At 51.9% G+C, this 57,671-nt stretch carries 55 protein-coding genes, 2 rRNA genes and 1 riboswitch (2 of these 58 only partly in view); of the genes, 54 read left to right on the forward strand and 3 right to left on the reverse strand.

The window, feature by feature from the left end; translation table 11 throughout:
- The 3 genes from MHI43_RS00055 to MHI43_RS00065 all read left to right on the forward strand — a co-directional run.
- Positions 1-1,569 (forward strand): 23S ribosomal RNA (locus MHI43_RS00055); it begins 1,359 nt to the left of the window's first position.
- Positions 1,570-1,635: 66 nt separating this feature from the next.
- Positions 1,636-1,752 (forward strand): 5S ribosomal RNA (gene rrf / locus MHI43_RS00060).
- Positions 1,753-2,095: 343 nt separating this feature from the next.
- Entirely contained in the window at positions 2,096-2,533 is a 438-nt protein-coding gene (locus tag MHI43_RS00065; RefSeq protein ID WP_012818298.1) for a hypothetical protein, read from the forward strand.
- A 98-nt stretch (positions 2,534-2,631) separates the two neighbouring features.
- Here the strand turns inward: MHI43_RS00065 and MHI43_RS00070 are convergent, their stop codons facing one another.
- Positions 2,632-3,153, reverse strand: coding sequence for a hypothetical protein (locus MHI43_RS00070; RefSeq protein ID WP_036661720.1), 522 nt, complete (start codon positions 3,151-3,153; stop codon positions 2,632-2,634).
- 232 nt (positions 3,154-3,385) lie between these two features.
- Between MHI43_RS00070 and MHI43_RS00075 the strand changes: the two genes are divergently transcribed.
- The 10 genes from MHI43_RS00075 (at position 3,386) to rsmI (ending at position 11,466) form a co-directional block, all read left to right on the forward strand.
- On the forward strand, positions 3,386-3,571 hold the full coding sequence (locus MHI43_RS00075; RefSeq protein WP_006207397.1) for a sigma factor G inhibitor Gin: 186 nt from the start codon (positions 3,386-3,388) through the stop codon (positions 3,569-3,571).
- A 139-nt stretch (positions 3,572-3,710) separates the two neighbouring features.
- A complete protein-coding gene (locus MHI43_RS00080) occupies positions 3,711-5,378 on the forward strand; it encodes an aminotransferase class I/II-fold pyridoxal phosphate-dependent enzyme (RefSeq protein WP_036661718.1) in 1,668 nt (555 codons plus the stop codon).
- Between the two features lie 77 nt (positions 5,379-5,455).
- Complete coding sequence (tmk, locus tag MHI43_RS00085; RefSeq protein ID WP_036661716.1) at positions 5,456-6,100, forward strand: dTMP kinase; 645 nt, start codon at positions 5,456-5,458, stop codon at positions 6,098-6,100.
- Positions 6,101-6,165: 65 nt separating this feature from the next.
- Positions 6,166-6,495, forward strand: a complete 330-nt coding sequence (locus MHI43_RS00090) for a cyclic-di-AMP receptor (protein WP_006207400.1) — start codon at positions 6,166-6,168, stop codon at positions 6,493-6,495.
- A 338-nt stretch (positions 6,496-6,833) separates the two neighbouring features.
- Positions 6,834-7,277 carry a YaaR family protein gene (locus MHI43_RS00095; RefSeq protein ID WP_009591907.1) on the forward strand — a complete coding sequence of 148 codons (444 nt, stop codon included), beginning with the start codon at positions 6,834-6,836 and terminating at the stop codon, positions 7,275-7,277.
- Positions 7,278-7,360: 83 nt separating this feature from the next.
- Positions 7,361-8,347: a DNA polymerase III subunit delta' gene (gene holB / locus MHI43_RS00100; protein ID WP_036661714.1), complete on the forward strand. Its 987-nt coding sequence runs from the start codon at positions 7,361-7,363 to the stop codon at positions 8,345-8,347.
- A gap of 56 nt (positions 8,348-8,403) precedes the next feature.
- Positions 8,404-9,204: a stage 0 sporulation family protein gene (locus tag MHI43_RS00105; RefSeq protein ID WP_009591910.1), complete on the forward strand. Its 801-nt coding sequence runs from the start codon at positions 8,404-8,406 to the stop codon at positions 9,202-9,204.
- Between the two features lie 32 nt (positions 9,205-9,236).
- On the forward strand, positions 9,237-9,605 hold the full coding sequence (yabA, locus tag MHI43_RS00110) for a DNA replication initiation control protein YabA (protein ID WP_012818303.1): 369 nt from the start codon (positions 9,237-9,239) through the stop codon (positions 9,603-9,605).
- A 203-nt stretch (positions 9,606-9,808) separates the two neighbouring features.
- Positions 9,809-10,576: a tRNA1(Val) (adenine(37)-N6)-methyltransferase gene (locus MHI43_RS00115; RefSeq protein WP_012818304.1), complete on the forward strand. Its 768-nt coding sequence runs from the start codon at positions 9,809-9,811 to the stop codon at positions 10,574-10,576.
- Positions 10,573-11,466 (forward strand): 16S rRNA (cytidine(1402)-2'-O)-methyltransferase, encoded by an 894-nt coding sequence (rsmI, locus tag MHI43_RS00120; RefSeq protein ID WP_012818305.1) that lies wholly within the window; start codon positions 10,573-10,575, stop codon positions 11,464-11,466. The genes MHI43_RS00115 and rsmI overlap by 4 nt, the downstream gene beginning before the upstream one ends.
- Before the next feature lie 265 nt (positions 11,467-11,731).
- Here rsmI and MHI43_RS00125 read toward each other — a convergent pair whose 3' ends face one another.
- Complete coding sequence (locus tag MHI43_RS00125) at positions 11,732-11,986, reverse strand: AbrB/MazE/SpoVT family DNA-binding domain-containing protein (protein WP_006207408.1); 255 nt, start codon at positions 11,984-11,986, stop codon at positions 11,732-11,734.
- A 323-nt stretch (positions 11,987-12,309) separates the two neighbouring features.
- Here MHI43_RS00125 and MHI43_RS00130 point away from each other — a divergent pair, with 323 nt between their 5' ends.
- From MHI43_RS00130 to MHI43_RS00190, 13 genes are all read left to right on the forward strand, one after another.
- On the forward strand, positions 12,310-13,599 hold the full coding sequence (locus tag MHI43_RS00130; RefSeq protein ID WP_012818306.1) for an HD domain-containing protein: 1,290 nt from the start codon (positions 12,310-12,312) through the stop codon (positions 13,597-13,599).
- A 96-nt stretch (positions 13,600-13,695) separates the two neighbouring features.
- Positions 13,696-14,460 carry a TatD family hydrolase gene (locus tag MHI43_RS00135; RefSeq protein ID WP_012818307.1) on the forward strand — a complete coding sequence of 255 codons (765 nt, stop codon included), beginning with the start codon at positions 13,696-13,698 and terminating at the stop codon, positions 14,458-14,460.
- 205 nt (positions 14,461-14,665) lie between these two features.
- Positions 14,666-14,880, forward strand: a riboswitch (cyclic di-AMP (ydaO/yuaA leader).
- A 269-nt stretch (positions 14,881-15,149) separates the two neighbouring features.
- A complete protein-coding gene (locus MHI43_RS00140) occupies positions 15,150-16,337 on the forward strand; it encodes a 3D domain-containing protein (protein WP_012818308.1) in 1,188 nt (395 codons plus the stop codon).
- A gap of 186 nt (positions 16,338-16,523) precedes the next feature.
- Entirely contained in the window at positions 16,524-17,069 is a 546-nt protein-coding gene (gene rnmV, locus MHI43_RS00145) for a ribonuclease M5 (RefSeq protein WP_036661712.1), read from the forward strand.
- Between the two features lie 3 nt (positions 17,070-17,072).
- Positions 17,073-17,957, forward strand: a complete 885-nt coding sequence (gene rsmA, locus MHI43_RS00150) for a 16S rRNA (adenine(1518)-N(6)/adenine(1519)-N(6))-dimethyltransferase RsmA (RefSeq protein ID WP_012818310.1) — start codon at positions 17,073-17,075, stop codon at positions 17,955-17,957.
- A 115-nt stretch (positions 17,958-18,072) separates the two neighbouring features.
- Positions 18,073-18,975: a sporulation peptidase YabG gene (yabG, locus tag MHI43_RS00155; RefSeq protein ID WP_012818311.1), complete on the forward strand. Its 903-nt coding sequence runs from the start codon at positions 18,073-18,075 to the stop codon at positions 18,973-18,975.
- Between the two features lie 290 nt (positions 18,976-19,265).
- Positions 19,266-19,541: a Veg family protein gene (locus MHI43_RS00160; RefSeq protein ID WP_006207415.1), complete on the forward strand. Its 276-nt coding sequence runs from the start codon at positions 19,266-19,268 to the stop codon at positions 19,539-19,541.
- Between the two features lie 233 nt (positions 19,542-19,774).
- Positions 19,775-19,957: a small, acid-soluble spore protein, alpha/beta type gene (locus tag MHI43_RS00165; RefSeq protein ID WP_009591920.1), complete on the forward strand. Its 183-nt coding sequence runs from the start codon at positions 19,775-19,777 to the stop codon at positions 19,955-19,957.
- A 258-nt stretch (positions 19,958-20,215) separates the two neighbouring features.
- Positions 20,216-21,070 (forward strand): 4-(cytidine 5'-diphospho)-2-C-methyl-D-erythritol kinase, encoded by an 855-nt coding sequence (gene ispE, locus MHI43_RS00170; protein WP_036661707.1) that lies wholly within the window; start codon positions 20,216-20,218, stop codon positions 21,068-21,070.
- A 109-nt stretch (positions 21,071-21,179) separates the two neighbouring features.
- Positions 21,180-22,007, forward strand: coding sequence for a pur operon repressor (gene purR / locus MHI43_RS00175; protein ID WP_012818313.1), 828 nt, complete (start codon positions 21,180-21,182; stop codon positions 22,005-22,007).
- Between the two features lie 183 nt (positions 22,008-22,190).
- Positions 22,191-22,475 (forward strand): septation regulator SpoVG, encoded by a 285-nt coding sequence (spoVG, locus tag MHI43_RS00180; RefSeq protein ID WP_006207419.1) that lies wholly within the window; start codon positions 22,191-22,193, stop codon positions 22,473-22,475.
- A gap of 110 nt (positions 22,476-22,585) precedes the next feature.
- Entirely contained in the window at positions 22,586-23,980 is a 1,395-nt protein-coding gene (gene glmU, locus MHI43_RS00185) for a bifunctional UDP-N-acetylglucosamine diphosphorylase/glucosamine-1-phosphate N-acetyltransferase GlmU (protein ID WP_009591944.1), read from the forward strand.
- A gap of 83 nt (positions 23,981-24,063) precedes the next feature.
- On the forward strand, positions 24,064-25,017 hold the full coding sequence (locus MHI43_RS00190) for a ribose-phosphate diphosphokinase (protein WP_006207421.1): 954 nt from the start codon (positions 24,064-24,066) through the stop codon (positions 25,015-25,017).
- A gap of 161 nt (positions 25,018-25,178) precedes the next feature.
- Here the strand turns inward: MHI43_RS00190 and MHI43_RS00195 are convergent, their stop codons facing one another.
- Positions 25,179-25,379: a hypothetical protein gene (locus tag MHI43_RS00195; RefSeq protein ID WP_006207422.1), complete on the reverse strand. Its 201-nt coding sequence runs from the start codon at positions 25,377-25,379 to the stop codon at positions 25,179-25,181.
- Between the two features lie 107 nt (positions 25,380-25,486).
- Here MHI43_RS00195 and pth point away from each other — a divergent pair, with 107 nt between their 5' ends.
- The 28 genes from pth to pabA form a co-directional block, all read left to right on the forward strand.
- Positions 25,487-26,050, forward strand: a complete 564-nt coding sequence (gene pth, locus MHI43_RS00200; protein ID WP_012818314.1) for an aminoacyl-tRNA hydrolase — start codon at positions 25,487-25,489, stop codon at positions 26,048-26,050.
- Between the two features lie 148 nt (positions 26,051-26,198).
- Positions 26,199-26,429, forward strand: a complete 231-nt coding sequence (locus MHI43_RS00205) for an anti-sigma-F factor Fin family protein (protein WP_009591947.1) — start codon at positions 26,199-26,201, stop codon at positions 26,427-26,429.
- Between the two features lie 185 nt (positions 26,430-26,614).
- Positions 26,615-30,142: a transcription-repair coupling factor gene (mfd, locus tag MHI43_RS00210; RefSeq protein ID WP_009591945.1), complete on the forward strand. Its 3,528-nt coding sequence runs from the start codon at positions 26,615-26,617 to the stop codon at positions 30,140-30,142.
- Positions 30,126-31,211, forward strand: coding sequence for a peptidylprolyl isomerase (locus MHI43_RS00215; RefSeq protein WP_009591915.1), 1,086 nt, complete (start codon positions 30,126-30,128; stop codon positions 31,209-31,211). Before mfd ends, MHI43_RS00215 begins: the two co-directional genes overlap by 17 nt.
- 334 nt (positions 31,212-31,545) lie before the next feature.
- On the forward strand, positions 31,546-32,088 hold the full coding sequence (gene spoVT, locus MHI43_RS00220) for a stage V sporulation protein T (RefSeq protein WP_009591908.1): 543 nt from the start codon (positions 31,546-31,548) through the stop codon (positions 32,086-32,088).
- 199 nt (positions 32,089-32,287) lie between these two features.
- Positions 32,288-33,967, forward strand: a complete 1,680-nt coding sequence (locus MHI43_RS00225; protein ID WP_036661722.1) for a polysaccharide biosynthesis protein — start codon at positions 32,288-32,290, stop codon at positions 33,965-33,967.
- Between the two features lie 93 nt (positions 33,968-34,060).
- A complete protein-coding gene (gene mazG, locus MHI43_RS00230; RefSeq protein WP_012818318.1) occupies positions 34,061-35,578 on the forward strand; it encodes a nucleoside triphosphate pyrophosphohydrolase in 1,518 nt (505 codons plus the stop codon).
- Between the two features lie 166 nt (positions 35,579-35,744).
- A complete protein-coding gene (locus MHI43_RS00235; protein ID WP_009591918.1) occupies positions 35,745-36,017 on the forward strand; it encodes an HU family DNA-binding protein in 273 nt (90 codons plus the stop codon).
- Positions 36,017-36,295 carry an RNA-binding S4 domain-containing protein gene (locus MHI43_RS00240; RefSeq protein ID WP_009591909.1) on the forward strand — a complete coding sequence of 93 codons (279 nt, stop codon included), beginning with the start codon at positions 36,017-36,019 and terminating at the stop codon, positions 36,293-36,295. Before MHI43_RS00235 ends, MHI43_RS00240 begins: the two co-directional genes overlap by 1 nt.
- 219 nt (positions 36,296-36,514) lie before the next feature.
- Positions 36,515-36,796 carry a sporulation protein YabP gene (gene yabP / locus MHI43_RS00245; protein WP_009591926.1) on the forward strand — a complete coding sequence of 94 codons (282 nt, stop codon included), beginning with the start codon at positions 36,515-36,517 and terminating at the stop codon, positions 36,794-36,796.
- Positions 36,793-37,362, forward strand: coding sequence for a spore cortex biosynthesis protein YabQ (gene yabQ, locus MHI43_RS00250; protein WP_009591929.1), 570 nt, complete (start codon positions 36,793-36,795; stop codon positions 37,360-37,362). Before yabP ends, yabQ begins: the two co-directional genes overlap by 4 nt.
- Before the next feature lie 11 nt (positions 37,363-37,373).
- Positions 37,374-37,724 carry a septum formation initiator family protein gene (locus tag MHI43_RS00255; RefSeq protein ID WP_009591911.1) on the forward strand — a complete coding sequence of 117 codons (351 nt, stop codon included), beginning with the start codon at positions 37,374-37,376 and terminating at the stop codon, positions 37,722-37,724.
- 114 nt (positions 37,725-37,838) lie between these two features.
- Positions 37,839-38,327, forward strand: coding sequence for a S1 domain-containing RNA-binding protein (locus MHI43_RS00260; protein ID WP_009591896.1), 489 nt, complete (start codon positions 37,839-37,841; stop codon positions 38,325-38,327).
- A 345-nt stretch (positions 38,328-38,672) separates the two neighbouring features.
- Complete coding sequence (spoIIE, locus tag MHI43_RS00265; RefSeq protein ID WP_036661701.1) at positions 38,673-41,183, forward strand: stage II sporulation protein E; 2,511 nt, start codon at positions 38,673-38,675, stop codon at positions 41,181-41,183.
- Positions 41,184-41,347: 164 nt separating this feature from the next.
- Entirely contained in the window at positions 41,348-42,088 is a 741-nt protein-coding gene (locus MHI43_RS00270; protein ID WP_009591933.1) for a VWA domain-containing protein, read from the forward strand.
- The gene (locus tag MHI43_RS00275; protein WP_012818321.1) at positions 42,072-42,992 is read left to right on the forward strand and encodes a serine/threonine protein kinase; all 921 of its coding nucleotides are present in this window, start codon (positions 42,072-42,074) and stop codon (positions 42,990-42,992) included. The genes MHI43_RS00270 and MHI43_RS00275 overlap by 17 nt, the downstream gene beginning before the upstream one ends.
- Before the next feature lie 419 nt (positions 42,993-43,411).
- The gene (gene tilS, locus MHI43_RS00280) at positions 43,412-44,842 is read left to right on the forward strand and encodes a tRNA lysidine(34) synthetase TilS (RefSeq protein WP_036661699.1); all 1,431 of its coding nucleotides are present in this window, start codon (positions 43,412-43,414) and stop codon (positions 44,840-44,842) included.
- 68 nt (positions 44,843-44,910) lie between these two features.
- Positions 44,911-45,450: a hypoxanthine phosphoribosyltransferase gene (gene hpt, locus MHI43_RS00285; RefSeq protein WP_012818323.1), complete on the forward strand. Its 540-nt coding sequence runs from the start codon at positions 44,911-44,913 to the stop codon at positions 45,448-45,450.
- A gap of 99 nt (positions 45,451-45,549) precedes the next feature.
- Entirely contained in the window at positions 45,550-47,619 is a 2,070-nt protein-coding gene (gene ftsH / locus MHI43_RS00290; protein ID WP_009591914.1) for an ATP-dependent zinc metalloprotease FtsH, read from the forward strand.
- A gap of 229 nt (positions 47,620-47,848) precedes the next feature.
- Positions 47,849-48,787, forward strand: coding sequence for a quinolinate synthase NadA (gene nadA / locus MHI43_RS00295; RefSeq protein ID WP_012818324.1), 939 nt, complete (start codon positions 47,849-47,851; stop codon positions 48,785-48,787).
- A 38-nt stretch (positions 48,788-48,825) separates the two neighbouring features.
- Complete coding sequence (nadB, locus tag MHI43_RS00300; RefSeq protein ID WP_036661692.1) at positions 48,826-50,442, forward strand: L-aspartate oxidase; 1,617 nt, start codon at positions 48,826-48,828, stop codon at positions 50,440-50,442.
- Positions 50,432-51,307, forward strand: coding sequence for a carboxylating nicotinate-nucleotide diphosphorylase (gene nadC / locus MHI43_RS00305; protein ID WP_036661689.1), 876 nt, complete (start codon positions 50,432-50,434; stop codon positions 51,305-51,307). Before nadB ends, nadC begins: the two co-directional genes overlap by 11 nt.
- Positions 51,304-52,068, forward strand: a complete 765-nt coding sequence (locus MHI43_RS00310) for a type III pantothenate kinase (protein WP_009591942.1) — start codon at positions 51,304-51,306, stop codon at positions 52,066-52,068. Before nadC ends, MHI43_RS00310 begins: the two co-directional genes overlap by 4 nt.
- 57 nt (positions 52,069-52,125) lie before the next feature.
- Positions 52,126-53,010 carry an Hsp33 family molecular chaperone HslO gene (gene hslO, locus MHI43_RS00315; RefSeq protein ID WP_012818327.1) on the forward strand — a complete coding sequence of 295 codons (885 nt, stop codon included), beginning with the start codon at positions 52,126-52,128 and terminating at the stop codon, positions 53,008-53,010.
- 20 nt (positions 53,011-53,030) lie between these two features.
- Positions 53,031-53,966, forward strand: coding sequence for a peptidyl-prolyl cis-trans isomerase (locus tag MHI43_RS00320; protein WP_012818328.1), 936 nt, complete (start codon positions 53,031-53,033; stop codon positions 53,964-53,966).
- 424 nt (positions 53,967-54,390) lie between these two features.
- Positions 54,391-55,326, forward strand: a complete 936-nt coding sequence (gene cysK / locus MHI43_RS00325) for a cysteine synthase A (protein WP_012818329.1) — start codon at positions 54,391-54,393, stop codon at positions 55,324-55,326.
- Positions 55,327-55,587: 261 nt separating this feature from the next.
- On the forward strand, positions 55,588-57,252 hold the full coding sequence (locus MHI43_RS00330) for an anthranilate synthase component I family protein (protein ID WP_036661686.1): 1,665 nt from the start codon (positions 55,588-55,590) through the stop codon (positions 57,250-57,252).
- Between the two features lies 1 nt (position 57,253).
- Positions 57,254-57,671 carry the 5' portion of an aminodeoxychorismate/anthranilate synthase component II gene (gene pabA, locus MHI43_RS00335; protein WP_009591892.1) on the forward strand. Its footprint extends 164 nt past the window's final position, so the window shows 418 of its 582 coding nt (coding positions 1-418); it begins with the start codon at positions 57,254-57,256; its stop codon lies off the right edge, out of view.

A 57,671-nucleotide genomic window follows, 5' to 3' on the forward strand; every position in this document is an offset into this window, starting at 1 on the left:
CTGAGGAAGGCTCGTCCGCTCAGGGTAAGTCGGGACCTAAGGTGAGGCCGAAAGGCGTAATCGAAGGACAACAGGTTGAAATTCCTGTACCACCGTAAACCGTTATGAACGATGGGGTGACGCAGGAGGGTAGTGACGCGGACTGATGGATGTCCGTCCAAGCAGTGAGGCTGATGTGTAGGCAAATCCGCACATCGATAAGGCTGGGCTGTGATGGGGAGTGAAAATTACAGTAGCGAAGGTCATGATCTCACACTGCCAAGAAAAGCCTCTAGTCAGGTGAAGGTGCCCGTACCGCAAACCGACACAGGTAGGCGAGAAGAGAATTCTAAGGCGCGCGGAAGAACTCTCGTTAAGGAACTCGGCAAAATGACCCCGTAACTTCGGGAGAAGGGGTGCCTCGGTAGGGTGAATAGCCCGAGGGGGCCGCAGTGAAAAGGCCCAAGCGACTGTTTAGCAAAAACACAGGTCTGTGCGAAGCCGTAAGGCGAAGTATACGGGCTGACGCCTGCCCGGTGCTGGAAGGTTAAGGGGAGCGGTTAGGAGCAATCCGAAGCTGTGAACCGAAGCCCCAGTAAACGGCGGCCGTAACTATAACGGTCCTAAGGTAGCGAAATTCCTTGTCAGGTAAATTCTGACCCGCACGAATGGCGTAACGACTTGGGCGCTGTCTCAACGAGAGATCCGGTGAAATTTTAATACCTGTGAAGATGCAGGTTACCCGCGACAAGACGGAAAGACCCCATGGAGCTTTACTGCAGCTTGATATTGGATTTGGGTACGATCTGTACAGGATAGGTGGGAGCCTTAGAAGCATGAGCGCCAGCTTGTGTGGAGGCGACGTTGGGATACCACCCTGATCGTATCTAGGTTCTAACCTGGTACCGTGATCCGGTACGGGGACAGTGTCAGGCGGGCAGTTTGACTGGGGCGGTCGCCTCCTAAAGAGTAACGGAGGCGCCCCAAGGTTCCCTCAGAATGGTTGGAAATCATTCGAAGAGTGCAAAGGCATAAGGGAGCTTGACTGCGAGACCTACAAGTCGAGCAGGGACGAAAGTCGGGCTTAGTGATCCGGTGGTACCGCATGGAAGGGCCATCGCTCAACGGATAAAAGCTACCCTGGGGATAACAGGCTTATCTCCCCCAAGAGTCCACATCGACGGGGAGGTTTGGCACCTCGATGTCGGCTCATCGCATCCTGGGGCTGAAGTAGGTCCCAAGGGTTGGGCTGTTCGCCCATTAAAGCGGTACGCGAGCTGGGTTCAGAACGTCGTGAGACAGTTCGGTCCCTATCTGTCGTGGGCGTAGGAAATTTGAGAGGAGCTGTCCTTAGTACGAGAGGACCGGGATGGACGTACCGCTGGTGCACCAGTTGTTCCGCCAGGAGCATGGCTGGGTAGCTACGTACGGACGGGATAAGCGCTGAAAGCATCTAAGCGTGAAGCCCCCCTCAAGATGAGATTTCCCAGTATGTAAGACCCCTTGAAGACGACGAGGTAGATAGGTTGGAGGTGGAAGTGCAGCAATGCATGGAGCTGACCAATACTAATCGGTCGAGGGCTTATCCAAAATATATTTCAATGTGCTGCAAATTCGTTTCGTATCTAGTTTTCAGGTGATCAAGCATCTGAACCGTTTGGTGGCGATGGCGGAAGGGTTCCACGCGTTCCCATACCGAACACGACCGTTAAGCCTTCCAGCGCCGATGGTACTTGGACCGAAGGGTCCCGGGAGAGTAGGACGTCGCCAAGCGAAAAACCACTGTCGATGTAATCGATGGTGGTTTTTATTTGTTTATGGGACTTTTGATGCTTTGCCGTATTAAGAGGTCCAACGCTTAAAATAGCACCAAACGTAAGTGCTAGCGGCTTTTCTGTTATATAACATGATCATAAAATTGACGTAAACAGATGAAGATTTTGTTACCGATACCACACCGAAAATCAGTATAATAGAATTAGGCATAATCGGGTAAGTGTTTACCGATTTACGCAGGCTATAGGAATGAAGGCCTGATTGGAAGGTTCTCCATTAACCAACCAACTATGAATACTCATCTGGAGACCGGTTATTGTGGGGGAAGGAGGACAATGACATGTTGCGTAAAAGTGGTCTGCATGTGGCAGGAATGATCTGTGCGGGTACGATACTGTTAATCGGATCCGGATGCGGGGCATCCACGGAACCAAGCTGGAAATCCTTTGACGGGGCAGCGAATGTGAAATCATTCCCGGTTCCGAAGGAAGCGAATAAAACGGAGCAGACGACAGGCAATAGTGACTTGGATTATGTACGCTATGCGCTTCCAGGCTTGAAGGAAGACGACAGTATTCCTGAGCCTTACTTGGATGAAATCGAGTCCTGGGGATGGAAGCAGAAGGAAGTTGAAGACAACGGGTCTTCGTTAGTGTTTGAAAAAGGTAAAAGTATCGTCCACCTGTCGGTGCAAGACGATTTTCTCATAATCACGGTTCCTACTCAGCTTAAGAAACAAGTCATACAAGGATTGGAAAGCAATAAAGCGAATGAATAAAGACCTCTTCCGGCTTCGGAATGAGGTCTTTATTTCATGTACAAGAGAATATGGTTACAACGCTATGTAGTAAATTCAAACACGAAAAATCCTTTACTTTATTGCTGGTAGTATGAGATATCCTGCTCATTCATTTTTAACATCCCGTCTTTGCGCTGACCACTCAGGCGCAGCATGGTATAACCTCGCGGAAGAAGCAGCCATAGATGCCAGAACACAATCGCAATGGCAAACGGCAGCGATGACCAGAAGGCCATGATAGCGCTTAAGACTATCCCTACCCAACAGGTATAGAACTGCACCAACATGAATACGCGACGGCTGACATGTTGATCTGGGATATAACCAAGCCAAGGCAGCCTCAGCCTGAAGCGCCAGCGCTTCCGATAGCCTGTTCCCAGGAGGACAAGCACGGTATGACCGATAACGTACTGGATCCATAACATAAGCGGAAAAGCGATGAGCATATAGAGCAGAATGTACGGAGACACCCATAGGGTCCCTGCAGCTGCAGCAAGCCAAGGCAGACTTAAGTAGAGGATGAGCAAGCTTTTGGAAAACTGGATTTTCTTGATTAAGCGGTAGTGATAAAAGGTGGCTTGACCGTGTGGATCTGCCATTGGGCTATGCCGTCCCCCTTTAAATAGAAGATAAATTTCGATAGACGAGAAGTTTTAGTCTTTTATGTTTTTATCGGACAAAATCATATTTTTATTAAGCTGAAAAAAAGGTACAGACACAAGGCCATCAAGGGGTACATATAAATAAAGCGTAGAAAGATATCCTATGAAAAGGTTTAAAATAATAGAAACTGTGTCATACTAATAGGAAAAGGATCAAGGTGGGATGGTTATGGAAGAATTGACCGAACACGTGTGTATCATATGCAATCAGTCGAAGACCGATGGAATCACCATTGTATCGCAATTCGTATGCGAGGAATGTGAATCGGAAATCGTCCATACCAGTGCGGAAGATGCCAAATATCATTTTTTTATCCGTCAATTAAAACAGATTGCGATGCCGAAGAATGCATAGGCGCGGGTACGCGTGTTAAATGGGCCTGAAGTAAGGGCCTTTTTTTGTTTAGAGAGGATTTTCAGGGCATGGAAACGTAGGCGTAGGTTTCAATTTGCGTTAAAATAGGTTAGAGAATGTAATCCGAAGGGATATGTCGATGACTACACATAGAGAGCGTGCCCCACTTACTGAAGCTTTAAGGTTATACCGGGAACGCGGGGCTTCATCTTTTCATGTACCTGGCCATAAGAACGGCAGGGTATACGGGGCAGAAGGTGGCGCAGCGGAGATGCTGCGAGAAGCGATGCGCATCGATGTGACGGAAATTACCGGAACCGATGATTTATTTCATCCGGAAGGCGTGATTCAGGAAGCGCAGGAGCTGGCTGCCGATTGTTTTGGCGCCGAAGAAAGCTTTTTTCTGGTGGGAGGAAGCACGGTCGGCAATCTGGCGCTGATCCTGACGGTATGCCGTGAGCCGGGCGATCTCGTGCTGGTGCAGCGGAACGTACATAAGTCCGTGTTGAACGGATTGATGCTGGCCGGTGCAAGGGCGGTGTTTCTTCAGCCGGAGCTGGACAAGCAGAGCGGTTTAGCCGTTGCCCCATCAGAAGCTACGCTGACAGCGGCTCTTGAGGCCTTCCCTGAGGCCAAGGGAGCGATCATCACGATGCCGAACTATTACGGGATGGGGAGCGACTTAAGGCCGCTGGCGGAGGCCTGCCATAAGTGCGGAGTGCCGCTGCTGGTGGACGAAGCGCACGGAGCGCATTACGGGCAGCATCCACAGCTGCCGATGAATGCTTTGTCATGCGGCGCGGACGGCGTGGTCCAATCCACGCACAAGATGTTAGCCGCAATGACGATGGGAGCCATGCTGCATGTACAGGGCGGGCTGCTCGACCGGAGCCTGCTGCGCCAGCGGCTGGCGATGGTGCAAAGCTCCAGCCCCTCGTACCCGCTCATGGCTTCGCTGGATCTGGCACGGCGCCTGCTGCACACGCAGGGCGCAGGCGCCTTCACGGCTGGCCTGGCCGCCGTGGATGCCTTCCGGCGCGGCCTCGCGAAGCTGCCGCGCTTCGGGCTGCTACAGCCGCCGCAGCCCGAGGATAGCGCCGCGGGCACAGCCGCCGCGGCGTATACCCGCCAGGACCCGTTCAAGGCGGTCATTTATGACCGCACCGGGGCCCTTAGCGGGTATGCACTCCAGCGCGCACTGGAGGCGCGCGGCTGTGTGCCGGAGATGAGCGACGAGCTGCGCGTCGTCTTATTGTTTACATTGGGATCGACCCGCGAAGATGCGAATCACGTCTTATGGGCTCTTGTGCATATTGTAGAGCAGGGGGAGAAGACAGATGAGACCGGAATGGAACCAGGCACTGCTGCGGAAGATACGGAATTACTGATCCGGAAATTGCGGGAACAGGGGGATTTCGCGAAGTACGAGCGGCCGGGGATCCACTTGAATGAGGGCTCTTCTCACTTCAATGTCGATGCTAACTTGTTAACTGAAGAAAGTTCGGTCTCCGATGTTTCCACGTGGAACAATTTGCTGCGACAGGCTCCATATTCAGCTCCAGTCCCTTTCTCGCTCAAGCCGATTGACAAGGAGCGATTGGAATCGGTGCCGTTAGCAAAGAGCGCCGGGCGAAAGGCGGCCGAGATGGTTATTCCGTATCCGCCAGGCATTCCGATATTATACCCCGGCGAAGACATAACAGCAGAAATGGAACAGAGAATGCTGGCATTGAGGATGGCCGGGGCCAAGTGTCAAGGAATAACCGATCCCACGCTGCAAACCATTGTCGTTTACAAGGAAACGTAAAGGATGGAAACCTCCGTTATGCGCCGGTACGTAAAACTTGGGCATATGATCAACAAATGATGAAAGCAGGATACGCTATGAATAATCGCAGACCACTATTTATTACCCTAGAAGGAGGAGAAGGTTCCGGTAAGACGACCATGATGGGCAGACTCGCCGCCTTTATGCAGAATCATTCGATCCCGTATCTGATTACCCGCGAGCCCGGAGGCATAGACATCGCTGAGAAGATCCGCTCCATTATTCTGGATCCGGAGCACACCGCGATGGATGCACGCACAGAAGCATTGTTATACGCGGCAGCCCGCCGCCAGCATCTTGTGGAGAAGGTGGAGCCGGCATTAAGGCAGGGATTGACCGTCCTATGCGACCGATTCGTGGACAGCAGCCTGGTTTACCAGGGCTATGCGCGCGGATTGGGCATGGAAGAGGTATGGAGCATCAATCAGTTCGCCATTGATACCCGGATGCCGGATCTGACGCTGTTATTCGATATCGAGCCGAGGATCGGCCTGTCAAGGATCGTGGCGAATGCAGAACGGGAATGGAATCGACTGGATATGGAGAACCTGACATTTCACGAGAAAGTTAGGGAAGGCTATCTATTGGTAGCAGAGCGTAATCCGGATCGAATTCGCATCGTGGATGCTTCCAAGACACCCGCGCAGGTCGAAAGGGAAATGAATCGTCACTTGGAAGACGCGATATTAAAGGATTTTTGAGGTTGTTTGTCAAATAAGTAGTGTTAAGGGCATATGATGCCCAAAATAAACAAGGAGGGTTTACCATGAAATTGATTGTTGCGATTGTCCAGGATAAAGATAGCAACCGTCTCTCCGCCGCATTGGTCAAAGCTAACTTTCGGGCGACAAAGCTTGCAAGTACGGGCGGCTTTCTGAAGGCGGGGAACACCACCTTTATGATTGGGGTAGACGATTCACAGGTTGAAAGTGTGCTCAGCGTCATTCGCACAAGCTGTAAGGTCCGCGAACAGCTGGTCACTCCGGTAACCCCTATGAGCGGTACAACCGATTCCTATTTGCCGCTTCCGGTTGAAGTGCAGGTTGGCGGCGCAACGGTATTTGTACTCCCTGTAGAACGTTTCGAGCATTTCTAAATTCATTCTCTAGATCTGCGATAGATACGTAACGGATGTTTTTATTGGGATATTTGACGGCTGTGTTCTCCTGTATTGAAAGTCTTCTGAACCACTTCTGTATCATAATAAAAATAGTTACCGTAGATCGCTGCAATCGGGAGATGATCTTTCATAAATGGATATTGTAGATGGACTCCGGATAAAGCACCCTGTATTTCGATCAATGTCGGCGAATCGCTTGACAAGATAACCATTTCAAGGTACGTTCACGTGAGGCATAGGTTGTTCGATATGAACGTACCAGATGCCTCCGTTTTATTAGATGCAACAAATAACGCAATAGGCGGTGGATTCAGGTGAAGATCAATCCGGGCTTTCGGCCCATGAAAAGCGAAATCACGGTGCCGGATGGCAACGCCAGACCGATTCAGAAGCGATCGTTCTCGGATATGATGCAGCAGCAGGGAGAACGTGCGACCCATGAAGAGCTGAGTCGTCAAATGCGTGAAATTGCAATGCAAGGGGATCGTTTGGCCAAAGCGATGACCGTTCGAGAGCTAAAGGCATATAAATTGATGGTTCGCCGATTCTTGGAGGAAACAGTTCGTCGCGGGGTAAAAATGAAGGAAACACGAGGCTGGGACCGCCGGGGGCGCGGCAAGCGCTATAACGTAATCGATGAGGTCGATTCGGCGCTGCTCGAGATGGCGGATGAGCTGCTGGATACAGAGCAGGGGAGAATTGATCTGCTGAACAAGGTAGGGGAAATCCGAGGCATGTTGATCAATCTTGTATTCTAGCCGCAAGCAGTAAGGAAGTTACTTGAAATGATGGAGTGTTCCGTAATAGAGGATCATGAAGGATTGGTAGAAGGTGAGGACATATGTCTTTTAACGATATCGTAGGTCAAGAGACTGCGAAGCAACTGCTGCAAAATGCCTTGCGCCGTAATGCTGTCAGTCATGCCTATCTGTTTAGCGGCCCGAACGGTGCCGGACAGATGCAGACGGCGCTTACGTTTGCCAAGGCATTGTTTTGTACGGAACGGGAAGACGATGCTTGCGGGCAATGTTTGGAATGCCGCAAGGTGGAGCACGGCAACCATCCGGATCTGACGATGGTCGAGCCGGATGGGGCCAGCATCAAGATCGATCAGATCCGCGATCTTCAGCGGATATTCTCCTATCGATCGGAGAACCGGAATCCCAAGGTATATATTATTGACCGTGCGGAGAAGATGACCACGCAGGCAGCCAACAGCCTGCTGAAATTTCTTGAGGAGCCGCAGGCGCCTGCCGTCGCCATACTGATTGCCGAGAATGGACAAGCCCTTCTGCCCACCATTCAATCACGATCACAGCTAGTCCCGTTCCGGGCCCTTGATCCGCAGATGATGGAAAAGGTCCTTGTAGGTGAGGGCTATCCTGCCGCGCTTGTACGCTGCGCTGTTCATCTGGCGTCCGGACTTGACGAGTGCAGGAAAATATTGAATGAGAATTGGTTTGCAGAAATTAGAAACGTAGTGTTACAATTAGGGAAGGAGTCTTTGACCCGCAGTGGCTCTGCGATGATCACCGCGAGTCAAAAAGTGTTCAAAACCGAACTCTCCGATCATCTGGACTTATTGTTCAGTATGTTTCATTTATGGTTTAAGGACATGATCCATGTCCAGTATGGAAGGAAAGAGTCTCTCGTTTTCATAGATCAGGCAGAGTATATCTCTGGTCATGCATCAGCCCGCAGCACAGCACAGTGGGTGTCATACATGGATTTGGCCGCAGAGTGTCAGAAGAAGTTACGCTATAATGTCAATGGACAGCTCAGTTTAGAGCAGTTATTGATGGGTTTGGGCGGTAACACTCCGGCGTGAGCACACCCCCAGGCCCGAAGAATGGCCAATATGTACAGGCACAAGGGGGTTTATTTTTGTACAGTGTAGTAGGTGTCCGCTTTAAGAAAGCGGGCAAAATATATTACTTTGATCCGCTCGACCTCCCCGTGGAGAAGGAACAATCCGTAATTGTGGAAACCGCGAGAGGGATCGAGTATGGTCAAGTTGTGATAGGAAAGAAGGAGGTAGGTGAATCCGACGTTGTCCTTCCCCTCAAGAAGGTCATTCGTATCGCTGGTGACTCCGATGCCCGTGTGGTTGAAGAGAACAAACAAGCGGCGAAGGATGCATTCACCACCTGTTTAAATAAAATTCGGGATCACGAACTGAAAATGAAGCTGGTCGATGTGGAATTTACCTTTGACCGAAACAAAATCATTTTCTACTTCACGGCGGAAGGCCGTGTGGATTTCCGTGAACTGGTTAAGGATCTGGCCAGCATATTCCGAACAAGAATCGAACTTCGCCAGATTGGAGTTCGCGATGAAGCCAAAATGCTCGGCGGTCTTGGACCTTGTGGACGCGTACTGTGCTGTTCCTCATGGCTTGGTGATTTTGAGCCGGTATCGATCAAGATGGCAAAGGATCAAAGCCTATCGCTCAATCCGACTAAAATTTCCGGGCTATGCGGAAGATTGATGTGCTGCCTGAAGTTTGAGCATGATAATTATGAAAGCGTGAAAGAAGAGCTTCCATCCGCTGGGAAACTGGTCGTTACTTCGCTTGGAGAAGGCAAAGTAGTCGGGCTCAATGCGGATAAGCGGACGGTTCATGTTCAGCTGTTTGAAATTGGAAAGGTCAAGGAACTTCCAATGGATGACGTTGTCATCAAATAGTCCAATAGAATGTTTATTTTCGGGGTGTAGACTTGGAGAAGAAAAACATTTTTGTGCTCATTCAAGAGTTGGAAACACAGATGGGACATATACACAGTGAACTGGGTGGACTTAAGCTGGTCATCAAGGAACTGCTGGAAGAGAACCATCGCCTCAGTCTTGAAAATGAACAGCTCCGGAAAATTTTAAAGAGGGAAGTCAATCCGGCAGAATTGGAAAGCCCAGTTGCTTTACAACCTCAGCCTCATGTGAAGGATGAGGAACATGAAGATGTGGTCGGTGAGGGGTATGATAACCTGGCACGGCTGTATCATGAAGGCTTCCATATTTGCAATGTCTATTATGGACATCTGCGGACGGAAGGGGATTGCCTGTTCTGCTTGTCTTTTCTGAATAAATAAGAAGCCGTAGGGGAAACTGCCTACGGTTTTTTTCTAGAATCGAAAGGTTATACTGTAAGGATCGCGAGTGAAACATATGGCTGCTTGTCATGCAATGTGAAGAGCAGCTTTTTACGTATTTCATATCATCAGGCAAGGGTGGAAAGAGTTACACACCAAAGTAGCGGGGATATAACGAATTATAGAGATAAAGGGTTGAAACCATGAAATTGAAAGAAGTGTTATTGCAACCATCCGAGCGGATCGATGATCTGCTCACCCATGAGCTCGGCATCATTCAAAGCGAAGAGGTATTCAGCTTCTCCATGGACGCGGTCCTGCTTGCCAGGTTTGCCAGCATACCGCGCAGGGGCCGGATTCTGGATATGTGCACGGGTAACGGGGTAATTCCCATTCTGCTGTCGACACGTACAGGCGCGCCGATCGAGGGGATTGAAATTCAGCCCAGACTTGCGGATATGGCCAGACGGAGCGTAGTGATGAATGACCTTCAGGACCAGATCACGATCCATGAAGGCGATCTGCGGGAACTGTACAAGGAAAAGGGATATGGAGCGTATGACCTGATTACGGTCAACCCGCCTTATATGCCGATGAATGGCAGCGACTTGAAGCTGAATGAGCATCAGGCGATTGCGAGGCATGAAATTCACTGTACGCTTGAAGAAGTCATTGAGTCCTGTGCAAGGCTGCTCAAACAAGGCGGGAAGATGAGCATGGTTCACAAGCCTCTGCGGCTGGCGGAGATTATCACCCTGATGAGCAAATACCGGATTGAGCCCAAGGTCATCCGATTTGTGCATCCGCGCGTGAAGATGGAAGCCAACATGGTCCTGATCGAGGGCATTCGGGACGGAAAGCCCGAGGTTCGGCTAAAGCCACCGCTGATTGTGTATGATGAGCAGGGGAATTACGGACCGGATTTTATGGAAATTTACTATGGAACACATGAGGATGAGACAAAAGAATGAGAAATCTTGTGCAACAGAGTTATGCCGACCGGGGAGCGGGAAGTCCGGGTTCGCTGTATTTGGTGGCAACGCCGATCGGGAATTTAGAGGATATAACGTACCGCGCCGTACGCATCCTACAGGAATGCGATATTATCGCGGCAGAGGATACGAGGCAGTCACGCAAGTTGCTGACCCATTTCGAAATTCCGGCTAAACCGCTGTTTAGTTATCACGAGCATAACAAGGCGGCAAGCGGTCCTGAAATCATACGTTATATAATAGAAGGAAAAAATGTGGCACTTGTCAGCGATGCCGGTCTGCCGGCGATTTCAGACCCTGGCAGTGATCTGGTTTCGCTTGCGATTGAGGCAGGAATTTCGGTCATTCCGATCCCGGGAGCCAATGCGGCGTTATCCGCCTTAATCGTGTCGGGTTTGCCGACCGAACGGTTTACGTTTATCGGCTTTTTGCCGCGGGAGCGCAAAGATATCGTCCAACAGCTGCAAGCTTTGCAATCGGCGCAGGGAACGTTATTATTTTATGAATCTCCGCATCGCGTGAAGAAGACGCTGGAGATCCTGCAGGAGGTACTGGGAAATCGGAAGGTGACCTTGGCACGGGAGCTCACCAAGCGCTACGAGGAATTTGTGCGAGGCAGCATTTCCGAATGCCTGGACTGGCTCACGGAGCATCCGCCGCTGGGAGAATATTGTTTGGTGGTGGAGGCCGGCAGTGCAGAAGAGGAGCAGAAAGAGAAAAATGCCTGGTGGCAGGAGCTCTCGCTGGAGGAGCATGTGGGGCACTATGAGCGGGAAGGACTAAGCCGCAAGGATGCCATGAAAAAAACCGCGGGTGATCGCGGCGTATCGAAAAGGGACATCTATAACGCACTCCTGACGGAGTCGTGAATATGGCTTGCCTGGCCCAAGGGGGATAAACAAAAAGCCCCACAAAGTGGACCCAAGCTTCGATGCTTATTCCAAATACTTTACGGGGACCCCAAAACATATAAATGGGATTAAAGAAAGGATACGCTTCACTGAAAACGTATAATTCTTTAATCCCAAAAAAAGACCCTCCTGCGGCCGGGTTCATAGCCGAGGAAGGCACCAAGGAGATATGAAAAAGGTTAGAATTAACAAAATGTAATAATGCTATTATATACTAAAAATCTTAATTTGTCACAGGTGTAGGGATTTCCGAGATACATTCATGGCAAACAATTTTACCTTTGAAGTAAGTGACGTTCTCAGCGTTACCACAGAAGATGCAGGCAGGCTCATATTTCTTAAGCATGATGCGTTCGCCGTCTACATAAATCTCCAATGCATCTTTCTCACCAATTCCGAGCGTGCGGCGCAACTCAATCGGAATGACGACCCGTCCAAGCTCATCGACTTTCCTTACAATTCCTGTTGATTTCATCATAACTTATAAATGCCCCTCTCGCCATAATTTAAAAAAGTCATAATTCGACATAGTTCTAGTTTTTATGTTATTTATAGTACCAACGATTCCCAAAACAGTCAACCTATATTTTTGAAAAATCGGAACCTGTTTACGAAAGTATAGTGAACAAAAGCCTTATATAGCAACGGAATTACCATAATCGAACCAATTTTTGCGGCGATTTTGGATTTGTCGATTTGGAAAGCGTGATTTTACGTTATTCGACACAGTTCGACATTAGATGTCAAAAGAAGTGTTTATCGGCTAAAACTAAAGAGTTAACGAGAAGGAGTTGAGATGAAATGCATTCACCCATTTCGGAAGAAAAAGTGTTTAAGGACCCCGTCCACAATTATATTCATGTGCAGGACGATATTATCTGGCGGTTAATCGATACCCCGGAATTTCAGCGGCTTCGCCGGGTCAGGCAGCTCGGCACTTCTTTCCTGACCTTTCATGGAGCAGAGCACAGCCGATTCTCCCATTCTCTTGGAGTCTATGAAATTACGAGAAGAATCATCTCTCAATTCGAACGGAGAGGGTATTCCGATTGGCCTGCCGAGGAACGGCAAGTTGCGCTCTGCGCGGCGCTGCTGCATGATGTAGGGCACGGGCCTTTTTCCCATTCCATAGAAGAAGCTTTTCATATGAACCACGAGGATTGGACATGCCGGATCCTGCTCGGAGATACTTGCGTCAATCGGGTACTGCAGGAGCTCGGTGCCGATTTTCCCGAGAAGGTCGCCTCCGTTATTAACAAAACCTACGATAAGCCAATTGTCATGAATCTGGTCACTAGTCCGCTGGATGCAGACCGGATGGATTATTTGCTAAGGGATGCTTACTATACGGGAGTCAATTATGGAACGATTGATATCGACCGAATCTTGCGGATGCTGCGGCCGTACCGCGATCGGGTCGTCGTGAAGGAATCGGGCATGCACGCGGTGGAGGATTATCTCATGTCGCGGTATCAGATGTACTGGCAGGTGTATTTTCATCCCGTCACCCGAAGCTCCGAAATCATCCTGCGCCAAATCTTTCGCCGGGCCAAGGAGCTGCATGACCGTGGATATGCTTTCCGTTTCATGATCGAACCGCTGCCTGCGTTGTTTTCGGGGAACATTGGCGTACACCAATACTTGCGTCTTGATGAAGCCTTGATTCAAACGGCCTTTCTGCAATGGACGGAGGAGGAAGACCCGCTTCTTAGCGAATTATGCGGCCGTTTCATGCACCGAAAGCTCTACAAATATGTAGAAATCGACAACATCGATCTGGAAACCATCGACGGGATCCGCCAAGCGTTCCGCGCCGTGGGGCTGCATCCGGAATATGACCTGGAGATTGATTTTCCAACGGATCTTCCTTATGATAAGGTTCATTCCGATATGCCGCTTAACGAGAAACAGATTCTCCTTCTGGACCGGCATGACGAGCTGAGGGAAATCTCGGAGGTATCCGATATCGTACGCTCGATCAGCGGCATTCATAAAGGGCGGTACCATCTTTATTATCCGGAGGAGAAGGTGGACCCGCTCCTGGGTCAAATGCCGGAGACGATAGCCGACGTTTTCAAACAACAGCATTAAATCAAGCAAAACAGGACAACCGTTAATCCCCTTGCATTCAACCAACTAATGGAAAATAGACGACATAGAAACGACAGGAAGGAGAGTGTGGATAGTATGCTGTTCGACACGCACACTCATATGGACGCTCCCCAATTCGACGAAGACCGGGAAGCTGCAATTCATCGGGCGCTTGAAGCCGGCGTTACGCGGATGATCAATATCGGATTTAACCGGGAGACGATCCCGACCACGATGAAGCTGGCTGAGACTTATGATTTTATATATGCAGCGGTAGGATGGCATCCTGTAGATGCGATCACCATGGAGGATCAGGACCTGGATTGGATCGCCTCTTTATGCAGTCACGATAAAGTGGTGGCAATCGGGGAGATCGGCTTGGACTATCATTGGGATACGTCCCCCAGGGAAGTGCAGCACCGCGTGCTTCGGCGCCAGATCGGGCTTGCCCGGGAATTGAACATGCCCATTGTCATTCATAACCGGGATGCGCATGAAGATATCGTTAACATTTTGCGTGAGGAAAAAGCCTCTGAGGTCGGCGGTGTCATGCATTCCTTCTCCGGAAGCTGGGAAACGGCCAAAATGTGCCTGGATATGGGATTCCATATCTCGTTTGGGGGGCCGATAACGTTCAAGAATGCGAAGCAGCCCAAAGAGGTTTTGGCAAAGGTTCCGCTTGATCGATTATTGATCGAAACGGACGCGCCTTACCTGACACCTCATCCCTTCCGCGGGAAACGAAATGAGACCGCATATGTAAAATTGGTGGCGGAGGCGGCGGCCGAAATTAGAGGGTTGTCCTATGAGGAATTGGCCCAAATTACCACCAAAAATGCACTGGAACGATTTGGTATTTAACGAAAACAAGAGAAAAAGCCATGAAAAAGGGAGCATTTTCGATTAATTAAAGTTTTTTAATCAGAAAAGGCGTTGATATTACAATATTTTAACCTTTTACTTGAGAAAATGTGGTTGAATGTCGCTTTACAACCTGCATACAAACAGGATATCATCTTTTCAGTGATAAGAAGCTGCGATGTGCAGATCGCAGCCGAATATTTCATGAACCGTCTCGCTTAATCTCCGAAATTCTGGAGAACGGGGGAACCGATACTGCGGTGCATACTGGTCTGGATGCACGAAGCTGTATTTGATTTCTTTTTCGGGTCTTTGGGGTGAATTTGAAGGATCTCGCCATGAGCGGGCATCCGGATATAGGGCGTCTCTCTTACGTCCGAACCCGACAGCTAACTCCGTAAGCGAAATAAGAGGGGAAATCTCGTGCATACCATTTCCATGATTTCATTCATCAGGAAGCCACGTTAGAGCCTCTAGTACTCTTTCAATGGCTTCTTTTATTTTTGAATAATGGAGACGGGTCCATCATACTCTTGGTAAACAGGAGGTGATGGCAGATGGACGGAAGACGGGAATTGACGCAGGGTGTAGATAGATAGCAGGGCGCCCTGTGAGAAAAATTGCTATAGTCACGTCAAATGCATTCATGCGTTTACCTAGACGGCGGGACTATGAAGGAGGATGGAATAGTGGGCATTTTTCAACCTGAAGAAACCCATGAATCACAATCATCCAGCATGTCTTACGCATTGAGATGGAAGCATGACAATTTGCGTCAACTGATGTTGCTCGGCGCCATGGGTGCCGTTACGGTATCACTTCTCATATCGTTGGTTGTACATGACCAGGCAGGCAAGGAAGTTCAGCTTGTCGTCGACGGCCGGGTCACTACGGTGGAAACACGTGGATCGTTGCTGCAGGAATTGCTGGATGAGCAAGCGATCACGTTGAGTCCCCAAGATCAAATTTCGATGCCCCTGAACGGCGCAATCCGGGACGGAGACCGAATTATTATTGACAGAGCTATTCCAGTCAACGTTACGGTAGGCAGCAAAACCAAAACCATATTTACATCCCAGGATACAGTTGATCATGTACTCAAAGAGGCTGGCGTTACGATCCAGGGTGAAGATATAGTACAACCGTCGCAAGACACGAAGCTGACCAGCAATATGAATATCAATGTCGTTCGCGTCACGAAGCAAAAAGTTAAGGAAACGGAAGACCGCGAGTTCCGCGTGATCAAGACGGCCGATCCATCGCTTGAAAAGGGCGATAACCGCGTCATTCAGCGGGGCGAGTCTGGTCTTATGGTGAACCATTACGAGAAGGTCTACCACAATGGCAAGCTGGTTTCCAAGACGAAGGTCTCCCAACAAATCGAACGCAGAACGAAGGATAAAATCATTGCCGTAGGCACGAAAAAAGTGGAGAAGCCTGTTATCGTCCAGGCGGCAGCCACCGATGTAAAAGCTACACCGGCTAAATTGTCCGGCACGAAAAAAGTAACGACCGCCAAGGCTGTGGAGAACAACGTGGTTTCCCGCGCAGGCGTTGATTTTAAATACAAGAAGGTATTGAACAACGTGTCGATGACCGCGTATTCCGCCGAACAGCAAGGAATCGGTACGCGTACCGCATCCGGCACACGCGTTACGGAAGGTCGCACCATCGCCGTTGATCCTAATATCATCCCGATCGGATGGTGGGTCTACATCGAAGGCATCGGTTTCCGCCGTGCTGAAGATACGGGAGGCGCCATTAAAGGCAACAAAATCGATGTCTATTACGATTCGTTGAAATCGGCCATGAATTTCGGCCGGAAGAGCGGCCGCACCGTTTACGTGATCGGTCCGGTTAAACCTGAATTGAACTAGACGCATGAATTCCAATTTACTTTGCCATTCTAATGCTATACTATTTAGCTTATAATATATGATGATCAAGAAGAGGGAATATTTCCTCTTCTTTTGTTTTGTTAAGACCGCAGTAATCAAGGCTAAACGGGTTGAGCCTTAACGTTGTACAGGCCTGCTCTGCTTGGGAAGGAAGAGAACGAACGCATGATTAAAGAAGTGATTGTCGTGGAAGGCAGGGACGATACCGTTGCCATTAAACGGGCCGTAGAAGCCGACACGATCGAAACCGGCGGTTCAGCGATCAACAAACAAATCCTGAAGCGCATAGCGCTTGCCCAGGAGCGCAGAGGCGTTATCATATTGACGGATCCTGACCATGCGGGTGAACGAATCCGCAAAATCGTGGATCAGGGCGTACCCGGCTGCAAGCACGCCTTCATTCCGGAAGCGGATGCTACCCGGAAAGGGGATATCGGCGTGGAGAATGCCTCGCCAGAGGCGATACGGCGCGCGCTGGAGCGGGTTCACACGTCTTTTGAGGGTGGAGAGAGCCTGATCAGTTTGGAGGATATGCTGGAGGCAGGATTATCGGCTCACCCGGAGGCTGCGGCAAGACGAATGGCGATGGGTAATCTGCTGGGCATCGGATACTGCAACAGCAAGCAGTTCCATAAACGATTGGCCATGTTTCAAATATCGCGGGAAGAATTTCTGGCAGCACTTGCACAGCTGGAAGAAGGGGGCGTTTAGCTAATGAATCGGATCGAGGATATATCAACACCAAGACGGACGAAGGAGATCATCTCGCGCCATGGATTCTCCTTCAAGAAGAGTCTGGGCCAGAACTTTCTCATCGATCAGAATATTTTGTATAAAATCGTGGAAGCTGCAGGACTGGATGAAGATAAGGGCGCGCTCGAGATCGGGCCTGGCATCGGTGCACTGACGGAGAAGCTGGCGCAGACGGCAGGAACCGTCACCGCGGTCGAAATCGATCAGCGCCTGATTCCCATCCTAAGGGAAGTCCTGGAGCCCTACGGGAACGTGAGGGTTCATCATGGGGATGTGCTGAAGGTGGATCTTCATGAGCTGTTCCGTCAAGATTTCGCGGACGTATCGAAGGTAAGCGTGGTTGCCAATCTGCCGTATTACGTGACGACGCCGATTCTCATGAAGCTGCTGGAGGAGAAGCTGCCGCTGGAGAACATCGTGGTGATGATTCAGAAGGAAGTGGCCGAACGGATGGCCGCTGCACCGGGAAGCAAGGATTACGGAAGTCTCAGCATCGCCGTTCAATACTACAGCGAGCCTAAGCTGGTCTGCATCGTGCCGCACACGGTGTTCATTCCGCAGCCGAACGTCGAGTCGGCCGTGATTCGCCTGGCGGTCCGGGAACAGCCGCCGGTCCGCGTGGAAGATGAACGATTCTTCTTCGAGGTGGTCCAGGCTTCATTTGCACAGCGACGGAAGACGATTGCCAACAATCTGAAGAGCCGGTTCTTCCCGGGTGAGGGACGTGAACGGCTGGAGCAGCTGCTGCAGGAAGCAGGGATCGAGCCTTCACGGCGCGGAGAGACGCTTAGCATTGAGGAGTATGCGCGGCTTAGCAACGTGCTGTTCGGCGCCAATATCCGTTGACGCAGCCGTTCAGGGAGTCTCTGGAGCTTACTCATGGCCTCCGCGCGATAAATTGGCGCTGAACAAGAACCAATAGTCACAGTAGCCCATACCATAGGGTAGGGGTGATGTTGTGATGAACTTGGGAGACTTGGTCGTTCGTAAATCCTACGGCGGCGATGTAACGTTCCGGGTAGAAGGCATGCGGCAAAATAACAATATCGTCATCAAAGGGACGGAATTCCGGTTACTGGCCGATGCTCCCGTTGATGATCTGGTTACGGTCCCGCATCCCACCTTAAGCGAACGAACAAAGCAGGCGCAGATCAAAGCCAATGAATCGCTGGACCGCCTGCAGAAGCAAAGACAGGAGCAGAGCGAGCGTCAACTGGCCAGCCTGCGGCATACTGAAGGCGGCCAGCTTGCGGATAAAGGATACTTTGACGTGCCGGGCAAGGTGCTGCATTTGGATGGAGATCCCCAATATCTGAAGAAGAGCATGACCTTGTACAACCAGCTTCGGGTCCCAGCGGAAGGCCATTATATCAATGAGTCGGGGATGGCCGATTCATTATATCGTCTTCTTCCGCGGGTAAGACCTGATATCGTTGTGATCACGGGACATGATGGGGTTCTGAAGAGACGTCAGCCATACGATTTATATAGCCTGGACAGCTATAAGAATTCCCACAACTTCGTCACGGCGATTCAGGTGGCGCGTCAATATGAGCGGAACCTGGATTCCCTGGTCATCGTGGCCGGAGCGTGCCAATCGCATTTTGAGGCGCTGCTGCAGGCTGGAGCCAATTTTGCCAGCTCGCCGGGGCGAATCCTCATCCATGCGCTGGATCCCGTCTACGTCGCCGCTAAAGCGGCCTATACGTCGGTCCGGGATACCGTGAACATCCATGACGTGGTCCATCATACGATCAGCGGCAGCCAGGGCGTAGGCGGAATTGAGACGAGAGGCAGCTACCGGATCGGTCTGCCCAAGCTGCAGGATTTGTCTACGTTGAAGGTTACGCCTTCAGTCAGCTAGGCGCCTAATCCGTGCGATCAGAGGTCCAATAACCGCTGGAGAATGAACCAAGAAGAACCCCACTCGCTGGGGTTTTTTTATTTTTCGTTTCCATTCGTTAAGAAAGTTGTCAAAAAAAATACATAAAGCTTGTCAATTTAGCACATATTAAAGCAAATGAGCGCGAGAATGGCAGGGTCAAAAAAAATACATTGACAATATATTTTTGATGCTGATATAATTAATGTTTTTGAATTGACAAATGATGTAATCTTCGGTATAATGGACAAGGAAAGAGGTGGTCGTCGACAATGGCTAAAAATGCGCTGTTGGAAATCAAACGCAGTCTCGATGCCCATTTAGGGCAAAAAATTACGCTTCGGGCAAACGGTGGCCGTCGGAAGACCGTCGAGCGTACTGGTGTTTTGGAAGAAACGTACCCTTCTGTTTTCATTGTGAAGCTGGACCAAGACCAGCAAACTTTTAAACGTGTGTCTTACAGTTATGCGGATATTTTGACCGAAACCGTGGAGATCATGGTCACCGGTGACGACAACGAGATGCGAATCACCTATATCAAGTCATAACGATACGTCATGAGAGCAGTCTCCGCTTACAGGGAGGCTGTTTTTTGTTGCCATCCTTCCGGAGGGATGACAAGGACGGGTTGAACGCATACTAAAGCTGCGTGAAGCTTATCCCAGCCGTTCTATACGCGGTGACGGAGACTTAAGCATGCGTAAGGCCCATGGAAGGCCGCTGCGTCGCGCAGGATGCTGTTCATGCCATACTCAATACATTTTCCAAGGAGGCGGGATTGATGAGCAGAAGAAGACGAAGCATCATGTCCGATCAATTGAAGACCGAATTGGCTAAAGAATTGGGATTCTACGACACCGTGGAAAAAGAGGGCTGGGGAGGCATTAAGGCCAAGGATGCCGGCAACATGGTAAAACGGGCGATTGAGCTCGCCGAGCGGGCAGCCCGCAAATCCGACCTGTAAGAGTATGGCCGCATCGCAGCAGGGTCTTCCGATTAAGCGGAAGGCCCTGTTTGTTTCATCTTTAGCTTCCTGACTCGCAGGAAAAGCTTACGTTATGCGCGTCGATAGGCGTTTTTCTTAAAGCCGGTGCATCGTAAACGTCATCAAACGGTCCCATGACTTCAAAGCCTGAGTTTGTTAATATAGAGGCATTAGATGTTTTTCCTCGAATATGTTAAGTTCAAGCATATGGGAAAAGCTAAGGATAGGTGAACGTTCTTGAAAATATACGAAAAAGCACCGGCCAAAATCAATTTGATGCTGGATGTACTCCATAAACGTCCTGACGGCTTTCATGAGGTAGAGATGGTCATGACGATGATCGACCTCGCCGATCGGCTCGAAATGTCCGAACAAAAGCGGGACACCATCATCATCACCTCGCAGGCAGGATACATACCGCTGGACGAGAAGAATTTGGCCTTTCAGGCAGCAAGACTAATCAAAGAGCGCTACGACGTGAGGAAGGGTGTACATATCCACCTGGACAAAAAAATTCCCGTTGCCGCGGGACTCGCAGGAGGCAGCAGCGATGCGGCGGCCACGCTGCGCGGCTTGAACCGCCTCTGGGGGCTCGGCATCCCCCAGCAGGAGCTGCTCGCGCTCGGTGCCGAGCTCGGCTCCGATGTGCCGTTCTGCGTGACCGGCGGCACGGCATTGGCTACGGGGCGCGGCGAAGTGCTCACGCCGATCCAGAATCCGCCGCAATGCTGGGTGATCGTGGCGAAGCCGCCGATCAATGTGTCGACGGCGGAGGTGTATGGCCGCTTGCGCAGCGAGCAAATTCAGTCCCACCCATCGGCTGAGCGGATGGTGGACGCGCTGGCGCAGGGCAGCTTCCAGCAAATGTGCCAGTCGCTGGGCAACGTGCTGGAAGAAGTGACTTTGAAGATGCACCCGGAAGTTCAGCAGCTGAAGGAAGGTATGCTGAAATTGGGCGCTGACGGCGCGCTGATGTCCGGCAGCGGTCCTACCGTCTTCGGACTGGTCTCCAAGGAATCCAAGGTGGCCCGGATTTACAATGGCCTTCGGGGCTTCTGCAAGGAAGTGTATGCCGTTCGCCTGCTCACTTAGAAACGGTTGGAATTGACAATTCGGGGGCGAATTGCAATCAAAGTTGTATAAATACGTACAAAAGTGTTATATTTAACATATAATATTCGGATTTAGCGAGGAACCCTAGGTGAAAAAATTAAAACGAAGCGAACGATTGGTCGATATGACCCAATATTTACTATCCAAACCGCATACGCTGATTCCGCTGACAACGTTCGCCGAGCGATATGGAGCAGCCAAGTCGTCCATTAGCGAGGATTTGGCGATCATTAAGGACGTATTTGAGAGCGAGGGGCTCGGAGAGCTTCAGACGCTGGCCGGAGCGGCCGGAGGGGTAAGGTACATTCCGAAGCTGCGCAGAGACCATGCCCTGCGCTTTGCGGAGGAGCTGTGCCAGCAGCTTCAGCAATCGGATCGGATTCTGCCGGGCGGCTACCTGTACATGTCCGATCTGCTCGGACAACCTACGCTCATGAACGAAGCGGGCAAGATCATTGCGACGGCATTCTCCGACCGGGAGATCGATGTGGTCATGACCGTGGAGACCAAAGGAATTCCGTTGGCCTATGCGACGGCGGCGCAATTGAACCTGCCGGTCGTACTAGTTCGCCGGGACCATCAAGTGACGGAGGGGTCGGCCGTAAGCATCAATTATGTGTCGGGCTCGCACAAGAGCATCCATACGATGTCTTTATCCCGCCGGGCGCTCAAGGAACGCTCCCGGGTGCTGATCGTGGACGATTTCATGAAGGCAGGAGGCACCATTCAGGGGATGGTCGATCTGCTGGGTGAATTTAATGCCGAAGTCGCAGGCGTCGGGGTCCTCGTGGAATCGGGATCGGTAGAAACCGAGGAAAGACTCCTGGAGGACTATATTTCACTCGCGGTTTTGAGCGACGTAGACTCCAAAACCAAGAGAATTACCGTCAAACCTGGTAATTATTTCGAAAACTAGGCACGCGGTTTTTGTCGATATAATAGCGTTTTCATTCGAATCGGCACGAAGTCTGTCGAAAATATCACATTCTAAAAAAAATTCCTGTTTTTAGGACATTTTGTAGTAGAAAAAAGAAGGATTTCGGGTTTGCTGTGTGGAATTATACACCAAGTCTCTGATGGAAAAAGGTGGTGAACACATATGCAAATTACGGATGTCAGACTCCGCCGTGTTAACTCTGAGGGGAGAATGAAGGCAATCGCATCCATTACCATCGATAATGAATTTGTCGTTCACGACATTCGCGTCATCGACGGAAACAATGGAATGTTTGTTGCAATGCCGAGCAAACGCACTCCTGACGGAGAGTTCCGCGACATTGCCCATCCCATTTCTTCCGGTACCCGCGAGAAGATTCAATCGGCTGTATTGGCCGAGTATGAGCGAGCGGCTACTGAAGAAGAAGTGATTGAAGAAGGCGCTTAAGTTTTATAATTGGGGTTCAAGGAAAAGAGAGCCATACCTATGGCTCTCTTTTCTTTTTTTGTAGAATGATATATATTCAGTAGTGAGTTCAAGAGGAGGAGGCATGGCCCTTGAAAAGATTTGCTATTGTGCTCGCCGCTGGGCAGGGCAAACGTATGAAATCCAAACTATATAAAGTGCTGCATCCTGTTTGTGGCAAGCCGATGGTCGGACATGTGGTCCAAACGGTACAGCAGGTGAACTGCGAACGCAGTGTTGTGGTCGTTGGCCACGGCGCGGAAGCGGTTCGCACCTATCTGCAAGACGCAGCCGAGTATGTTCTGCAGGAGCAGCAGCTCGGAACGGGTCACGCCGTGAAGCAAGCCAAGGAACTGCTTGGCGGTGAAGAGGGATCCACGATCGTCATTTGCGGGGACACTCCGCTGGTGACGTCTGAGACGCTGGAGAATCTTCTGAAGCTTCATGAAAGCAGCAACGCGGCCGCCACGGTGCTCACCGCGCATATGGATAACCCGAAAGGCTACGGCCGGGTCATTCGAGGCGAGGATGGAAGCGCGCTTCGGATCGTCGAACAGAAAGATTGCAGTCCGGAAGAGGACGCCGTCACTGAAATTAATACCGGTACCTATTGCTTTGACAATAAAAAGCTATTTGCTGCACTGGATAACGTAACCAACCAGAATGCGCAGCAGGAATATTACTTGACCGATTGCATCGGCATCCTGAAACAAGCCGGCGAGACCGTGCTTGCTTATCAGACGGATGACTACGCCGAATCGATTGGCGTCAACGACCGTCTGGCGTTGTCGGAAGCCGAAGGCTTCATGAGAGAGCGCATCAACCGCTCGCACATGTTGAACGGTGTTACCATCATTGACCCGGCTTCTACGTATATCGGAGCCGACGTTCAGATTGGTTCGGATACCGTGCTTTATCCCGGCACCGTTCTGAAAGGGAACACGGTGATCGGCGAAGACTGCGTCATCGGGCCGGATACCGATATCGAGGACTCCGTTATCGCGGATGGTGCCAGCGTCAAACATTCGGTGCTCAGCAGCGCTGAAGTCGGCTCTCGGACCTCGGTAGGGCCTTTTGCTTATCTCCGTCCGGGGGCAAAACTCGGAGCTGACGTGAAGGTGGGCGACTTCGTCGAAGTGAAGAACGCGACGATTGACGACGGTTCTAAAGTATCCCATCTCAGTTATGTTGGCGATGCCAAAGTCGGCAAAAACGTCAATATCGGCTGCGGTGCGATTACAGTCAACTATGATGGTTATAATAAGTCCATTACCGAAATAGAAGACGATGCATTTATCGGCAGCAACGTGAATTTGATTGCGCCGGTGAAGGTGGGCAAGGGCGCATTCGTTGTTGCAGGCTCGACCATTACGCATTCCGTCTCGGACAATGATCTGGCCATCGCTAGGCAGCGTCAGGAGAACAAGCCAGGGTACGCAGAGAAGATCCGGGCACGCGCCATCGCCAAGAAGAACAAGAAATCGTAATTATCCCTGCTTCTCATTTCCAAGATAAGAAGCGGTGATCGGATAGCCTAATTCAACGAACCAGCACGGAGGGTTTTTATTCTATGACTTATCTTGATTCTAAATTAAAAATATTCACGTGTAATTCCAATCCTAAACTTGCCCATCAAATCGCTGATTACATCGGCATTCCGATGGGAGAGTCGCATACAACCAGCTTCAGTGACGGCGAGATTCAAGTTAAGCTCTCCGAGAGCGTACGGGGTTGTCATGTCTATATTGTGCAGTCCACTTGCTTGCCGGTGAATGATAACCTGATGGAGCTGCTGGTTATGGTGGATGCGCTCAAGCGGGCATCCGCGAAGAGCATCAACGTGGTTATTCCGTATTACGGATATGCCCGTCAAGACCGTAAAGCGCGTTCGCGGGATCCGATCACCGCTAAGCTGGTTGCCAACCTGATCGAAAAGGCAGGGGCTCATCGCGTCATTACGATGGACCTGCATGCGATGCAGATTCAAGGATTTTTCGATATTCCGGTGGATCATTTGCTTGGCGTGCCGATCCTCGCCCAATATTTCCGTTCGAAGCAGATCGAGAACCCGGTCGTTGTATCTCCGGATCACGGCGGCGTGGTTCGCGCGAGAAAGCTTGCTGATTTCCTGAATGCCCCGCTGGCGATTATCGATAAACGCCGGCCGGAGCCGAATGTCAGTGAAGTCATGAACATTATCGGGAATATCGAAGGCAAGACCGCCATTCTGATCGATGACATTATCGATACCGCCGGAACGATTGTGCTGGGTGCCAATGCGTTGATGGAAGGCGGCGTGAAGGAAGTCTATGCGTGCTGTACGCATCCGGTTCTCTCGGGCCCTGCCCATGAGCGTCTGGAAAACTCCCCGCTGAAGGAAGTTGTCGTAACGGATACCATTCCGATCACCAATCCGAACCCTAGCAGCAAACTGACGGTACTGTCGGTTGCTCCGTTGATGGGTGAAGCCATCATCCGGGTTCACGAGGAATTGTCGATCAGCAAGTTGTTTGAAATAGAATAATAAACCGTGTAAAAGGCAGGGTTACATCTCCTCATGAGGGAAATGTAGCCCTTGTCGGCTATGACGGCATTACGGCCCTTTAGCAGATGCAGATGGACAGCCATCAAGAAAACGTTTTCAAAATCATGACCTGCCAATGTCAGGGCGGCGTCCATCCCTTGTCAGTATCCGGGCCTGGAGATGAAAGTGAACGTACTCCGGTTGTACAGCGTTCCCTCAAGCTCGACAAAATAGGCGTCGACCGCAGTGATCAGACCCACGTCGATGTGACAACCGAGTTCATAGACCTGAACAGGGATGCCATGCTTCATATGGTATTGAAAATGGCTGTGATGCGTTAATTTCTGTTCGAAAGCTTTCAATGCCGATTCACCTTCTTATGAGGGCATAACGCCAATAGGTTTTGTTCATATTGTACTCAGAAATGCGCAAAGAAGAAAGTATAAATCGTGAAAGGAATCAACCTGTGATGAAATGGATTGTCGGACTGGGCAACCCCGGTCCCAATTATGAGAAGACACGCCACAATGTTGGATTCATGGCATTGGATGCCCTCGCAGAGCGCCATGGCCTGAAGTTCAATCAGAATAAATGCAAATCGGTCATCGCCGAAGGAATGATTGGCGGCACCAAAACCGTCCTGATCAAACCGATGACGTTCATGAATCTCTCGGGCGAGGCTGTGCGTGCTTATATGGATTATTATAAGGTGAGCCTGGAAGACATGATTGTGGTTTATGATGATTTGGATACCGTCGTCGGTAAAATCCGCCTGCGGTATCAGGGCAGCGCCGGAGGACATAACGGCATCAAGTCCATCATTCAGCATACCGGAACCCAGAGCTTCAACCGGGTCCGAATGGGCATTTCGAGACCCGAGCCGGGTTATGCGATTGTCGACTACGTGCTCGGGACGTTCCCGAAGAAGGAGCGCGAACAGCTGCAGCACATGGTGGAAGAGACCTGTGACGCACTGGAATTCAGTTTGGGTCATACCTTTGAGCAGACTATGGCGAAGTTTAACAAGTCGTAGAAGAGCAACATAGGTGAGGAACAGAGGAACAAAGATGAAGTATCCCCGTAAGATGACTCCGAGGTATTCGATAATGGGGACATCCGGGTCTTAAACAAGGGAAATCCGGGCATACTGAAGGTAATATACGACCTTCAGGAGGCATATGATGGCGATAACCTATGTTTGCAGACATTGTCGAGCGTTCCAGGGCCGCATCGATTCCCATGATGTATCCGAAGCCCGTCTCGGATTTGATTCCTTGACCCCTGAGGAACGCAGGGATATAATAGCGTATGATTTTAACGGAGAAGTGATGGTTCGGGTAACCTGCGATCATTGCAGGGAAGCGCTCGAGGCCCATCCGGAACTCAGCCTTTTGGCAAACCCCCTGCAATGAGAGTATAATGGGGTACACGACGTTTTTTCGTAGATGACATACAGCGGCAGAGCCTGCCGCTGCTTTAGCCTTGGCAGTTTTGCTCAAGGCTTCTTTTCGGTTATAATTTTTCGGCAATCGTCTAAAATTCCATGAGAAATAGAGTCTAGGAAATTCATTTCTTTTGCATAAGAGAGGTGCCCCTTTTGTTACAAGCACTTATTGATGTATTTTCGAAGGATTCGGACTTCAAATCCATAACGTCTGGCGTTCATGCCGGCATGAGGGAGCAATTGATCTCCGGTCTTTCCGGGTCGTCCAGACAGATCTTAATGGCTGCCCTGCACCAGGACCAGCAGCGCCCGCTGCTCGTGGTCACTCATAATATGTTTTCAGCCCAGAAAATCGCAGATGATTTACAGGAAGCGCTGTCATCGGATCAAGTGCTGTTATACCCTGCGAATGAACTGGTGGCGGCCGAGTCGGCCGTTTCAAGCCCCGAGACTCTGGCGCAGCGGATCGATGTGCTCGTCCGTTGTGCAAGAGGCTTCCGGGGTATTGTCGTTGCGCCATTTTCCGGCGTGCGCCGCCTTCTCCCCGCTCCCGAGGTGATGTCCGATGCCCGAATCGTGCTTCACGACGGCGGGACCCTCGTGTTGGACGCCTTCCTCAACCGGATGATCGAGATGGGGTACGAACGCGTGGAACGGGTAGAGCGCCGCGGCGAGATGAGCGTCCGCGGGGGGATCATCGACTTCTACCCAATGACAACAGCCATGGCGTACCGCGTCGAGCTGTTTGATGAGGATATCGACTCGATCCGAACCTTTGATCCGACGGATCAGCGCTCCATCGATAAGGTCCGGGAGGTCATGATCACACCGTGCAAGGAAATCATTGCGGATGCGGAGCGGCTCAGCCGCACGGCGGATACGGTGGTCCGCCTGCTGGAGGCGCAGCTTGAACGCATGAGCGACCGTCAGGCCAAGCTCCGACTGCGGGATGAAATACACCGGGAAGTCGAAATGCTGCGCGAGCGGATCTACTTCCCTGAAATCTATAAATATATCTCCTTGTTGTATCCGGAGAAGACCAATCTGTACGATTACATGCCGAAGGATACGATTCTGATCATGGATGAGCCTGCCCGTCTGCTGGAAACAGCCAAGCAGCTGGAGCGGGATGAAGCGGAATGGAATTTGCATCTGATGCAAAACGGCAAATCGCTGCCGGATCTGCCGTTGTCCCTGGATACGGAGGAGCTGATTTATCAACATCCTTACCAGAGTCTGATGATCTCCATCTTCCTGCGCCAGGTGCCGAGAATGCAGCCGCAGAATATCGTCAATGTCATTACGCGCGGCATGCAGGATTTCCATGGCCAGATGAACGTGCTCAAGGCCGAGATGGAACGCTGGAAGAAGTCAGGCGTCCAGGTCATGATGCTTGCCGGCGATGCGGAGCGGATGGACCGGATGCGGCGGGTTCTGCAGGACTACGGCATCGAAGAACCGGTTATGCTGGAAGGCCATCTCCAGAACGGCTTCGAGATGCCCTCGGTTCACGCGGCCATTATTACGGAGAGCGAGATGTTCTCCTCAAAGCAGCGAAAAACACGCAAAACCACGAAGAATATGGACAACGCCGAGCGCATCAAGAGTTATACGGAGCTCAAGGTCGGCGATTATGTAGTGCATCAAAACCATGGCATCGGGAAATATATGGGGATCGGGACGCTCGAAATCAACGGGATCCATAAGGACTACATGCATATTCTCTACGCCGGGGGCGATAAGCTGTCCGTTCCGATCGAGCAGATCGATCTCATCCAGAAATATGTCGGTTCCGAGGATAAAGAGCCGAAGGTTTACAAGCTGGGCGGAAATGAATGGACGCGGGTCAAGAACAAGGTTCGTTCCTCCGTTCAGGATATCGCCGACGATCTGATCAAGCTGTATGCCGAGCGTCAGTCTGCGCCGGGGTACGGATTTGAGAAGGATACGTCCGAGCAGCAGGAATTCGAGGACATGTTCCCTTATGATGAAACCCCCGATCAGCTTCGGGCCATTACCGAAATCAAAAAAGACATGGAGCAGAACCGTCCGATGGACCGGCTCTTGTGCGGTGACGTCGGTTACGGGAAAACGGAAGTGGCGGTTCGCGCTGCATTCAAGGCGGCGATCGAAGGCAAGCAGGTTGCGGTGCTGGTACCGACCACGATTCTGGCCCAGCAGCATTACGAGACGTTCCGGGAGCGCTTCGCCAATTACCCGATCAATATCCAGGTGTTGAGCCGTTTCCGCAGCCGTAAGGAACAGAATGAGACGATCAAAAAAGTGAAGCAGGGCTCGGTCGATATTCTGATCGGCACGCATCGACTCCTGTCCCAGGATATTGTGTTCAAGGATCTGGGGCTGCTGATCGTGGATGAGGAGCAGCGCTTTGGCGTTACGCATAAGGAAAAATTGAAAAAGCTGAAGACCAATGTCGACGTGCTGACGCTGACGGCAACGCCGATTCCGCGCACGCTGCATATGTCGATGCTCGGCGTTCGGGACTTGTCCGTAATCGAGACGCCGCCGGAGAACCGTTTTCCGGTGCAGACGTATGTCGTGGAGCATAGCCAGACCTTGGTGCGGGAAGCCATTGAACGGGAGCTGGCCCGAGGTGGCCAGGTATACTATCTCTACAATCGGGTTCAAGGGATCCAAGAGATGGCAGCCCAGATATCGATGCTGGTGCCGGAGGCCCGCGTAGGCGTAGGGCATGGCCAAATGTCGGAAACGGAGCTGGAGAAGACCATTCTCGATTTCCTGGACGGCGAATACGACGTATTGGTGAGCACAAGCATTATCGAGACGGGTGTCGACATTCCGAATGTCAACACGCTTATCGTGCACGACGCCGACAAAATGGGCCTCTCCCAGCTGTACCAGCTGCGTGGGCGCGTCGGACGTTCCAACCGGATCGCGTATGCCTATTTCACGTACCAGCGGGATAAGGTGCTGACCGAAGTAGCCGAGAAGCGGCTGCAGTCGATTAAAGAGTTTACGGAGCTGGGCTCCGGATTCAAGATTGCGATGCGGGACTTGTCGATCCGCGGAGCGGGCAACTTGCTCGGGGCGGAGCAGCATGGCTTCATCGCTTCGGTCGGGTTTGACCTGTATTCGCAGATGCTGGCAGAGGAGATTCAGAAACGCAAAGTCAGCATGCTGGGCGAGCCGTCATTGCCGTCGAAGGACTGGAACACGTCCATCGATTTGGGGATTGACGCTTACCTGCCGTCCGATTACATCTATGACAGCATTCAGAAGATCGAAATTTATAAAAAAGTGGCCGTCGTTTCCTCGATCGACGAATCGGCTGAGCTTGAGGACGAGCTGCTTGACCGCTTTGGCGAGCTGCCGCTGGCGGTAAGCAACCTGCTTGCCGTATCCCGCTTGAAGGTATATGGCCGTACGTACGGGATCGATTCCATTACCCAGCGCGGGGACGACGTTCTGCTGCAGTTTTATGAAGGGCAGGATAAAGCGGTGGACACCGCAGGGCTTGCGCAAATTGGAAATAAGTTCGAAAGACGTGTACAATTTGAACAAGGGCCGGCTATGGCCATTCGAATCAAAGGCAAGGGACTATCCGATCAACAACTGTTAGAATTGCTTGAGCAATTCCTGGAGGCTGCACAAGGGCCATTCAACCTGAAGGGAGAACTACAAAATGCCGTCAAGAAATAATAAGGCATGGAAGACGTTTATTGTATCGATCACAGCAGTACTATCCATGTCGATGATCGCTGCGTGCGGAAACGACAAGACTAAAGGTGCCGAAGAAGATAACAGCAAAGTCATTGTCAAATATAAGGGTGGAGAAATTACCGAGAAGGAATTTGATCTGGAACAGCGCATGATTCAGTTCATGTCCCCGGAATATGCCCAATTTTTGCAAATGGATGAATTTAAGGAGTATTTGGCGAAACAGGGGGTAGCGTATGAGTACCTGTACGCCAAAGCTGACGATAAAGCCAAGGAAGCTGCCGAGAAGCAAACGGATGATTTGTTAAAGCAGCAAAAAGCCGGAATGGGCGAGGAACAGTTTAAAGCTGCCCTGGAATCTCAAAAATTGACGGAGGACGACCTGAAGAATTATATGCTTCGCGTCATGACCGTCATGGAGCATGAGAAGAATCAGGTAACCGAAGAGGATATCAAGAAGGAATTCGATGCGAACAAGAAGGACTACACCAACATTAGCGTTCGTCATGTCCTGATTGCTTTTCAAGATGCCGAAGGCAAGGAGAGACCGGAGGGCGAGGCGCTCAAAATTGCCAAGGAAGTACAGTCCAAGCTGAATAAAGGGGAGGATTTTGCTGCTTTGGCGAAGGAATATTCCCAGGACCCGGGCTCCAAGGACAGCGGAGGCCTGTATGAGAACAAGCCGGCAGGCAGCTGGGTGCCTCAATTTAAGGAAAAGGCCTTAACGCTGGAACTGAACAAAATCAGCGATCCGGTAGAAACCGATTACGGCTACCATGTCATGAAAGTGGAGAAGCGCGAGGAAGTGACGTATGACAAGCTTCCAGCCGATCAGAAGGAAGGCATTCGGAGCGAACTGGCTTCGGCGAAGATCGACAACTTTATGCAGAATGAACTCAACAACCTGATTGAGAGCATGAACCTTCCGAAGAGCGAGAATGCGGACAAGCCTGCCGAAGGCACGGGTGACCAGAAGACGGACGGCACGACCGACAAACCGGCAGAGGGCGACCAAACACCGGATGCAGGCAAGGAAGATACGGGTAAATAAGCCCGTGGCCCGTGGACCGGTATCGGCACAAGGATATGGTGCTGCGAGTGATGCCAAATCGACGGCCAGCGTGATGATGAAATGGCGTGATCCTTTGAATCCATAACGTGCGATGCGCGCGTTATGGATTTTTTCTCCCCCCGGGGCGGTGAAGTCGCTCCTGACGAGATTTATTTTTGGATTTCGCAACCAACAGAGGGTAGATGATGTATAAGGAATTGGGAATGGATGAATACTATGGTCAGACATTAACTCTTATATACCTGGGGACATCCTCTTCCCGAATGGAACAGTAGTTGAAAAATCTTCTTATGAAAGTGGGGCAACAAGTGACATGAAAGCTACTGGTATCGTCCGCCGTATTGATGACCTCGGGCGCGTGGTCATTCCAAAAGAAATTAGACGCACACTGCGGATTCGCGAAGGCGACCCGCTCGAAATCTTCGTGGACCGGGATGGCGAAGTCATTCTGAAGAAATATTCACCGATCGGTGAATTGGGCGATTTTGCGAAGGAATATGCAGAGTCCCTTTATGAGAGTACAGGCCACATCACGATCATATCGGACCGTGATACGTTTATCGCCGTTGCAGGCGGCTCCAAGAAGGAGTATTTGGACAAGCCGATCGGCAACCTTCTGGAAAACTGCATGGAAAATCGCAAGACGGTACTGGAAAGCAACAACGGTACGTATGAGATCAGCAAAGACAATCCGGAAGCGTTGTCCGCTTTTGTCGCCGCGCCTATCATTGCAGGAGGAGACCCGATTGGCAGCGTCGTGCTGCTGAACAAGGACGAATCCGTGAACATGGGCGAGATGGAAGTGAAAATGGCTGAAACTGCCGCAGGTTTCCTCGGCAAGCAAATGGAACAGTAGACGAGGACATCGTTCCTTGGATGGAGACTCCCGCTGAACGTTGATCACTAGGTCAATCGGCAGCAGGGAGTTTTTGTTTTGTCCGGTCGAATTTTGTGACACTCTCCCACCCTTGGTTATAATGGAGGTACGCATGGCAGCGTCTGCATGAGGATCGGCTGGTGATGCGAAAGAAGAGACTAGGGGATTGGAAGAGGATATGAAACCAGATCAAACCGGGGCAAGGCTGCTGCAGGGAGCGTTTATCCTCAGCGCAGCCGCCATTCTGTCCAAGCTGATTGGCACGCTGCAAAAAATACCGCTGCAAAACATGGGCGGCGATGCCGTCTTTGGCATCTACAACACGGTTTATCCGTTCTATATGATGATCATTACGATCGCGGCGATCGGCTTCCCCGCGGCCGTATCCAAGTATGTGGCAGAGTATGAGGCGGAAGGGCGCACTCGGGACGGTCATCGGCTGCTGCGATTGTCCTCCGCCGCGCTGGTGCTGTTCGGCCTGATCCTTGGTTTCCTGATGTACGCCTGCGCTCCGTGGATCGGGAAGTGGATCGGCAGCAGCCAGGTAATACCGGCTCTCCGCGCAGGAGCTTTGGCGCTGGCCTTCGTACCCTGGATGTCGGTTCTGCGCGGTTATTTTCAGGGACTGCATAATATGGTGCCGACGGCCATCTCCCAGATTACGGAGCAGATGGTCCGCGTCGGGGTCATGATCGTGCTGCTGCTCTACCTGATCCGTGTCGGCGCCGATGCCGACGTGATTGCGGCGGGGGCGCTGCTTGGATCTGCTGCCGGCGGTGCCGCCGGGCTTTTGGTGATGGGGATCTACTGGCGCAAGCATATCCGGGCATCTCGGAGCACCTCGCGGGGAGCAGCAAGGCACGAATCCGGAGAGTTCGGTATGAACAAAACGGAGATGCGTGCCGATGTAACTAAAGAGGGAGCAGGTGTTCTGCTTGGCCGCCTGCTCGCTTATGGCATCCCGGTCTGCCTCAGTCTGCTGGCGGTTCCGCTAATCGGACTGGTGGACACTTTCACCGTGCCCCGGTTATTGGCGTCCGGCGGACTTGGCGAATCGCTGGCCATGGCGGAGTTTGGGGTCTATAACCGCGGCCTGCCGCTGGTCCAGCTGGTTACGATGCTGGCCGCTTCCTTGTCGGTGCTGTTCATCCCTGCGTTGGCGGAAGCCAAGTTCAAGGGAGAATCGGACCGGGTCGCAAGCCAAAGCCGCATGGCCCTTCGCTGGTTCTGGCTGATCGGCATGACGGCCTCCGTAGGCCTGGCTGTGCTGGCTGAGCCGATCAATATCATGCTGTATGAAGTTGCCGCAGGTACGGGCACGATGCAGGTGATTGCCTTTACAGCTGCCGGGGGGACGCTGAGCACGATTACGGCAGCATTGCTCCAGGGCATCGGCATGGTCAAGGGGCCGGCGATTCACCTGCTGGCTGCGGCCGGTTTGAAACTGCTGCTCAACCTGCTGTTGGTGCCGCAGTTCGGCATTACCGGCGCGGCCATCGCCGGCGTCGCTGCGCATCTGACCGCAGCCGCGCTCAACCTCGCGCTGCTCTCGCGAAGGGCCGGCGCCCGTCTTGACGCCGGCGGGATGCTCGCGAGGACGCTGCCGGTCCTCGCTGCGGTGGCGCTGGCCGCCTGGGGCGCAAGTGCCGCGTCCGGCGGCCTTCTGGGGGCGGCCGGCTTCGCACCAGGCCGCCTGACCCACGTGTTCGCGAGCCTGAGCGGCGTCGCGGCCGGCTGCGGCGCCTTCCTCATCGGCGCTGCGGTCACGAAGCTCCTCACCGAGGAGGAGCTTCGGATGCTGCCGAAGGTCGGAAGACCGCTGGCAGCCTTCTTGCGGGCCCTGCGCGTGCTGCGCTGAACCGGGCAGACGTGCAGATATTTGATCTTCTGTGATATAGTAGTGTACGATAACGACGTCGACAAGGCGGACGAAGACGAAAGGAAGTAGCTTATGAGTGCATCCATTACGGTGGTCGGCTTGGGTTCTGGCAATCCGGATCGATTGACGATAGGCATCATCAAAACCATGCAGCGGGCATCGAAGGTGTATGTGCGCACATTATCCCATCCCGTCATGGCTGCGTTGAAAGAGTTCCAGGTTCAGCCGGAATCGTTTGACCATGTGTATGAAGCGCACGACACCTTTCCCGAGGTGTACGAATCCATTGCAGCCGCTCTAATCAACTTGGCCAAGGCCGCGAAGGACGACGAGCGCGAGATCGTCTACGCGGTACCCGGGCATCCGATGGTAGCGGAGGCAACGGTCCGGCTATTGCGCGAGCGCTGCCCCGGAGAGAATGTGACGCTTACGGTGCTCGGCGGCGAGAGCTTTCTGGACGAGGCCTTCGTCCGCCTTGGTTTCGATCCCATTGAGGGCTTCCAGCTGCTCGATGCCGCTGAGCTTCGAGCAAGCGTCATCCAGCCGCAGCTGCATACCCTGATCGGCCAGGTGTATGACATGTTTACGGCTTCGGAAGTGAAACTGGCGCTGATGGAGCTGTATCCGGACGATTATCCCGTCATTGTCGGCCATGCGCTGGGCGTTGAGGGCGAGGAAGCGATCCGGCAAGTGCCGCTCTTCGAGCTCGATCGCATCGACGGATACGGCAATTTGTCGCTGATCTATGTACCCCGAAGCGATGACAGCAATCTGAGGCAGCGGACGTTTGCGAGGCTTCATGAGATCGTTGGCATTCTCCGCAGTCCCGAAGGCTGTCCGTGGGACCGTGAGCAGACCCACGAATCCATCCGCAAAAATCTGATCGAAGAAACCTACGAGGTATTGGAGACGATTGACGAGGATGATCCCGAGCATATGCAGGAGGAACTCGGCGACCTGCTCCTGCAAATTATGCTGCATTCCCAGATGGAAGAAGAGCTGGGCACCTTCACGGTGTACGACGTCATTCAAGCCCTGAATGACAAGCTGATCTTCCGCCACCCGCATGTTTTTGGCGAGAGCAGCGCCAAAGACGCGGAATCGGCCCTGCAGAACTGGGAGCAGATGAAGGCGGAAGAGAAACGGCGCAAGGGGCTCTCCCCGGAGAAGGCCTCGGCGCTGGACGGCATCCCGCGGGACCTTCCCGCCTTGATGAAGGCGTACAAGCTCCAGAAGAAGGCGTCCAAGGTGGGCTTCGATTGGGATAACATCGACGGCGTATTCCAGAAGATTGAGGAGGAGCTCGGTGAGCTGCGGCAAGCGGTGACGGAGGGTCAATCCGACGAGGATACGGCGCTCGAGCTCGGCGATCTGTTGTTCGCGGTTTCCAATGCGGCAAGATTCATCGGCGCGGATCCGGAAGAGGCGCTTTCGAGAACGAACCGGAAGTTTATCCATCGCTTCAGCTACATAGAGGAGCAGCTTGCCGCCCAGGGCAAAACCCTGCAGGAAAGCACCTTGGACGAGATGGAAGCCCTGTGGCAGTCCGCCAAAACGGGATCGGCGCATCACGGCGGTATCGAAGAGTGAAAAAACGCATCTTTTCACGTAAAAAATAAAAAAATAGGGATATGCGGCAGGAATTCCGCAAGGCATCCAGAATAATCATTAATGGTGAAATCTTGCAGAGTGCAAGGCGGTATAACCGAATAACCGTAAATCTTATATTTTTCTGATAATTGGGAGGATTTAATTCATGAACAAAACAGATCTGATCAACAACATTTCCGGTAAAAGTGGATTGACTAAAAAAGACGTAGAGAACGTCCTGAACGGCTTCCTTGGCGAAATCACGGAAGCTTTGGCTAATGGCGATAAAGTTCAATTGATCGGCTTCGGTACATTCGAAACTCGCAAGCGCGCTGGACGCACAGGCCGCAACCCGCAAACAGGCAACACGATCGAAATTCCAGAATCCAACGTTCCTGCGTTCAAGGCAGGCAACAAGCTTAAAGAAGCTGTAAAATAATGCGCGTCGATAAATTCCTGAAAGTATCGAGGTTAATCAAGCGGCGTACCGTAGCGAAAGATGTATCGGATCAAGGCCGGGTGCTGATCAACGGCCGCGAGGCCAAGCCGAGCAGCACGGTTAAAGTGGGCGATGAGATCACCGTCCAGTTTGGCCAGAAGCTGGTGACCGTCCGGGTCGAGCGTCTTACCGAGACAACCCGTAAAGATGAGGCGACCAGCCTCTATACCTTGGTCAAGGAAGAACCGATCGTTAAAGATCGCGGATTGGACTGGTAAACAGCCCGAGCCGTTCCATGAAACGTCCCTCTCACCATAAGGTGGGGGGGACGTTTCTGTTTTCATCCTGGCGTGTATATATGTACGGGAGATCCGGGCTCCCGTTCGTTTATGAAGCATCCCGGCTGCTTTCCGATCTTTCATGAAGGTGTGCGCCGCTTCCGGTTCTAAAGACAGGCACCTCCCCATAAGCTATTGTTAAAAGGAGGGGTACATGCCATGATCGACCAAGGGAAGGGCAAGTTTCATGATCTGCGGATGCAGAACCGGAAGCTGCTGGACATTACGGGTGTCCAAAACGTGGAGAGCTTTGACAGCGAAGAATTCCTGCTTCAGACCGAGCTTGGGCATCTGACCATTCGGGGGCAAAATTTACATATTAAAAATCTCAGCCTGGAAGAGGGGCTTTTGTCGATTGAAGGTCAGGTGCACTCCCTGATATATTTGAATCCCGGTTCGCAGACCAAGAACAAGAGTCTGCTGGGCAAGCTGTTTAAATGAATCCCAGCGTACAATGGATCACGCTGCTCTGGATGCTCTTCTCCGGAGCAGCGATGGGAGTCGCCTTCGACAGCTACCGGGTGCTGGCAGGGCAGCTCCGTTTCCCGCAATGGTCCAAGCATGCCCTGGACTTCCTTTACTGGATTGCGGCAGCCTTCTTCATTTTTCGCATGTTATACATGACCAATGACGGGCAGCTACGCTTTTATGTGTTTGTTGGGCTATTTATAGGGGTTTGGATCTATTTTTTATTATGGAGTGTCATAACCCAGCGTTTTGTGGTAATGTTAATTCAAGTGACAAAAGGCTTGCTGTCCTTTTTGTACAAGCTGTTCCGTATGCTATTATGGAATCCGATCAAAGGAATCCTGATGCTGGGCTTAGGGCTGTTAAGGTTTCTATGGAAGTTTCTCCTGTCGCTGTTGCGTTTAATCCTTAAATGCCTCATGCCTTTTTGGCGACTCCTGAAATGGATGCTGAGACCGATCACATCCAGGGTCAGGCTGCCGGCATGGAGCAGGCAATTAGCGGACAAGGTTATCAAGGCGTGGAAGCGCTGGTTTTAGGAGGTATGGTCATGGGAAGATTTGCTGATCCATCGAAGCAGGCTCCCCAACAAACCAAGACAAAGAACAAAGGCGCCCGCCGGCGTAAGAGAATGTTTGTGGCGATGATGGCGCTGTTTTTGATCTGGGCAGGATCAACGCTCTGGTCCCAGAATGACCGCATCCGTAATCAGAACGAAGCGCTAGCTCAGAAGCAAGAGGATTATAAGTCCGTTGAACAGTCGCTCATCCAGATTACTCACGAAGTGGAGCGATTGAAGGACCCAGAATATATCGGGCAGATTGCCCGCAAGAAGTTCGGATTGTATCTGCCGAATGAAACGCCGATCATTCAGCCCCAAAATTCGGGCGAATCGCCGTAATTAGGCATGACAGACGTCTGTTGACCTTGTTTAGGTCATTATCGTATAATCAAATCACCGCAGCGCGATTTCTAAATCGGACTGTATATTTTTAAGGGAGGATCATTTTATTCTATGGCAATTGAAGTGGGCACCAAGTTAGAGGGCAAGGTGACAGGCATAACGCATTTTGGAGCATTTGTGGATCTGTCAGGAGGTGTCACGGGTCTCGTTCACATCTCGGAAATCGCCGACAACTACGTTAAGGATGTCAACGATCATTTGAAGATCAACGATGTCGTTACCGTGAAGGTGATTAATGTCGACAAGGACGGCAAGATCGGTCTTTCGATCAAGCAGGCTGTCGACAAGCCGGCTTCCGAAAGTCGTCCACCCCGCGCACCGAGACCGGAACGCAGTGGAGGCGGCGGAGAACGATTCGGAGGTGGCGGTGGAGGAGGATTCAACCGCGAACGCGGTGGACGCCCGTTTAAGCCTGCGGCCAACAAGCCTTCATTTGAGGATAAAATGTCACGCTTCCTGAAAGACAGTGAAGAACGAATCTCTTCGCTCAAGAAGAATACGGAAGGCAAACGCGGCGGACGCGGAGCCAAACGTATGTAATTCGATAAAATATAAACTGACCGCAGAGGGAAATTGCCTTCTGCGGTTTTTTTGTCGTTGCATCCAAGGGTACGACAGGTTCCTACGCATTTTACGGCGCCAATCTGCGGAATGAACGCGGGATGGCCGCCTCAATTCGGGAAATGATCCGCCCGAACGCCCCAGGCTAGACCTGCGGAAACCCGGCTGGGCGCGGGGGATGAGCGGTCGTTTCCCGAACGTTCGCAGGGCACGTTGATTTTGTCGGAAATTTCTTTGGGGCTTGTCCGGTGTTCTGACAAACTTTCCGAAACGGGGGTTTTATAATGGGACCAACAAATTCGTGAAGAATGGGGTGCCAGCATAATGGATAAAAGAAATCTGGTGATGTTTCCGGGTACTGAGGCAGTTAAAGGGGGAGCGGGTTCTATTCGTGCCCGCGTGGCGGAACGGTTAGGGCAGCTGCCTTTCCTGCAGCGTCCCATCCACTTCCTGGCCGCAAAGAAGTGGATGATCCTGCTAACCTTCATGGGTTTTCTGCTCGGACGAGCTATGATTCTGGGGGAACTTTCTCCATTTGCAGTCGCCTATTTCGCAGTCATCGCCTTTATGCGACGCGATGTTTTGCTGCCGGTAGGCGCAGCGATCGTTGCAGGAAGTTTATTTGCTTCCTTTCCGGTGGCATGGATGGTGCCGGCAGAGATTTTGATCTTTTATTTTATGATGCGGGGATTGGAGACATATGATCGGGCGGAATTGTCTTATGCACCTTTGATGGTATTTGTCTCCACCTTTTTTGTGAACCTGTTCAGCGTCCTCATCGGACCAAGCATTACCTGGTACTCCATGATGATGCTCACCTTAAATGCCGTACTCAGTTTCGTGTTGACGCTGGTCTTTATCCAGGCGATTCCGGTGCTGACGCTTCGTAAAAAAACGCATGTTCTTCGTAATGAAGAAATTCTATGCATCATCATTCTGCTGGCGTCGGTCATGACAGGTGCCGTCGGCTGGACCGTTCAATCCCTGTCGGTGGAGCATGTCTTATCCCGGTATCTGATTCTGCTGTTTGCGTTGGTAGGGGGTGCGCCGCTGGGCGCTTCGGTTGGCGTAGTGACGGGCCTAATCCTCAGTTTGGCCAATATATCGGCCTTCTCGCAGATGAGCCTGCTCGCCTTTTCCGGGATGCTCGCCGGTATGCTGAAGGAAGGGAAGAAGGGCGGCGTTTCGCTGGGCATGCTGCTCGGGGCAACCATTCTTTCCATCTATTTCAGCAATCCCGGAGAAGTCATGATCTCCACATGGGAAACCTGCGCGGCCATCGTGCTGTTCCTCATTACACCGAAAAGCGTGATGCAGGCCATCGGCAGATATGTGCCGGGGACGCAGGATCATACTCGTTCTCAGCATGAGTATGCCAAGCGGGTCCGGGACCTCACAGCCGATCGCGTGACCCAATTCTCCAAGGTGTTCCGCCAGCTCTCGCAAAGTTTCGGACAAACGTCAGGGGTCATACAGCCTCCAGGCAAACAGGCGGAGGAGATGAATCATTTCATGAATGCCGTGGCGGAAGGAAGCTGCGCCACCTGCTATAAACGGAATCAGTGCTGGGACATGAAATTCTACCAGACTTATAAATATATGACCGATATGATGACCTCGATCGAGGAGAATCCCGAGATGGAAGCAGACGATCTGCCGCCGGAGTGGAGCCGGATCTGCGCCAAGAAGGAGGAGGTGCTCGGCATCCTGAAGCAGCAGTATCATCTTTACCAACATGATATGCAGTGGAAACGCCAAATATACGATAGCCGCCATCTGGTAGCGGAACAATTATCCGGTGTGTCGCAGGTCATGGAGGATTTGGCTCGAGAGATTAAACGGGAAAGCCAGACGATGCACATTCAGGAGGAGCAGATCAGGGAAGCGCTGCAGCAGTTGGGGTTATCGATTCAAGGCATCGATATTATTAGCCTGGATTCGGGTCAGGTCGAGATTGAGATCGTTCATGCGTATACCCGCGGATACGACGAATGCAGGAAGATTATCGGGCCGCTGCTGTCCGACATTCTCGGGGAGCATATCGCAGTTATGGAAGAAACCCTGACCCATCCAAGGGACGGATTGGCGACGGTGCGTTTCGGGTCGGCCAAAACATTTGAAATTATGACGGGCGTAGCGGCAGCGGCCAAGGGAGGAGATATTTTATCAGGGGATAGTTTCAGTACGGTTGAGCTGGGCAACGGCACGTTTGCGGTAGCGCTCAGCGATGGAATGGGGAACGGGGAAAGGGCAAGGCTCGAGAGCAGCTCGGCCCTGAATATATTAGAGCAGCTGCTTCAATCCGGCATGGATGAGAAGCTGGCAATTAAATCGGTCAACTCGATCCTGATGCTGCGCTCGCCGGATGAAATCTATGCCACGGTCGATATGGCTCTCATCGATCAATACACGGCTCAGACCACTTTTATGAAGATCGGTTCGACGCCAAGCTTTATCAAAAGGGGCAATGATGTCATACCGGTCTCGGCCAGCAATCTTCCCATCGGCATTATCCAGGATATCGAGGTGGATTTGGTATCCCTGCAGCTGCAGGCGGGCGATGTTCTCATTATGATGACGGACGGCATTTATGATGCGCCGGGTTACGCGGTGAACAAGGAGTTATGGATGAAACGAATGATCCAGGAGGTGAACAGTGAAGACCCGCAGGAAATAGCCGATTGCCTGCTTGAGAAGGTGATACGCTATCAACAGAATCAAATCCATGATGATATGACGGTGGTGGTCGGGCGCGTGGATCACTTCCATCCGGAATGGTCGAATGTGCATGTTCCGGGATTCGCCCGCATGGAGCGGCCTCGAACGGTTAGCTGAGGATTTACAATATAACAAAGCGATTACCCGGGAAATGGAGGCCCGGAGCCGATCAATTCTTTTCCGTCTATTCTTCCTGATTGTCGTTTGAACTCTCTTGAATGTGGAAATGATAGAGATAGAAATCCAATCGATAGGATGGATCAGACGGGAGGCAATTTATTATGAAACAAATCTTGCTGATTACAGACGGGTGTTCGAATGTCGGTGCCAGTCCGGTTCTGGCCGCGGCGCATGCGCTGCAGGATGGTATTGTCGTAAACGTGGTGGGGGTCCTTGATTACGGGACGATCGGTGAACTTGGGGGATTGGAAATACAGGAGATAGCCAAAGCGGGAGGAGGCATACACCGGATCGTAGGTACGCCGCAGCTTGCGCAGACGATGCAGATGATGACTCGGAAAACGGTGGTTCAGACGATCCAACAAGCGGTAAATAAGGAGATACAGCATATTTTGGGAGGCGGGACGCTGGAGGAACTTCCGCCGGACAAGCGTTCGCAAGTCGTCGAAGTGGTGGATGAGCTGGCCGAGACGTCATCCCTTCAGGTTGCGCTGTTAATCGATGCAAGTGCAAGCATGAAGCCTAAGCTGGCAGCCGTTGAGGAAGCGATACGCGACCTGATGCTGAGCTTGAAAGCGCGCGCAGGCTCAAGCGAATTGTCGGTATTCCATTTTCCCGGAAAACATAGCGGCGAGGATATCGTCATGGACGTGGATTGGACCTCGGATCTTGACGGTGCCCGCGGCATGTTCAGCAGGCTGCAGATGAAGGGGGCGACGCCGACAGGACCTGCCTTGTTAAAGGTGATTGAATTTTACCGATATGGTACACTAGAAGGTAATCAATCATGGCAGGGTCGTTCCAGCCAAGAGGAAGGGATGCTCGGTGACTACGTTGTCTAACCCGGGTTATCCGCCAGGAACCGTAATTAAGGGCAAATGGCGGAACAGCCGGTACATCGTGGAACGTATGCTCGGTAAAGGGGCTAACGGCAAGGTGTATCTGGTCCACCGGGCAGGAGTGCGCGAGCGTTATGCTTTAAAAGTAGGCTATGACGCTCTGGATCTACAATCCGAAATTAATGTGCTGAATGCACTCAAAGAACAAATGACGGACCCTTACCTCGTGGAGGCGGACGATCATCATGACGGCAGCGGCGAAGTGTCCTTCTATGTCATGCGTTACATCGAGGGGAGCCCGCTGCATCATTTTATTCGCAAACGCGGCACCGAGTGGGTCGGCCTGATCGGGCTGAAGCTGCTTGAGAAGCTGTCCGTTCTGCATGCATCCGGTTATGCGTTCGGAGATTTGAAGCCGAATAATGTGATGGTTTCGGCCTACGGAAGGGTGGAACTGATCGATTACGGCGGCGTCAGCTCCTTCGGGCGCAGCGTAAAGCAGTTTACGGAATGGTACGACCGGGGATACTGGAATGCCGGGAGCCGGACCGGCGACGTATCCTATGATTTGTTCTCGTTTGCCGTGATGTGCATCGGCCTGCTGGATGAGAAATCGCTTAAGGAGGCGTCTTGTCAGCTTCCCCAAACCCGGAGCGTTGCCGACCTGCAGCTGGTGCTGCGAAGAAACCCCGTATTCAAGCCGTACGCCGTCTGGCTGAACAAGGCATTGTCGGGAGAATTCGCGGATTCACGGGAAGCGCTGAACGAGTGGAGAAAACGGATATATGAAGGCTCGAGCCGAGGCGGTCGCCCCGTTCCGGGACGTACGCCGCGCTGGCTAAGGAACGCGTTTGGGTTGTCCTTGGTCATTATGGCCTGCGCCGTTTATTTCTTCTTCCGCTCATGAGTTGTTGCCTTGTTACTGGAAGTTCATAAAGGTGCGAGTTCAAAAAGGTCGGTTTTCAGCACCGAGAAGGTTATGCTCCCGATGTGCGTTTTTTCAAGACGCTTCAGATTGGATGAAACTAGGGACGTCAGGAATGGAGCGTACGCTTTGGTACGTGAGCACCTGAAATGTTTCCGCAGGAAACATACTTCGAAAGCATCTGCTTAGGCCCGGCTGAATTCAAGATTCGATGCCGAGTGGCTTCCGGATTCACTTCGTGTTAGATATAGAATTTATGAGTTATCAGTGGAACTGGTGAAATTCTATATCGCCAGAAAACCTACCTATGCATCGCGGTCGCTCATCCTTTGAAGTGGCCTCGATAGGGGGTTTCTTATCAAAAGCGGACTTTTTGAACAACCTCTAAAGGGGATCTGGAAGTGAAACAGGATTATTTACGAACATTCGTCCAACATATCGAGCGTACCGCCGCAGAGTTTGATTTGTGGTCGGAAGGCGACGGTATCGTGGTTGCCGTTTCCGGCGGACCGGATTCCGTTGCGCTTCTTCACGTTCTGCATGAAATCTCACAGCACCGTACGCCGCTCCGATTGATCTGCGCTCATGTGCATCATGGTTTTCGAAAAGAGTCGGATCAGGAGGCGGAGATGGTGCGCGAGCTGGCGGAGTCGCTCGGACTTCCATTGGAAACGGCGTTCATCGATATTCCCGCTTATATGGAAGAGAGCGGCAAGGGTGGACAGGAGGCGGCAAGAGAGAAGCGTTACGAATTTCTGCTGCAAACGGCCCGGAAACACAATGCGCGCTCCGTGGCTCTGGCTCATCATGCCGACGATCAAGCCGAGACGGTATTCATGAGGCTACTGCGCGGAAGCGGTTTGTCGGGCCTGGGCGGCATCAAATTTAAACGCACGGAAAAAAAAGTGGAACTTATCCGCCCGTTCCTTCGTATGTACAAGGCGGATATCGTGGAGCTGTGCCGCGTATGCGGATTCCAGTATGCGGTGGATCACAGCAATCTGCAGACGAAGTACCGCCGTAATGCGATTCGCCTGGAAGTATTTCCTTTTTTGGAGCGATACAACGGGCAGTTCTCCTCCTCACTCAATCAGCTGGCCGTAATTGTCCAGCAGGAGGATGATTTTGTGGAGCTTGAAGCTGCGAAGCAATTTCGGAGTTTGGTACAGGAGAACGATGGGAGGCTCGCTTTCGACGCGCCTTCCTTTTTGGGCTTACATGTCGCTTTACAACGGCGTTTGATTAAACTAATATTAAATTACCTGCCCTCAGATCAGGAAAACACCGATTTTGTCAAGATTGAAACGGTGCGCCACGGCATTCTTAACGATCAGCGAAGCAACTGGCGTCTGGATCTGGGTGACGGCATTACCTGTGTTCGTGAGTACGGAGTGATCCAGTTTTGGCCAAAACCTCCGGAAGAACAGGGACAGTACATATACATTCTTGATTCTCCTGATGCGTCAGAGCTTTATGTTAAGGAAATCGGAAAAATGCTGACAATGTCGTTAAAGACAGGAAGCGAAAGCCGGAGCGGCTCCAGACCATCGGCCTTTGTGGCGGATTTTGATGCGGATGAGCTGCAGTTTCCTTTAACCGTGCGCAACAGACAGCCGGGAGACAAGATGAAGATCATGGGATTAAACGGAAGCAAAAAGGTGAAAGATATTCTCATTGATGAGAAAATCCCGCCGTCTGTCCGTGCCCGGATTCCTATTCTTTGTGACGGTTCCGGCAGCATCGTATGGATTCCAGGTGTACGACGTTCCGTTCACGCCGCTTGCGGGCGGCACACATCACGAGTTCTCCGAATGGAGCTGTCGGATGTTTAAGGCAAGTGTAAAACGAAGAATGGCCCGTTTCACGCTTTCATAGTATAAACGTAGGAGGTCCACTTAAGTTGCAGAATGACATTCAGGAAATACTCATCAGTGAAGAAGAGATTCGCGCAAAAATTAAGGAACTCGGTTCCAAGCTCAGCGCCGAATATGAGGGACGCAATCCGCTCGTTATTTGCGTTCTTAAAGGTGCGTTTATTTTTATGGCCGACTTGGTTAAATCCATATCAGTACCTCTAGAGTTGGATTTCATGGCTGTATCCAGCTATGGAGCATCAACCAAATCCTCTGGCGTGGTCAAGATCATTAAAGATCTGGACGCTTCCGTTGAAGGAAGGGATGTTCTGATTGTGGAGGATATTATCGACAGCGGTCTTACGCTCAGCCATTTGATTGAGCTTCTGAAGAGCCGCAAGGCAAACTCGGTGCGTGTTGTCACCCTGTTCGACAAGCCGGCACGCCGTACGGTGGATTTGCAGGCTGATTATACCGGATTTGTGCTGCCGGATGCTTTTGTTGTCGGATACGGGCTCGATTACGCCGAGCATTACCGGAACCTCCCCTACATCGGGATTCTGAAACCGGAAATCTACAGCAGTTAAACCGCGCCAATAGGCTGCTACCACAGATCGGGGGCCTTTGTTGAGATGGCCAGACAGGCTGTGGTAAAATATCTTATGTGTCTTGAGAGGAGGTAGGGGATGAGTCGGTTCATCCGGAATTCTGGTTTTTATTTGATTCTATTTTTAGTCGTGGTGGGCATAGTACAATTCGTCACCAATGGCGGCGAGCAAGCCGATGCCCCTAGTTATAATCAACTGCGGCAGGAAGTCAAAGCTAACAACATAGAGGAAATGACGGTACAATTTGACGGTTACGCTTATCTGGTGACCGGTAAGTATAGGGAGATATCCGAAGAGAAAAAATCGGAGAATTTCTCGACCTATATTCCTGCCACGGATGCAGCGATGCAAGAGCTGACTGCAGCCAGTGATAGCAACAATGTCAAACTGTCCGTGGTGCCAATGGAAGGCCAAAGCATTTGGCTGACATTGCTTTCATCCTTTATTCCGCTCATCATTATGTTTGTTCTGTTCTTCTTCCTGTTCAATCAGGCTCAGGGCGGCGGCGGCAAAGTGATGAACTTTGGTAAGAGCAAAGCCCGCTTATATAATGAAGAGAAGAAACGGATTACATTTGAAGATGTAGCCGGAGCAGATGAAGAGAAGCAGGAGCTTGTCGAGGTTGTTGACTTCTTGAAGGATCCGCGCAAATTTAACACGGTTGGCGCTCGCATTCCGAAGGGCGTCCTGCTTGTCGGTCCTCCGGGAACCGGTAAGACGCTCCTTGCACGCGCCGTTGCCGGCGAAGCGGGAGTGCCGTTCTTCAGTATTTCCGGTTCCGACTTCGTAGAGATGTTTGTCGGCGTCGGTGCTTCTCGCGTACGCGACTTGTTCGAAAACGCAAAGAAGAATGCACCATGTATCATCTTCATTGATGAGATTGATGCTGTAGGTCGTCAGCGCGGCGCCGGTCTCGGCGGCGGTCATGACGAGCGCGAGCAGACGCTCAACCAATTGCTGGTTGAGATGGACGGTTTCGGAGCGAACGAAGGCATTATCATCGTCGCTGCGACCAACCGACCGGATATTTTGGACCCGGCGCTTCTTCGCCCGGGACGTTTTGACCGTCAGATTACCGTCGATCGCCCGGATGTGAAGGGCCGTGAAGCCGTACTGAAGGTTCATGCACGCAACAAACCGTTGACGAAGGATGTCAAGCTTGACATCATCGCCAAACGTACAACCGGTTTTACGGGCGCCGATCTGGAGAATCTCCTGAACGAGGCTGCCTTGCTTGCGGCTCGCCGCAACCGTAAAGATATCTCCATGCGAGAAGTGGATGAAGCGATTGACCGCGTTATCGTGGGTACCGAGAAGCGCAGCCGCGTGATCAGTGACCGCGAGAAACGCATCGTAGCTTACCATGAAGCCGGTCATACCATTGTGGGTTACTTCCTTGAGCATGCGGATACGGTGCACAAGGTAACGATTATTCCTCGCGGCCGTGCCGGCGGATATGTCATCATGATGCCGAAGGAAGATCGGATGCTCGTAACGAAGCAGGAATTGCTGGACCGCGTAACCGGTTTGCTTGGCGGCCGTGTCGCCGAGGAGCTGTTCATCGGCGAAATCGGAACCGGAGCCTACAGCGACTTCCAGCAAGCAACGGGCATCATCCGCAGCATGATTGTGGAATACGGTATGAGTGAGAAGCTCGGACCGATGCAGTTCGGTACATCCCAAGGACAAGTGTTCCTGGGACGTGATATCGGACACGAGCAGAACTATAGTGATGCAATCGCTTATGAAATCGATCAGGAAATGCAGCGGTTCATTAACGAATGTTATGAGAAGTGTAGAGAGCTTCTGACCAAGCATTCCAAAGAGGTTCATCTGATTGCCAACACGCTTCTGGAGAAGGAAACACTGGAGCTTGAGCAGATCAAGAACCTCATTGAGACCGGATCGGCTGAAGGCGATGGCAGTGGCGAAGGTGAAGGTTCTTCCGAGAACGGCGAGCCGATTATCGATAACATTGGCGACGTGAAAGTTCGCATTCAAGGGAAAGAAGACGGCGGGCAGCCGACTTCCACGGAAGAGATTCCGAACAACCCGATGGATTCGAATGATCCAGCACCGGAAACCAAAGATTCCGAACGCAAGGATCCTCCAGGCGGATCGGACAACGGTAACAGCAGTTTAACGTAATATTCGCTGATAAAACATCGAATACCGAATAAAAAAGAAGAACCGGAGAACGATAATTCGTTTTCCGGTTCTTTTTGTGCTTTCTATCACATTGACAGGGGACAGAACGAACGTGTACATTAGTTGTTAAATAAGGATGCGCTTCCTTTCACAAAGGTGGGAACCATCCTGAAAGTCACATGGTCATCAGCGGCGAACAGCCGGACAACATAAAGGGAGAGGGTCGATCATGGAAGCTTTGGCACTGGAGCGCAAGGCAGAACAGAACCGTGAACTGCGTGAGCGGTTAATGCAGTTGAAGAAGGAACGCAATGCAATTATTTTGGCTCATTATTATCAACGGGACGAAATTCAGGAGGTTGCTGATTTCCGTGGGGATTCCTTCTTGCTCGCGCAGAAGGCGGCACAAACCGACGCCGAGGTCATCGTATTCTGCGGCGTGCATTTTATGGGCGAGAGCGCCAAAATCCTGGCACCAAACAAAACGGTTCTGATTCCGGATGAACGGGCTGGCTGTCCTATGGCCGACATGGTGAACGTGGACGGACTGCGGAAATTGAAAGCGCAGCATCCGAATGCGAAGGTGGTTACGTACATCAATTCATCCGCTGAAATCAAGGCCGAAACGGATATCTGCTGCACTTCCTCCAACGCAGTGAAAGTGATTCAGTCGGTGGATTCGGACGAAATTATATGGGTTCCCGATAAGAACCTGGGGCACTATGTTCAGCAGCACACCGACAAGAAACTCATTATTTGGGAAGGATACTGCAACACGCATGACATGCTGACCGTTAAGGATGTCGTCGAGATGAAGGCCAAATATCCCCAGGCTGAATTTGTGGTGCATCCGGAATGCCGTCCGGAGGTTGTTGCCATGGGGGACTTTGTGGGAAGCACAACCGCCATCCTGGAATATTGCAAACAGTCATCGGCCAAGGAGTTTATCGTGGGCACTGAGGACGGTACCGGTTATCAGCTTCGACTGGATAGCCCGGATAAATCGTTCCACTTCGCGACGAAATTCCTGGTATGTCCGAATATGAAAGTGAATAATCTCAAAAAGCTGGTGAAAGCACTGGAAACGATGAAGCCGCAGATCTATGTGCCGCCGGTCGTTGCAGAGAAAGCCAGAACTTCATTAGAGCGCATGTTACAGGTTAAGTAGCATGCGCTACTCTTTCGTGAAAAGACAGGTGAAGCAACGTGATACCGCAGTATTTGGTTGATTTTGAGCTGAACGATCTCCCGGTTGTAGAGACGGATGTCATCGTGATCGGTTCAGGCATTGCGGGTTTATATACGGCGATCATGGCAAGTGCGACTCAGAATGTGCTTTTGATTACGAAAAAATCGCTCCTCGAGAGCAACACCCGTTATGCTCAAGGCGGGATCGCGGCCGTAACGGCGGAGGATGACTCGCCAGCATATCACCGTCAGGATACCCTCCTTGCAGGGGCCGGTTTATGTTCATCTGCCGCGGTGGATGTGCTTGTAAACGAGGGTCCCGTCGGGGTTCAAGAGCTGATTCGCCTCGGCACGACGTTTGATGTGGAGAACGGCGAGCTTGCTTTGACCAAAGAAGGTGCGCACAGCCACCGACGGATCCTTCATGCCAACGGGGATGCTACCGGTTATGAAATTGTGCGCGCTCTTTCCATTCAGGTCGAAATGCTTCACAATATAGAGGTATGGGACGATCATTTTGTCATTGACCTGATTACCGAGCAGGGAGAGTGTCACGGCGCATTGGTACAGATGCCGGATGGCAAGCGGGTATTCGTGCGCGGCCGTGCGACGATTATGTGTTCCGGCGGGGCCGGTCAGTTGTACCGGTACACGACCAATCCGGAGGTTGCGACCGCGGATGGCATCGCCATGGCTTATCGGGCAGGCGCGGAAATTCGGGATATGGAGTTTATCCAGTTTCATCCGACGGCGCTAAGCTATCCGGGTGCTCCCCGTTTCCTGATATCAGAGGCGGTTCGCGGCGAAGGCGCCGTGCTTCGTAATATAAGAGGGGAACGGTTCATGCCGAAATACCATGATTTACAGGAGCTGGCACCCCGGGATATCGTGGCACGGGCCATTGTCAGTGAAATGGAAGCGACGGGATCGACCTTCGTATACCTGGATATAACCCATGAGTCGCCGGAAATGGTCAAACATCGATTCCCAACGATTTATGAAACATGCATGCAGTACGGGCTGGATTTATCGTCCGATTGGATTCCGGTCTCCCCGGCTGCGCATTATATGATGGGGGGCATCAAGACCAACCTGCACGGCGAGAGCAGCGTGAAGCGTTTATTTGCTTGCGGAGAAGTCTCGTCTACCGGTGTTCACGGAGCGAACCGGTTGGCCAGCAATTCGCTTTCGGAGGCGGTCGTGTACGGCAGTCGGATTGTCGAGCGCATTAAGAGCCTCCCGGAACCCTCTGGGGATCCTCTTGGGGTATCATTCCATCTGGGCCGCAAGGACGCTCCGTCGCAAGCGATGGTGGAAAAACGCTTGAAGCTTCAGAAGGTCATGGTGCGTTATGCAGGACTTCGGAGAAATCGGGATACTCTAATAAGAGCAGCGGAAGAGCTTGGCCGTCAGCTGCCCTTGTTCCAATCGATGCTCTCCAAGCGTGAAGAATACGAATTTGCGAATATGCTGACTGCATCCCTGCTGGTGGTTCAAGGCGCGTTGGGACGGGAAGAAAGCCGGGGAGCTCACTACCGTGAGGATTATCCGGAGCGAAATGACAGCGAATGGCGCAAGCATATTGTGTTTATACGGGACCAAGAAATGACGGAGGAATTGAGCGATGATGTTTAACGGATATAACGATGGCCTTCTCCAGAGCATACGGACTTGGCTTCAGGAGGATATTGGGTCGGGGGATATTACGACCCTCACCACGATCGAGCCGGGTCACGAATCCAAAGGGGTTATCCATGCCAAAGAGGCAGGCATCGTGGCAGGCATGCCGGTGGCAGAGCTGGTATTCGAAACGGTAGATCCAACGCTTACGTTTACGGCATTGGTCCGTGACGGAGACGTGGTGGAAAAAGGGACGGTTCTCGCTGAGGTGGAAGGAAGCACCCATCGTATTTTGACAGGAGAGCGGCTCGCGTTAAATTTGCTTCAGCGTCTATCGGGCATTGCAACCAAAACACGTTCTTTTGTTGATGTGCTTGAGGGATTGCCGACAAGGCTGGTGGATACCCGGAAAACGACGCCAGGCCACCGGATGCTTGAGAAATATGCCGTGCGGGTCGGCGGCGGCGCGAATCATCGCTTCGGCCTGTACGATGCCGTCATGATCAAGGATAATCACATCAAGGGTGCGGGCGGCATCGCCCAGGCGGTCAGCCGGGCCAGAGCCCATATTCCGCACACCATGACGATCGAAGTTGAAACCGAGAGCCTGGCACAAGTGGAAGAAGCCTTGGCTGCAGGCGCGGATATTATCATGCTGGACAACATGAGTCATGACATGATGACGGAGGCCGTGCGGAGAATCAAGGCCAAGTCGCCCCACGTTCGCGTCGAAGCGTCGGGGAACGTGACGCTGGAGACCGTGCGCGGGATTGCGGAGACCGGGGTCGATGTCATTTCGGTTGGACGGCTGACGTATTCATTCCATAGTCTCGATATTAGTTTGGATCTGAATGCAAAGAAAGGAGGAGCAGAGGGTTGATTCTCGTTGTGGACGTAGGGAATACCAATATTGTGCTGGGTGTGTACCAGGGAAAGAAACTGCTGCATGATTTTCGGATCAGTACATCGCGTCAGTCTACCGTGGACGAATACGGTGTATTGATCCACAATTTGTTTCAAATGTCCAATATATTGGTAAGCCAAATAGAAGGCGTTATTGTCTCTTCCGTAGTTCCTCCGCTTGTGCGCGTGGTCGAGGAAATGTGCAATAAATATATTGGCAAGGCGCCCCTTATCGTTGGGCCGGGGATCAAAACCGGACTCAATCTGCGGTATGAGAATCCGCGCGAGGTGGGGGCTGACCGGATCGTGAATGCAGTAGCAGCCGTCGAGCAGTACGGGGGGCCGCTGATCGTAGTGGATTTCGGTACGGCGACGACGTTTGATTGCATTGATGAAGCAGGCAACTATCTGGGCGGCGTAATTGTGCCGGGCATTGGCATTGCTACGGAAGCCCTTGTGCAGCGTGCTTCCAAGCTTCCTCGCGTAGAGCTCGAAAAGCCGAAAAAGGTGATTGGGCGCAACACCGTTCATGCCATGCAGGCCGGCATCGTATTCGGTTATGCAGGACAGGTCGATGGCCTGGTTAAACGCATAAAAGCCGAGATGGGAACGGACAATGTTAAGGTTATCGCCACGGGGGGAATGGCTGAGCTGATTGCCGGCGAAACGGAATCCATCGAAGAGATTTCTCCCCTCTTGACGCTGGAAGGCTTGCGTATTATTTACGAGCGTAACTAGAACCGATATAAAACCGTTAGATATTACAAACAACCAGAAAGACAAGGAGGCCTCAAGATGGGTAATCAAAAAGACCGTATGCTGCGGGGAACGGCGTTAAACGGGAAAGTGCGGGCATTTGCCGTTCGGACAACCGATCTGGTGGAAGAGCTTCGCCGAAGACACGATACGTTCCCTGTCGTCACAGCCGCTTTGGGCCGCACCGTGTCAGCAGCAGCGATGATGGGAGCTATGCTGAAGGGAGATGAGCGTCTAAGCATTCAGGTTCGCGGCGATGGACCGATCGGTCTGATTGCGGCGGAGAGCAATGCCAAGGGCGAGGTACGCGGTTATGTCAAAAATCCGCATGTGGAGCTGACGAATATACGTCCGGGCAAGATGGACGTAGCCGCTGCGGTAGGGACCACCGGTCAGATTGATGTGGTCAAGGATTTCGGATTGAAGGAGCCTTACCGTGGCAGCGTGCCGATTATCTCGGGCGAGCTGGCCGAAGATTTCACGTATTATTTTGCCGTATCCGAACAGACCAACTCGGCGGTAAGCTTGGGCGTGCTGGTTTCGCCGGATTATTCCGTGGCCAATGCCGGCGGCTTCATCATTCAGCTTCTCCCCGGCGTTAGCGATGAAGAGATTACGGAGATCGAGCTTGCGTTAAGCAAGATTCCTCCGATCACCGAGATGCTGGAGGAAGGGCTGGATCTCGAGGATATCCTGAAACGCGTCCTTCCGGATGTGACGATTCTGGAGGAAACGGAAGTCTACTTCAGCTGCGACTGCTCGCATGAGCGGGTGGAGCGCGCACTGATCAGCTTGGGACGGGAAGAGCTTGAGCAGATGATCGAAGAGGACGGCAAAGCAGAGGTTTCCTGCCATTTTTGCAATGAACGATATACGTTTGACCGAGAACAGCTTAAATCCGTGCTAGAGCGGGCTAATTCTTAATGTTGGGATGAGCGACCGTGATGACGAGACAAGAGAAGGGATTGTGGGCGACCGTCATTGTCTTGACAGCATGCGTATTGGGTATGGGGGGCTGGATGCTGTTTTCCGGAGGCTTTTCGCAGGAGGCTTCACCGCCGTGGAAAACAGGCTCCCAGCCCGTTGCATCCATCCAGGACAGGGCGATTACCGAAGACGAGTGGGTTGACGAGCTGAAGAAGCGATATGGGCGCGAAATGCTGATGACCATGCTGAATCGGCACGCCGTGGCGCTGGAAGCGAAAGCGAAGGGCATTGATGTGACGACCGCGGAAGTCGAAACGGAAATCGAAGTCATGAGCCGAAGCTATGGCTCTAAGGAACGGTTCTTATCGGAAATGGAAGATCAGCTTGGCATTACGGAGAGTGAGTTAAAGACGGAGACGACTTATCGGCTCCTGCTTGAGAAAATTGCGACTTCCGATGTTCACATCGAGGAGCAGCAAATCGATTCGTATCTGGAACAGTACCCTGATCAATTTCGGCCCAAGAAACAGCTGAATTTATCCATGATTGAAGTCGCTTCGGAAGATGAGGCGGAACGCGTCATGGATCGGCTGGAAAATGGGGAGGATTTTGCAGATCTCGCAGCTCAGGTATCCCTTGACGAGTACACTCGGGAAGACGGCGGACAGATCGGCTTGGTAGAAGAGGATGACCCCTTTTTGCCGCCAGAGCTGCTTGAAGCAGCTTTATCGCTCGAGCCCGGAGATATTGCGGGACCTATATCGCTCACGGACACATATGCCATAGTATATGTGAGGGATATTATTGAGCCTCAAGCTCCTAGCGAGGAAAGTATCCGGAAGGCGGTTCGCAAGCAGCTGGCCCTGGAGCAGTCGGTGTCCTTAACGGAATTGGAGCGACAGCTTCGCGAGAAATACGAGGCACGGATCAGTGCGGGTACGGTTACGCTGTAAATAGAGCAACAACATGAGGAAAGCTCGCTGTGGCGGAGAAAGATCTGGCCGCAGGAGCTTTTTTCGCTGTAGTTAATGCCTAAGGATGACTGCGGAAAATCGGCGGTTATCCGGCATGAAGTCCTCCGGAGGATTTCGCGTTCGGCTCGTTCGTGAGTCGCAGGAAAATTCACCTAGAAATGTTGATTTTCGAGCAGCGGGATATTGACAATGGCCTGTAACGTTGATAAGATGAAGGTACAAAAACCTACCTTTTTACTCGGATATTGGAGAGCCATTGAACAACTGGAATTTTATTAATCTGCAGGCTCCCATTTTTTTAACATCGAGAACCTACAAATTCATGATTCGACATTCGAATGAATAACACCATTATGTATTCACTATTTTTATCCAGATCCATATTTAGAGGAGGTCTTCTTTCATGGCAAAAGTCGTAAATAATGTGACAGAATTAATCGGTGAAACTCCGCTCGTCCGTTTGAACCGGATCGTACCTGAGGATAGCGCAGAGATCTATCTGAAGCTGGAATACCAGAACCCGGGCGCCAGCGTTAAAGACCGGATCGCGATCAGCATCGTGGAAGAGGCAGAGAAGGATGGACGTTTGAAGCCGGGCGATACGATCATTGAAGCGACCAGCGGTAATACCGGCATCGGCTTAGCTATGGTGGCAGCGGCTAAAGGCTATAAAGCGGTTATCGTCATGCCTGAAACCATGAGCTTGGAGCGCCGAAACCTGCTGCGTGCTTACGGGGCGGAACTGGTCCTGACACCGGGATCGGAAGGAATGAACGGTGCCGTTAAGAAGGCCGAAGAAATCCTGAAGGAAAATGCCGGATTCTTCATGGCCGAGCAGTTCAAGAACCAAGCGAACGTGAAGATCCACCGTGAAACGACTGGTCCGGAAATCGTTGAAGCGATCCAATCGATCGGCGGTTCCCTGGATGCGTTCGTGGCTGGCATCGGAACAGGCGGTACGATTACAGGCGCTGGGGAAGTGCTGAAAGAGCAATACCCTGACATCAAGATTATTGCGGTGGAGCCTGCTGCATCGCCAATCCTTGCCGGTGGCAAGCCAGGCCCTCACAAAATCCAGGGTATTGGCGCAAACTTCATCCCCGAAATTTTGAACCAAGAAGTCTACGATGAAATCGTTCATGTAGAGAATGACGATGCCTTTGAAACTTCCCGCCGCGTGGCGAAGGAAGAAGGGGTTCTTGGCGGTATTTCCTCCGGTGCGGCTGTATATGCTGCCTTGAAGGTCGCCAAAGAGCTTGGTAAAGGCAAGCGGGTTGTCGCTGTCATTCCAAGTAACGGAGAGCGTTACCTGAGCACGCCGCTCTATAACTTCGAATAAAATGATCTGGAATAGGCTGTGCATTTTCATCTCACCCAAGTGAGGTAATGTGCTGCGAGAAGGGAGCCCTCAATGTGTTTTTTATAGCATTGAGGGCTTTTTGCGTATACTACTCCCTAAGATAACGCTTTAATGGATTCAAGGGCTGACCGCTTCAAAAATTATTGTTGGACAAGCCTCTATTTAGGGTTTTCAAGAGAAGCGGGATACAGTATACTGACAGGCAACAGTAAGGCTTTTGAAGACTAAGGGAGGATCGGCATGGAGAGAAGAGTGGAGCTGGCCCAGTGGCAGTCATGGGCTAAAGAGGGCTGGTCCGTCGTTCCCTATCTGGTTCAATATAAAGGAGCAACACGAGGATTACCCTTGTCATGGAGACATGCTTGGAAAGAAGCATCGCCTTATGCCTTTGTGCTGGAGAGCGGTAAAGGTGGACGCTACACGTATCTTGGGTTACGACCGGTGTCCATTTTGCAGGGAAAAGGAAGCCAGGGCGAAGTTGTCGAAATGTCAGGCGGATTGCGAACGCAGGTAACGGGAGAGCCGCTGCGTCTGTTGGAGCAGTGGATGAAAGCGTGGAAATCACCCCGAGTGCCGGGATGGCCGGACTTTCGGGGAGGCTGTGCAGGCTTTCTGAGCTACGATGTCATCCGCTCGATCGAGCAGCTGCCCGTGATGGCTAAGGATGAGCCTGGCTTTCCGGATTATTTGTGGATGCGCATGGAAGAAGTCTGGATTTACGATCATGCGGATGAGAGCCTATACTGCTCGGTGCATGTTCCTCTGCCTTGGGCTTCCGGGAGCGGGGAAGATTCGAAGGAAGCGACGGCGCTTGAGGATTCAGCGGATGTTTCTGAAGGTTCGGAGCTCTCACTGGGGCAGGAAGAGATTTTGGAGGAATTATATGAGAAGGCCGGCTTAAGAGCCGAATCGATGCTCTCCCAATGGAATCAAATGTACGGAACGGGGTCAGAGAACGATTCGAAATCCGAAGATGAACGGGTGCGGCAGGAACGATGGAAGAAAGCGCAGGAGCTGTCAGGGCCGAATGTGGAGGTCTGGGATCGGCTGGAGATTGATTTTTCGCAGGAAGCGTTCGAGCAGGCGGTTCTCTCGATCCAAGAATATATTCGGCAGGGCGATGTTTTTCAGGTCAACTTGTCTCTTCGCCGGCATCTGCAGCTCCATGCGGAACCTTCCGATATTTACGAGTGGCTGCGCATTCTGAACCCTTCACCTTATATGGGATATTTATCCTCGCCAGGCTTCAGTTTGGCCAGCGGCTCGCCGGAATTGCTGGTGAAGCTGGATGGCGATATCGTGTCTGCCCGGCCGATCGCGGGTACCCGCCGCCGGGGGAGAAATCCGGAAGAGGACGCGGCTATGGAAGCGGAGCTGCTTGGCAGCGAGAAGGAACGGGCCGAGCATATTATGCTGGTCGACCTGGAGCGGAATGACATCGGCCGCATTGCTGCATACGGGACGGTGCATGTTCCGGAGCTGATGACCGTGGAGAGGTACTCGCACGTCATGCATTTGGTGTCCCAAGTGGAAGGGCGGATTGCTGAGGGCAACAATGCATATGATGTCATTGCGGCAGCGTTCCCTGGCGGCACCATTACCGGCGCACCCAAAATCAGGACCATGGAAATCATCGAAGAGCTGGAGCCCGTGACGCGGGGGCCTTATACCGGCTCCATGGGCTGGATCGATTATAACGGCGATATGGAGCTTAACATTATTATCCGAACCCTCGCCGTGAAGGATGGGGTCGGTTACATTCAGACAGGTGCTGGGATCGTCATTGATTCCGATCCATATCGGGAATACCGGGAGTGCCATAACAAGGCCAAAGCTTTGATAGCGGCGCTGATGTGCAGTGAAGAAGAAGCCGCAGAGGCGGCTGCCTATATAGGGGGGAAATAACATGATACTTGTCATCGACAATTATGATTCGTTTACGTATAACCTGGTTCAATATTTGGGGGAGCTCGGCGAGGAAGTCAAGGTTTACCGGAATGATGAGATCGACATCGCCGGCATCGAAGCGTTGGCGCCGGACCATATCCTGATATCGCCGGGACCGTGCACGCCGAATGAAGCGGGCATTAGTCTGGACGTGATTTCGCATTTCAAAGGGATCATTCCCATCTTCGGCGTCTGCCTCGGCCATCAGGCGATCGGGCAAGCCTTTGGCGGCAACGTCATCCGTGCGGAGCGCCTCATGCATGGAAAAACATCCGCCATCCAACACACAGGAGAATCGGTCTTCGAAGGTTTGCCGGTTCCGTTCACCGCAACGCGATATCACTCGCTGATCGTTGAGAAGGAGACCCTCCCCGAGG

The sequence above is a fragment of the Paenibacillus sp. FSL H8-0457 genome (genome assembly GCF_038051935.1).
Taxonomy (GTDB): domain Bacteria; phylum Bacillota; class Bacilli; order Paenibacillales; family Paenibacillaceae; genus Paenibacillus_AQ; species Paenibacillus_AQ lautus_A.

Coding starts and splice junctions, on each gene's coding strand:
- ftsH (WP_009591914.1), top strand. CDS start 45,550: ATGAGTCGGTTCATCCGGAATTCTGGTTTTTATTTGATTCTATTTTTA.
- MHI43_RS00115 (WP_012818304.1), top strand. CDS start 9,809: ATGAAATTGAAAGAAGTGTTATTGCAACCATCCGAGCGGATCGATGAT.
- MHI43_RS00240 (WP_009591909.1), top strand. CDS start 36,017: ATGCGCGTCGATAAATTCCTGAAAGTATCGAGGTTAATCAAGCGGCGT.
- nadA (WP_012818324.1), top strand. CDS start 47,849: ATGGAAGCTTTGGCACTGGAGCGCAAGGCAGAACAGAACCGTGAACTG.
- MHI43_RS00235 (WP_009591918.1), top strand. CDS start 35,745: ATGAACAAAACAGATCTGATCAACAACATTTCCGGTAAAAGTGGATTG.
- mazG (WP_012818318.1), top strand. CDS start 34,061: ATGAGTGCATCCATTACGGTGGTCGGCTTGGGTTCTGGCAATCCGGAT.
- MHI43_RS00125 (WP_006207408.1), bottom strand. CDS start 11,986: ATGATGAAATCAACAGGAATTGTAAGGAAAGTCGATGAGCTTGGACGG.
- MHI43_RS00135 (WP_012818307.1), top strand. CDS start 13,696: ATGCTGTTCGACACGCACACTCATATGGACGCTCCCCAATTCGACGAA.
- MHI43_RS00090 (WP_006207400.1), top strand. CDS start 6,166: ATGAAATTGATTGTTGCGATTGTCCAGGATAAAGATAGCAACCGTCTC.
- yabP (WP_009591926.1), top strand. CDS start 36,515: ATGATCGACCAAGGGAAGGGCAAGTTTCATGATCTGCGGATGCAGAAC.
- spoVT (WP_009591908.1), top strand. CDS start 31,546: ATGAAAGCTACTGGTATCGTCCGCCGTATTGATGACCTCGGGCGCGTG.
- MHI43_RS00165 (WP_009591920.1), top strand. CDS start 19,775: ATGAGCAGAAGAAGACGAAGCATCATGTCCGATCAATTGAAGACCGAA.
- MHI43_RS00260 (WP_009591896.1), top strand. CDS start 37,839: ATGGCAATTGAAGTGGGCACCAAGTTAGAGGGCAAGGTGACAGGCATA.
- MHI43_RS00075 (WP_006207397.1), top strand. CDS start 3,386: ATGGAAGAATTGACCGAACACGTGTGTATCATATGCAATCAGTCGAAG.
- MHI43_RS00270 (WP_009591933.1), top strand. CDS start 41,348: ATGAAACAAATCTTGCTGATTACAGACGGGTGTTCGAATGTCGGTGCC.
- MHI43_RS00070 (WP_036661720.1), bottom strand. CDS start 3,153: ATGGCAGATCCACACGGTCAAGCCACCTTTTATCACTACCGCTTAATC.
- spoIIE (WP_036661701.1), top strand. CDS start 38,673: ATGGATAAAAGAAATCTGGTGATGTTTCCGGGTACTGAGGCAGTTAAA.
- tmk (WP_036661716.1), top strand. CDS start 5,456: ATGAATAATCGCAGACCACTATTTATTACCCTAGAAGGAGGAGAAGGT.
- MHI43_RS00160 (WP_006207415.1), top strand. CDS start 19,266: ATGGCTAAAAATGCGCTGTTGGAAATCAAACGCAGTCTCGATGCCCAT.
- MHI43_RS00255 (WP_009591911.1), top strand. CDS start 37,374: ATGGGAAGATTTGCTGATCCATCGAAGCAGGCTCCCCAACAAACCAAG.
- cysK (WP_012818329.1), top strand. CDS start 54,391: ATGGCAAAAGTCGTAAATAATGTGACAGAATTAATCGGTGAAACTCCG.
- spoVG (WP_006207419.1), top strand. CDS start 22,191: ATGCAAATTACGGATGTCAGACTCCGCCGTGTTAACTCTGAGGGGAGA.
- hslO (WP_012818327.1), top strand. CDS start 52,126: ATGGGTAATCAAAAAGACCGTATGCTGCGGGGAACGGCGTTAAACGGG.
- MHI43_RS00225 (WP_036661722.1), top strand. CDS start 32,288: ATGAAACCAGATCAAACCGGGGCAAGGCTGCTGCAGGGAGCGTTTATC.
- rsmI (WP_012818305.1), top strand. CDS start 10,573: ATGAGAAATCTTGTGCAACAGAGTTATGCCGACCGGGGAGCGGGAAGT.
- MHI43_RS00205 (WP_009591947.1), top strand. CDS start 26,199: ATGGCGATAACCTATGTTTGCAGACATTGTCGAGCGTTCCAGGGCCGC.
- rsmA (WP_012818310.1), top strand. CDS start 17,073: ATGAATCGGATCGAGGATATATCAACACCAAGACGGACGAAGGAGATC.
- MHI43_RS00190 (WP_006207421.1), top strand. CDS start 24,064: ATGACTTATCTTGATTCTAAATTAAAAATATTCACGTGTAATTCCAAT.
- MHI43_RS00130 (WP_012818306.1), top strand. CDS start 12,310: ATGCATTCACCCATTTCGGAAGAAAAAGTGTTTAAGGACCCCGTCCAC.
- MHI43_RS00080 (WP_036661718.1), top strand. CDS start 3,711: ATGACTACACATAGAGAGCGTGCCCCACTTACTGAAGCTTTAAGGTTA.
- nadC (WP_036661689.1), top strand. CDS start 50,432: ATGATGTTTAACGGATATAACGATGGCCTTCTCCAGAGCATACGGACT.
- rnmV (WP_036661712.1), top strand. CDS start 16,524: ATGATTAAAGAAGTGATTGTCGTGGAAGGCAGGGACGATACCGTTGCC.
- MHI43_RS00330 (WP_036661686.1), top strand. CDS start 55,588: ATGGAGAGAAGAGTGGAGCTGGCCCAGTGGCAGTCATGGGCTAAAGAG.
- MHI43_RS00215 (WP_009591915.1), top strand. CDS start 30,126: ATGCCGTCAAGAAATAATAAGGCATGGAAGACGTTTATTGTATCGATC.
- MHI43_RS00065 (WP_012818298.1), top strand. CDS start 2,096: ATGTTGCGTAAAAGTGGTCTGCATGTGGCAGGAATGATCTGTGCGGGT.
- pth (WP_012818314.1), top strand. CDS start 25,487: ATGAAATGGATTGTCGGACTGGGCAACCCCGGTCCCAATTATGAGAAG.
- MHI43_RS00320 (WP_012818328.1), top strand. CDS start 53,031: ATGACGAGACAAGAGAAGGGATTGTGGGCGACCGTCATTGTCTTGACA.
- holB (WP_036661714.1), top strand. CDS start 7,361: ATGTCTTTTAACGATATCGTAGGTCAAGAGACTGCGAAGCAACTGCTG.
- yabQ (WP_009591929.1), top strand. CDS start 36,793: ATGAATCCCAGCGTACAATGGATCACGCTGCTCTGGATGCTCTTCTCC.
- yabG (WP_012818311.1), top strand. CDS start 18,073: ATGAACTTGGGAGACTTGGTCGTTCGTAAATCCTACGGCGGCGATGTA.